General features: G+C 65.2%; 54 protein-coding genes and 5 tRNA genes (2 of these 59 only partly in view). 27 read left to right on the top strand and 32 right to left on the bottom strand.

The features are described 5' to 3' along the window. On the top strand, positions 1–987 hold the 3' portion of the coding sequence (locus AB1A62_RS02875; protein WP_366659781.1) for a hypothetical protein. It extends 417 nt beyond the left edge of the window; the window shows 987 of its 1404 coding nt (coding positions 418–1404); the start codon falls outside the window, past its left edge; the stop codon is at positions 985–987. A gap of 59 nt (positions 988–1046) precedes the next feature. On the opposite strand, the gene AB1A62_RS02880 is transcribed toward AB1A62_RS02875, so the two are convergent. Beyond that, positions 1047–2276 (bottom strand): N-acetylmuramoyl-L-alanine amidase, encoded by a 1230-nt coding sequence (locus AB1A62_RS02880; RefSeq protein WP_366659783.1) that lies wholly within the window; start codon positions 2274–2276, stop codon positions 1047–1049. A gap of 103 nt (positions 2277–2379) precedes the next feature. Then, on the bottom strand, positions 2380–3525 hold the full coding sequence (locus AB1A62_RS02885) for an aminotransferase class I/II-fold pyridoxal phosphate-dependent enzyme (RefSeq protein WP_366659784.1): 1146 nt from the start codon (positions 3523–3525) through the stop codon (positions 2380–2382). On the opposite strand from AB1A62_RS02885, the gene AB1A62_RS02890 reads away from it, so the two are divergent. After that, complete coding sequence (locus AB1A62_RS02890; protein WP_366659786.1) at positions 3524–4903, top strand: M48 family metalloprotease; 1380 nt, start codon at positions 3524–3526, stop codon at positions 4901–4903. The two genes, AB1A62_RS02885 and AB1A62_RS02890, sit on opposite strands and share 2 nt — an antisense overlap. Further along, positions 4900–5664 (top strand): DsbA family protein, encoded by a 765-nt coding sequence (locus AB1A62_RS02895; RefSeq protein WP_366659788.1) that lies wholly within the window; start codon positions 4900–4902, stop codon positions 5662–5664. The genes AB1A62_RS02890 and AB1A62_RS02895 overlap by 4 nt, the downstream gene beginning before the upstream one ends. Before the next feature lie 90 nt (positions 5665–5754). On the opposite strand, the gene ispG is transcribed toward AB1A62_RS02895, so the two are convergent. The 3 genes from ispG to hemA all read right to left on the bottom strand — a co-directional run bounded on the left by ispG (position 5755) and on the right by hemA (position 9572). Further along, the gene (ispG, locus tag AB1A62_RS02900; RefSeq protein ID WP_366659789.1) at positions 5755–6876 is read right to left on the bottom strand and encodes a flavodoxin-dependent (E)-4-hydroxy-3-methylbut-2-enyl-diphosphate synthase; all 1122 of its coding nucleotides are present in this window, start codon (positions 6874–6876) and stop codon (positions 5755–5757) included. A 103-nt stretch (positions 6877–6979) separates the two neighbouring features. Further along, on the bottom strand, positions 6980–8206 hold the full coding sequence (locus AB1A62_RS02905; RefSeq protein WP_366659791.1) for a RodZ domain-containing protein: 1227 nt from the start codon (positions 8204–8206) through the stop codon (positions 6980–6982). Positions 8207–8336: 130 nt separating this feature from the next. Then, complete coding sequence (gene hemA / locus AB1A62_RS02910; RefSeq protein WP_366659792.1) at positions 8337–9572, bottom strand: 5-aminolevulinate synthase; 1236 nt, start codon at positions 9570–9572, stop codon at positions 8337–8339. A gap of 388 nt (positions 9573–9960) precedes the next feature. On the opposite strand from hemA, the gene AB1A62_RS02915 reads away from it, so the two are divergent. The 4 genes from AB1A62_RS02915 (at position 9961) to AB1A62_RS02930 (ending at position 13278) form a co-directional block, all read left to right on the top strand. Then, positions 9961–11352, top strand: a complete 1392-nt coding sequence (locus tag AB1A62_RS02915) for a M20/M25/M40 family metallo-hydrolase (RefSeq protein WP_366659794.1) — start codon at positions 9961–9963, stop codon at positions 11350–11352. A gap of 282 nt (positions 11353–11634) precedes the next feature. After that, entirely contained in the window at positions 11635–12522 is an 888-nt protein-coding gene (locus tag AB1A62_RS02920) for an alpha/beta hydrolase (RefSeq protein WP_366659795.1), read from the top strand. 89 nt (positions 12523–12611) lie between these two features. Next, positions 12612–12833, top strand: a complete 222-nt coding sequence (locus AB1A62_RS02925; protein ID WP_366659797.1) for a hypothetical protein — start codon at positions 12612–12614, stop codon at positions 12831–12833. A gap of 61 nt (positions 12834–12894) precedes the next feature. After that, positions 12895–13278, top strand: coding sequence for a nuclear transport factor 2 family protein (locus AB1A62_RS02930; RefSeq protein ID WP_366659798.1), 384 nt, complete (start codon positions 12895–12897; stop codon positions 13276–13278). A 21-nt stretch (positions 13279–13299) separates the two neighbouring features. Here AB1A62_RS02930 and AB1A62_RS02935 read toward each other — a convergent pair whose 3' ends face one another. The 9 genes from AB1A62_RS02935 to AB1A62_RS02975 form a co-directional block, all read right to left on the bottom strand. Beyond that, positions 13300–14283: a DUF922 domain-containing protein gene (locus AB1A62_RS02935; protein ID WP_366659800.1), complete on the bottom strand. Its 984-nt coding sequence runs from the start codon at positions 14281–14283 to the stop codon at positions 13300–13302. A 117-nt stretch (positions 14284–14400) separates the two neighbouring features. Next, positions 14401–14477: transfer RNA gene (locus tag AB1A62_RS02940), tRNA-Asp, on the bottom strand. A gap of 67 nt (positions 14478–14544) precedes the next feature. Continuing rightward, positions 14545–14621: transfer RNA gene (locus AB1A62_RS02945), tRNA-Asp, on the bottom strand. An 82-nt stretch (positions 14622–14703) separates the two neighbouring features. After that, a tRNA-Asp gene (locus AB1A62_RS02950) sits at positions 14704–14780 on the bottom strand. 199 nt (positions 14781–14979) lie between these two features. Beyond that, positions 14980–15055: transfer RNA gene (locus tag AB1A62_RS02955), tRNA-Val, on the bottom strand. Between the two features lie 75 nt (positions 15056–15130). Next, positions 15131–15700, bottom strand: coding sequence for a histidine phosphatase family protein (locus tag AB1A62_RS02960; RefSeq protein WP_366659801.1), 570 nt, complete (start codon positions 15698–15700; stop codon positions 15131–15133). Between the two features lie 114 nt (positions 15701–15814). Beyond that, positions 15815–15889 (bottom strand) — tRNA-Val (locus AB1A62_RS02965). A gap of 13 nt (positions 15890–15902) precedes the next feature. Next, the gene (locus AB1A62_RS02970; RefSeq protein ID WP_366659802.1) at positions 15903–16232 is read right to left on the bottom strand and encodes an HU family DNA-binding protein; all 330 of its coding nucleotides are present in this window, start codon (positions 16230–16232) and stop codon (positions 15903–15905) included. Between the two features lie 349 nt (positions 16233–16581). Further along, a complete protein-coding gene (locus AB1A62_RS02975) occupies positions 16582–17037 on the bottom strand; it encodes an Lrp/AsnC family transcriptional regulator (RefSeq protein WP_174144924.1) in 456 nt (151 codons plus the stop codon). A 133-nt stretch (positions 17038–17170) separates the two neighbouring features. Between AB1A62_RS02975 and AB1A62_RS02980 the strand changes: the two genes are divergently transcribed. Then, positions 17171–18226 carry a Glu/Leu/Phe/Val dehydrogenase dimerization domain-containing protein gene (locus AB1A62_RS02980; RefSeq protein WP_366659804.1) on the top strand — a complete coding sequence of 352 codons (1056 nt, stop codon included), beginning with the start codon at positions 17171–17173 and terminating at the stop codon, positions 18224–18226. Positions 18227–18506: 280 nt separating this feature from the next. On the opposite strand, the gene lon is transcribed toward AB1A62_RS02980, so the two are convergent. From lon to tgt, 4 genes are all read right to left on the bottom strand, one after another. Next, complete coding sequence (gene lon, locus AB1A62_RS02985) at positions 18507–20918, bottom strand: endopeptidase La (protein ID WP_366659806.1); 2412 nt, start codon at positions 20916–20918, stop codon at positions 18507–18509. Between the two features lie 236 nt (positions 20919–21154). Further along, complete coding sequence (locus AB1A62_RS02990; protein ID WP_366659807.1) at positions 21155–21799, bottom strand: hypothetical protein; 645 nt, start codon at positions 21797–21799, stop codon at positions 21155–21157. A 140-nt stretch (positions 21800–21939) separates the two neighbouring features. Further along, positions 21940–23025 (bottom strand): alkene reductase, encoded by a 1086-nt coding sequence (locus AB1A62_RS02995; RefSeq protein ID WP_366659808.1) that lies wholly within the window; start codon positions 23023–23025, stop codon positions 21940–21942. Between the two features lie 253 nt (positions 23026–23278). Beyond that, positions 23279–24409 (bottom strand): tRNA guanosine(34) transglycosylase Tgt, encoded by a 1131-nt coding sequence (gene tgt / locus AB1A62_RS03000; RefSeq protein WP_366659810.1) that lies wholly within the window; start codon positions 24407–24409, stop codon positions 23279–23281. A gap of 70 nt (positions 24410–24479) precedes the next feature. On the opposite strand from tgt, the gene rimK reads away from it, so the two are divergent. From rimK to AB1A62_RS03020, 4 genes are all read left to right on the top strand, one after another. Next, on the top strand, positions 24480–25886 hold the full coding sequence (rimK, locus tag AB1A62_RS03005; protein WP_366659811.1) for a 30S ribosomal protein S6--L-glutamate ligase: 1407 nt from the start codon (positions 24480–24482) through the stop codon (positions 25884–25886). A gap of 243 nt (positions 25887–26129) precedes the next feature. Continuing rightward, entirely contained in the window at positions 26130–27020 is an 891-nt protein-coding gene (locus AB1A62_RS03010) for an SPFH domain-containing protein (protein ID WP_366659813.1), read from the top strand. After that, complete coding sequence (locus tag AB1A62_RS03015; protein WP_366659814.1) at positions 27020–27295, top strand: hypothetical protein; 276 nt, start codon at positions 27020–27022, stop codon at positions 27293–27295. Before AB1A62_RS03010 ends, AB1A62_RS03015 begins: the two co-directional genes overlap by 1 nt. Before the next feature lie 177 nt (positions 27296–27472). Next, positions 27473–27889: a VOC family protein gene (locus AB1A62_RS03020; RefSeq protein WP_366659815.1), complete on the top strand. Its 417-nt coding sequence runs from the start codon at positions 27473–27475 to the stop codon at positions 27887–27889. Positions 27890–27978: 89 nt separating this feature from the next. On the opposite strand, the gene AB1A62_RS03025 is transcribed toward AB1A62_RS03020, so the two are convergent. Then, entirely contained in the window at positions 27979–28734 is a 756-nt protein-coding gene (locus AB1A62_RS03025; RefSeq protein ID WP_366659816.1) for a hypothetical protein, read from the bottom strand. 240 nt (positions 28735–28974) lie between these two features. Between AB1A62_RS03025 and AB1A62_RS03030 the strand changes: the two genes are divergently transcribed. The 4 genes from AB1A62_RS03030 (at position 28975) to tpiA (ending at position 32106) form a co-directional block, all read left to right on the top strand. Then, the gene (locus tag AB1A62_RS03030; protein ID WP_174144936.1) at positions 28975–29337 is read left to right on the top strand and encodes an SUF system Fe-S cluster assembly protein; all 363 of its coding nucleotides are present in this window, start codon (positions 28975–28977) and stop codon (positions 29335–29337) included. Positions 29338–29464: 127 nt separating this feature from the next. Next, entirely contained in the window at positions 29465–30688 is a 1224-nt protein-coding gene (locus AB1A62_RS03035) for a glycerophosphodiester phosphodiesterase family protein (protein ID WP_366659817.1), read from the top strand. Positions 30689–30859: 171 nt separating this feature from the next. Continuing rightward, positions 30860–31219, top strand: a complete 360-nt coding sequence (locus AB1A62_RS03040; RefSeq protein WP_366659819.1) for an iron-sulfur cluster assembly accessory protein — start codon at positions 30860–30862, stop codon at positions 31217–31219. Positions 31220–31356: 137 nt separating this feature from the next. Continuing rightward, on the top strand, positions 31357–32106 hold the full coding sequence (gene tpiA / locus AB1A62_RS03045) for a triose-phosphate isomerase (RefSeq protein ID WP_366659820.1): 750 nt from the start codon (positions 31357–31359) through the stop codon (positions 32104–32106). Between the two features lie 179 nt (positions 32107–32285). On the opposite strand, the gene AB1A62_RS03050 is transcribed toward tpiA, so the two are convergent. From AB1A62_RS03050 to AB1A62_RS03070, 5 genes are all read right to left on the bottom strand, one after another. Beyond that, entirely contained in the window at positions 32286–33662 is a 1377-nt protein-coding gene (locus AB1A62_RS03050) for a TRAP transporter large permease (RefSeq protein WP_366659822.1), read from the bottom strand. Further along, the gene (locus AB1A62_RS03055) at positions 33662–34339 is read right to left on the bottom strand and encodes a TRAP transporter small permease (RefSeq protein ID WP_366659823.1); all 678 of its coding nucleotides are present in this window, start codon (positions 34337–34339) and stop codon (positions 33662–33664) included. The genes AB1A62_RS03050 and AB1A62_RS03055 overlap by 1 nt, the downstream gene beginning before the upstream one ends. A gap of 100 nt (positions 34340–34439) precedes the next feature. Then, positions 34440–35441 carry a DctP family TRAP transporter solute-binding subunit gene (locus AB1A62_RS03060; protein WP_366659824.1) on the bottom strand — a complete coding sequence of 334 codons (1002 nt, stop codon included), beginning with the start codon at positions 35439–35441 and terminating at the stop codon, positions 34440–34442. Between the two features lie 695 nt (positions 35442–36136). Further along, positions 36137–37366 carry a sigma-54 dependent transcriptional regulator gene (locus AB1A62_RS03065; protein WP_366659826.1) on the bottom strand — a complete coding sequence of 410 codons (1230 nt, stop codon included), beginning with the start codon at positions 37364–37366 and terminating at the stop codon, positions 36137–36139. Beyond that, a complete protein-coding gene (locus AB1A62_RS03070) occupies positions 37363–39108 on the bottom strand; it encodes an ATP-binding protein (protein ID WP_366659828.1) in 1746 nt (581 codons plus the stop codon). Before AB1A62_RS03070 ends, AB1A62_RS03065 begins: the two co-directional genes overlap by 4 nt. Before the next feature lie 59 nt (positions 39109–39167). On the opposite strand from AB1A62_RS03070, the gene AB1A62_RS03075 reads away from it, so the two are divergent. Further along, positions 39168–40352 (top strand): cytochrome P450, encoded by a 1185-nt coding sequence (locus AB1A62_RS03075; RefSeq protein WP_366659829.1) that lies wholly within the window; start codon positions 39168–39170, stop codon positions 40350–40352. Positions 40353–40455: 103 nt separating this feature from the next. Here the strand turns inward: AB1A62_RS03075 and AB1A62_RS03080 are convergent, their stop codons facing one another. Then, positions 40456–41355, bottom strand: coding sequence for a LysR substrate-binding domain-containing protein (locus AB1A62_RS03080; RefSeq protein ID WP_366659830.1), 900 nt, complete (start codon positions 41353–41355; stop codon positions 40456–40458). A 105-nt stretch (positions 41356–41460) separates the two neighbouring features. On the opposite strand from AB1A62_RS03080, the gene AB1A62_RS03085 reads away from it, so the two are divergent. Further along, entirely contained in the window at positions 41461–41742 is a 282-nt protein-coding gene (locus AB1A62_RS03085; RefSeq protein WP_366659832.1) for a hypothetical protein, read from the top strand. Between the two features lie 32 nt (positions 41743–41774). Here the strand turns inward: AB1A62_RS03085 and AB1A62_RS03090 are convergent, their stop codons facing one another. Further along, entirely contained in the window at positions 41775–42242 is a 468-nt protein-coding gene (locus tag AB1A62_RS03090) for an Lrp/AsnC family transcriptional regulator (RefSeq protein WP_174144948.1), read from the bottom strand. A gap of 209 nt (positions 42243–42451) precedes the next feature. Here AB1A62_RS03090 and cobA point away from each other — a divergent pair, with 209 nt between their 5' ends. The 7 genes from cobA (at position 42452) to AB1A62_RS03125 (ending at position 47997) form a co-directional block, all read left to right on the top strand. Next, the gene (gene cobA, locus AB1A62_RS03095; RefSeq protein WP_366660009.1) at positions 42452–43207 is read left to right on the top strand and encodes a uroporphyrinogen-III C-methyltransferase; all 756 of its coding nucleotides are present in this window, start codon (positions 42452–42454) and stop codon (positions 43205–43207) included. Next, a complete protein-coding gene (locus AB1A62_RS03100) occupies positions 43207–43515 on the top strand; it encodes a DUF2849 domain-containing protein (RefSeq protein ID WP_366659834.1) in 309 nt (102 codons plus the stop codon). The genes cobA and AB1A62_RS03100 overlap by 1 nt, the downstream gene beginning before the upstream one ends. Further along, positions 43508–45172 carry a nitrite/sulfite reductase gene (locus AB1A62_RS03105; protein WP_366659835.1) on the top strand — a complete coding sequence of 555 codons (1665 nt, stop codon included), beginning with the start codon at positions 43508–43510 and terminating at the stop codon, positions 45170–45172. Before AB1A62_RS03100 ends, AB1A62_RS03105 begins: the two co-directional genes overlap by 8 nt. A 4-nt stretch (positions 45173–45176) precedes the next feature. Further along, complete coding sequence (locus AB1A62_RS03110; protein WP_366659837.1) at positions 45177–45938, top strand: phosphoadenylyl-sulfate reductase; 762 nt, start codon at positions 45177–45179, stop codon at positions 45936–45938. A 5-nt stretch (positions 45939–45943) separates the two neighbouring features. Continuing rightward, complete coding sequence (locus AB1A62_RS03115) at positions 45944–46339, top strand: DUF934 domain-containing protein (protein ID WP_366659838.1); 396 nt, start codon at positions 45944–45946, stop codon at positions 46337–46339. 143 nt (positions 46340–46482) lie between these two features. Next, the gene (locus AB1A62_RS03120; protein WP_366659840.1) at positions 46483–47349 is read left to right on the top strand and encodes a ferredoxin--NADP reductase; all 867 of its coding nucleotides are present in this window, start codon (positions 46483–46485) and stop codon (positions 47347–47349) included. A gap of 135 nt (positions 47350–47484) precedes the next feature. Next, positions 47485–47997, top strand: coding sequence for a hypothetical protein (locus AB1A62_RS03125; RefSeq protein ID WP_366659841.1), 513 nt, complete (start codon positions 47485–47487; stop codon positions 47995–47997). Positions 47998–48103: 106 nt separating this feature from the next. Here AB1A62_RS03125 and AB1A62_RS03130 read toward each other — a convergent pair whose 3' ends face one another. Further along, positions 48104–48622, bottom strand: coding sequence for a hypothetical protein (locus AB1A62_RS03130; RefSeq protein WP_366659843.1), 519 nt, complete (start codon positions 48620–48622; stop codon positions 48104–48106). 369 nt (positions 48623–48991) lie between these two features. Between AB1A62_RS03130 and infC the strand changes: the two genes are divergently transcribed. Both infC and AB1A62_RS03140 read left to right on the top strand, forming a co-directional pair. Then, on the top strand, positions 48992–49540 hold the full coding sequence (gene infC / locus AB1A62_RS03135; protein WP_366660011.1) for a translation initiation factor IF-3: 549 nt from the start codon (positions 48992–48994) through the stop codon (positions 49538–49540). Positions 49541–49669: 129 nt separating this feature from the next. Beyond that, positions 49670–50308, top strand: a complete 639-nt coding sequence (locus AB1A62_RS03140) for a methyl-accepting chemotaxis protein (RefSeq protein WP_366659845.1) — start codon at positions 49670–49672, stop codon at positions 50306–50308. 53 nt (positions 50309–50361) lie between these two features. On the opposite strand, the gene AB1A62_RS03145 is transcribed toward AB1A62_RS03140, so the two are convergent. The 5 genes from AB1A62_RS03145 to AB1A62_RS03165 all read right to left on the bottom strand — a co-directional run. Beyond that, a complete protein-coding gene (locus AB1A62_RS03145) occupies positions 50362–51150 on the bottom strand; it encodes an FAD binding domain-containing protein (RefSeq protein ID WP_366659846.1) in 789 nt (262 codons plus the stop codon). An 87-nt stretch (positions 51151–51237) separates the two neighbouring features. Then, the gene (locus AB1A62_RS03150) at positions 51238–53601 is read right to left on the bottom strand and encodes a xanthine dehydrogenase family protein molybdopterin-binding subunit (protein WP_366659848.1); all 2364 of its coding nucleotides are present in this window, start codon (positions 53599–53601) and stop codon (positions 51238–51240) included. Between the two features lie 100 nt (positions 53602–53701). Continuing rightward, a complete protein-coding gene (locus tag AB1A62_RS03155; protein WP_366659850.1) occupies positions 53702–54187 on the bottom strand; it encodes a (2Fe-2S)-binding protein in 486 nt (161 codons plus the stop codon). Between the two features lie 164 nt (positions 54188–54351). Continuing rightward, positions 54352–55353 (bottom strand): molybdopterin-binding protein, encoded by a 1002-nt coding sequence (locus tag AB1A62_RS03160; RefSeq protein ID WP_366659851.1) that lies wholly within the window; start codon positions 55351–55353, stop codon positions 54352–54354. Continuing rightward, positions 55350–55476, bottom strand: the final stretch of a protein-coding gene (locus AB1A62_RS03165) for an XdhC family protein (RefSeq protein WP_366659852.1). Its footprint extends 854 nt past the window's final position; 127 of the gene's 981 nt are visible here — the last part of the coding sequence; the start codon falls outside the window, past its right edge; the stop codon is at positions 55350–55352. Before AB1A62_RS03165 ends, AB1A62_RS03160 begins: the two co-directional genes overlap by 4 nt.

The raw sequence follows: 55476 nt of genomic DNA on the forward strand, positions 1-55476 counted from the left end.
GCCTTCATGAGCACGCTCAACAACTACCGCGACCAGTACCGCGAGATGCAAAAGGGGTTCTGGACCTTCTTCGTGAAGATGGTGACCCCCAATGCCGACATCGAACGCCCGGCAAAGTCGCTGAAGAAGGCCGACGCCGCGGTGGGCAAGCTGGTGAACATGACCTACGGCAAAAACAAAAAAAGCCTGCTGGCCTCCTTCAAGCAGATGAAACAGACCAAGATCCTGCTCGATGCGGTGGCGATGGACCTGAACATGCTGTCCAAGGAACTGGGGCAAAGCGCCAAGATCTGCGAGGAGATCTCGGTCGACCTGCGCGACGGTTCGGCCGACATCGTGCAGCTGATCCTGGTCACAAACGGGGTGAACCCCGCAACCGCCGGTGCCGTAGTCGCCGCAAGCAAGAACACCGTCCAGGAGATCGCCAACGGCTGGATCCTCAAAGGGCAATGGGTCAAGGAAGGCGGCGTGGCCGGCTCCTTCAAACGGGTTGTCTTCGCCGGGATAGCAGGCGGGTTTTCCGGCTGGATCGGCGCCAAGGCCGGCCAGTTCATCATGAAAGGGGTCGGTGAAAGACTCGCCACCCGCATGGTCACCAACCGCTGGATCGGCAAGCACCTGTGGAGCACGGCGGCCCGCTGGGGCGGCAATGAAATCGGGGCGATTATCGGGCGTTACCCGGGCCTGACCCGCAAGGTGGGCGGGGAGATTGCCATCCAGACCGTCGTGCGGATGGCGCATAAATTCTTCACCGGACGCGCTCTTTCCAAGGCTTTGACCGATCGCATGAACGCTTTGGAGAAAATCGTCAGCTCCTGCATGGAGAAGAGCAAGGCCGAAGGGCAGCTCATGGACTGCATCGCTGCCAAAGTGGAAAAGCAGGGGCTGATGGCGAAAATCGCCGATGACATCCTGGCCCCGAACAAGCAGGCGCTCGAGCGCGAGATCGACAAGGCATTGGCCAAGGCAGAAGCAAAGGCTGGCTGACAGGAAACCCGTTGAGGGCCGGGCGTCCGCGCCGGGCCCCTATATGGCGCCGCCCGGCGCTACTGCCGCACCAGCGCGCGGCGGGCATCATCCTGGGCGCGCCAGGCGATCAGGCCATTGAGGATGCCGCGCGCGGCCTTGGCGCGCCACTCCGCGTCCACCAGATTCTTCAGGTCGCGCTTGCTGGACAGAAACCCGAGCTCCACCAGCACCGAGGGGATATCGGCAGATTTCAGCACCGAAAACCCGGCAGAGCGCAGCGGCCGGTTGTTGATCGGCCGCCCCTGCGCGCGCAAGCCGCCGATCAGCGCGGCCGCCAGCGCGTCGCTGCGCGGCTGGGTTTCCTGCCGGGCCAGGTCCAGCATAATGCTGGTCACCCGGTCGTCCGCCTGGCTGAGGTCGGTGCCGGACAAAAGGTCGGCCCGCAGGTGCCGCTCCGCCAGCTTGGCGGAGGCCGCATCCGAGGCCTCCCTGGACAGGGTGTAAACGGTGGAGCCATGCGCGCGGCCCTCGCTGATGGTATCGGCATGCAGTGAAATGAACACATCCGCCCCTGCCTGATGCGCCATCGCGATGCGCCGCTCCAGCGAGACGAAGTAGTCATCGTCGCGGGTCATCCGCACGGTGAACTGGCCGGAGCGCACCAGCACTTCACCCAGCTCCCGGGCGAACTGCAGCATCAGGTGTTTTTCGATGACATGCTCCGTCTCTGCCCCCGGATCGATGCCGCCATGGCCCGGATCCAGCATCACCAGAAGTGGCGCGTTTTCGTCCCGCGCGGCCCTGGTGCCGACCGCTTCCGGTGCGGGCAAATCCCAGCGCGGGTCCCGCGGCGCCCCGGCGGCTGCGGCAAATTCCTTTGCCGTGGCGGGCTCCAGCGAAACCGAGAGCTTCGCCGCCGCCGTCACCTGGTCCACGGACATCGCGGCTGAGGCCACCTTCATCGGCTCTGCCAGCTGCAGCACCAGCCGCGACCATCCGGGCACATAGGTGCCGAATTGCGCCGCGGTAACCTGATCCCCCTGCAGCAGCTTTTCGGCCGTCAGCCCGGTCCAGTCGACCTCCTGGAAATCCAGCACCAGACGCGGCGGTTCGGTCAAGGTGAACAGCCGGTACGGCACCCCTTGGCTGAGGCCCAGGGAAATCTCCGCTCCCTGCCCGGCGTCCCGCACCCGGGCAGCGCCTGCATCAATGCGCGCCAGGCCGCTGAAGCTGCTGCTGCCGGACTGCGCCCAAGCGCCTGCCGCCAGGGTCCAGATCAATGCTGTGAGTGTGATCAGTCTGCCCATATCCGCCTCTTGCCCGGCCTGCCGGCCTTTTGGCCGGAAGACTAGGCAATTTGCGCGGGCTTGGAAATCCGCCTTCTGCGGTTATCCCCGGCTTACGCGCGGATCACCCCCGGGAGGCCATGAACAGCGCCAGTCGCGCCAGGCCCTCCTCGATATCCATGGTGGAGCGCGCATAGGAGAACCGCAGTGTGGTGGCGCCGCGGACGGGGTCGAAATCCAGCCCCGGCGTCACCGCAACGCCCGCCTTTTCAAGGATTTCCGCGGCAAAGCTGCGGCTGTCATCTGTCAGGTCCGACACATCCGCATAGACATAGAACGCCCCGTCCGGCGGCGCGATCCTGGTGAAACCGGCCTTGGGCAGACCTTCCAGCATCAACTGGCGGTTCCTTGCGTAGACAGCCAGATTCTCCCGCATCTCGTCCTCGCAGTCCAGCGCCGCCAGCGCTGCCACCTGGCTGGCGTGCGGCGCGCAGATGAACATGTTCTGGGCGATCCGCTCCACCACCCGCACATGATCCTCCGGCACCACCATCCAGCCGACCCGCCAGCCGGTCATCGAGAAGAACTTGGAGAAGGAGTTGATGACGTAGCATTCGTCCGTCAGCTCCAGCGCGGTGACCGCCTTCGCCTCATATTCCAGCCCGTGGTAGATCTCGTCCGAAATGAAGCTGGCGCCCTCGGCCTGTGCAGCATCGATCAGAGACCCCATTGCCGCGCGATCCAGCATGGTGCCGGTCGGGTTGGCAGGCGAGGCCACCATCAGCCCTGACAGTTTCTGTCCTGCGAGGTCCGCCGCCACCGGCTGCAGCCGGTTTTCCGGTGCGGTCTGGATGTCCACCGGGGTAAGCCCCAGCGCCTTCAGGATCTGCCGGTAGGAGGGATAGCCCGGCGCGCCGATGCCGACCCGGTCGCCGCTGTCGAACAGGGCGGTGAAGCTGAGCAGAAAAGCGCCGGAGGAGCCCGGCGTCACGATCACCCGCTCCGGGTTCAGATCGACGTTGTACCAGTCGCCGTACAGCTGGGCGATACGCTTGCGCAGGGCTGGCAGACCCAGAGCAACCGTATAGCCCAAGGCGTTGTTTTCCAGCGCATTTCCCAGCGCCTTCAACGCCCCCGACGGCGCCCCGGTCGACGGCTGGCCGACCTCCATGTGAATGATGTGGCGGCCTGCCTCCTCAGCCTTGCGGGCAGCCTCCATTACATCCATCACAATGAAGGGATCGACCTCGGACCGGGTTGAGTTTCGCATGCTTATCTCCCAATGTGCGCGCATGAGTTTTGACCGTTTCTTCCGGCTGGCGTCAATCCCGGCTCTTGTGCTTTGCGCGCTGGTCCAATTATCGGCGGCGGCGCATGCAGCGTCAATTTCGCTGCTGCGGGACCCGGATATCGAACACGGGCTGAACCGGCTGGCGGCCCCGGTGCTGCGCGCCGCGGGGCTCAATGCGAACCGGGTTCGCATCCTCATGGTCAATGACAGCTCCTTCAACGCCTTCGTCCTGGATTCCCGAACGATTTTCGTGAATTACGGGCTGATCCTGAAGGTCACCTCGCCGGAAATGCTGCAGGCCGTGCTGGCCCATGAGGCCGCCCATATCACCAACGGCCACCTGTCGCGGCGGATGCAGAACCTGCGTTCCGCCAGCAGTGCTGCGGGGCTTGGCCTGGCCTTGGCCGCTCTGGCCGCGGCCGCCGGCGGCGGGGATGCGGCCGCCGGGATCGCCATCGGCACCCAAAGCTCCGCCTTCCGCAGCTTTCTGGCCCATACCCGCGCCGAGGAAAGCAGCGCCGACCGGTCCGCCGCTGATTACCTGAACCGCGCAGGCATCAGCCCGCAGGGGCTGGTCGATCTGCACCGCGCCTTTGCCGGCCAGGAAGTGCTGAGTGCAGGCACCCAGGACCCCTACACCCGCTCGCATCCCCTGAGCCGCGACCGCATCCGCGCCGCGCAGGCCTATCTGGCGGCCTATGGCGACAAGGGGCAGACCAGCCCGGAAGCGCAGTACTGGTTTGCCCGCGTCCGCGGCAAGCTGTCGGCCTTCACCCGCGCCCCGAAATGGACCCTGCGCCGGGTGCGCGAGGAACAGTACAAGGACGTCCGCCTGATGCGCGAGGCCGCTGCCTATCACCGGCAGAACAGCCTCAAGAAGGCACTGAAAGCGATCAATGGCGCCCTGGCGGCGCGCCCTTCCGACCCCTTCTACCACGAATTGAAGGGCCAGATCCTGATCGAGAACCGCCAGTGGTCCGCGGCACTTGCCGCCTATGGCAAGGCCGTGAGCCTCGCCCCCAAGGACCCGCTGATCCTGACCGGCTACGGCCGCGCCCAGCTGGCGGCGGGCCAGCCCAAGGCGGCGCTCAAGTCCATGGAACGCGCCCGCAGCATCGACTTCCGCAATACGGTGCTGCTGCGCGACATGTCGCTGGCCTATGCCAAGTCCGGACAGACCGGCATGGCCGCCCTGGTCACTGCCGAACGCTATGCCTTGCAGGGGCGTCTGAACGACGCCGGCATTCACGCCAAACGGGCCGTCGCCCAGCTGCCAGCAGGATCCCCCGCCGCCCGGCGGGCGCAGGATGTGCTGGTGGCCTATGAACAAGCTCAGAAGAGAAAGAGACGCAAATGACCCTTTTCACCCGCATCGCCACCGCCGCGGCTACTGCCCTCGCCCTCATGGGCGCTCCGGTGCAGGCCTTTGACATCAGTGCGATGTCCGAGGCTGAGCGCGAGGCCTTCGGCAAAGAGGTGCGCGAGTACATCCTGGCCAACCCAGAGCTGATCCTGGAAGCGGTCGACCTGCTGGAGCAGCAGCAGCAGCAGGCCGAAGCCGCCCGCGATGACGTGCTGGTGGCCGAGAACCTGGAAGAGCTGCAAAACGACGGTTATTCCTGGGTCGGCGGCAACCCTGATGGCGACATCACCCTGGTTGAGTTCATGGACTACCGCTGCGGCTACTGCCGCCGCGCCGCGCCCGAGGTGGCCAAACTGCTGGAAAGCGACGGCAACATCCGCCTGGTGATTAAGGAATTGCCGATCCTGGGCGACGCCTCGGTGCTGTCGGCGCGCTTTGCCGTCGCCGCCAAGCATGTGGCGGGCGATGATGCCTACAAGGACGTGCATGACGCGCTGATCGAGTTTGGCGGAGAGCCGAACGAGATCGCCCTGCGCCGCCTGGCCGAAGGCCTGTCGCTGGATGCCGAGGCCATCTTTGCCAAGATGGACAGCGAGGAAGTGACCGCCGAGCTGCGCCAGACCCGCGCGCTGGCGCAGAAGATGGCGATCTCCGGCACCCCGACATTTGTGCTGGGCAATGAACTGCTGCGCGGCTACCTGCCTGCCGACCAGATGGAGATCATGGTGGCGGAGATCCGCGATCAGCAGAGCTGATCAGTTGAGCCTTACCGGCAGGTCCGGGGCTCTGCCCCGGACCCCGGAGTATTTTTGCAAAGAAGAAGCTGGGCTGGCGTTTGAGGCGCCTTACTCCGCCGCTTCTTGGGCCGCCTCGATCTGGGCGGCCTTTTTCTCGACCTCTTCCACGATGTGGTCGACCATCTGCTCGTTGGACATTTTGTGGCTGGCCTTGCCCGCCAGATAGACCATGCCGGAGCCCGCGCCGCCGCCGGTAAAGCCGACGTCAGTCATCAGTGCTTCGCCGGGGCCGTTCACCACGCAGCCGATGATCGACAGGCTCATCGGCGTGTGGATATGGGCCAGGCGCTCCTCCAGCGTTTCCACCGTCTTGATCACGTCGAACCCCTGCCGCGCGCAGGAGGGGCAGGAGATGATGTTGACGCCGCGGTGGCGCAGGCCCAGGGATTTGAGGATCTCAAAGCCCACCTTCACCTCCTCCACCGGATCGGCGGAGAGGCTGACGCGCAGGGTGTCGCCGATGCCCATCCACAGCAGCTGGCCGAGGCCGATCGCCGATTTGATGGTGCCGGAGACAAAGCCGCCCGCCTCGGTGATGCCAAGGTGGATCGGCGCGTCGGTGGCCTCTGCCAGCTGCTGGTAGGCCGCGGCGGACATGAAGACGTCGGAGGCCTTCACCGAAATTTTGAACTCGTGGAAATCATGGTCCTGCAGGATGCGGATGTGGTCGAGGCCGGACTCCACCATCGCTTCCGGGCAGGGCTCGCCGTATTTGTCCAGCAGGTGCTTCTCCAGGGAACCGGCATTCACCCCGATGCGGATCGAGCAATTGTGGTCGCGGGCAGCCTTGATCACCTCGGCCACGCGCTTCTCGTCGCCGATGTTGCCCGGATTGATGCGCAGGCAGGCGGCGCCCGCCTCCGCCGCCTCGATGCCGCGCTTGTAGTGGAAATGGATGTCGGCAACGATCGGCACCGGGCTTTCGCGGACGATCTCCTTCAGCGCCTTGGAGGACGCCTCATCCGGCACCGAAACCCGCACCAGGTCGGCCCCCGCCTCTGCTGCGGCCTGAACCTGTGCGACGGTTGCCGCCACATCGGTGGTCAGCGTGTTGGTCATGGTCTGCACCGCAATCGGGGCATCGCCGCCGACGGGCACGTTGCCCACATGGATCTGGCGGCTCTTGCGGCGCTCGATATGGCGCCAGGGGCGGATGTGGTTCATCGACATGCAGTTCGTGTCCCGGCTGGATCCTGTTAGCGCCTAGATACGTGCAGACGCCCGGCGCTGCAATGGCAGCACCGGGCGTCTTGTGCGAATTCCTGCGAAAGGATTACTCGGCGGGCTGCGGTTCGGCCTGAAGCTGCGCAACCAAAGTCGCCAGCGCCTCGTTCCTGCCATCCTGCAGATCGGCGAGTTCAAACCGGCCGGTGATCGCATCCATCGACAGCTCGACATTCTTGGTGACCTGGCCGCGTTCGCCGACCGGGCCGAAATGCTCGCCGTTGACAGCGAAATAGATGGCGCTGCTTTCCCCGGTGCGCAGCTTTGGCGCATCCTCGGTCATCGGCACCTGGAACCGCTGGCCTGCATCCATGATGGTTTCCAGGATCACGCTGCCATCAGCCGCGGTGACCTGCACCCAGGAGGGGCGCACCGCAACCATTTCGACACCCGGCGTAACTTCGGCCACGACCTGCGGCACCTGCGGTCCCTGCTCACCCGCCTGCAGCGGCCCGATACCGTCAAACGGCAGGCTGGCCTCTGCTAGGCTCACCGTGGGCACATCCGGCGCTGCAAAGTTACCCAGCGTGGACGGATCAATGGTGGAAATCGGCGCGTCGCGCGCCACCAGCACCGGCACATCCAGCGCCTGCGGGCGGTACAGCCGGTCCAGCGCCTCAGCCGCCGGGTCCTGGGCGCCTTCGGCCACCTCCAGCACCGCACTGCTGAGCGGGTCGAGATCAGCCAGCACCGCCGGGGTCTGGTCCACCGGCGCAAACTGCACCTGCTGCACCTCTTTCAGCACGGCCCAGCCGCCATATGTGATGCCGCCGATCAGCCCCGCCAGCACCATCAGCGAACCGACAGCGCGCAGTTCAATCTGGCTCAGGATGCTGCTGGGAGCGGGAATGAACGGAGTATTCGGAGAGGCAAAGGCATCACCGCCCAGCCCCTTGGACGCGGCAGCCGGCACGCTGCCGGATTTGCTGCGGCTGGAGGCCTCGGCCGACATGCCGTGGGCCACGGAGAAGCCGCTTTCCTTGCAGAAGTCCTGGAACGCCTGTTCGGCATCCATGTTCAGATAGCGCGCATAAGATCGCACGTATCCGGCGATAAAGCCGGGCGTGTCAAACGCGGAAGGATCGGAGTTTTCGATGGCAGCGATGTAGGAGGCCTTGATCCGCAGCTCGCGCTGGACGTCAAGCAGCGATTTACCCATCGTCGCCCGCTCGCCGCGCATCACGTCGCCAAGCTTCAGCTCGAAATCGTCAAAACCCTTCGGCTCTGGCGTTCCGCCATGGTCATCTTGCTTGCGCTGGGTGAAGCGCCCGATCATGCCTGCCGTCCCATAATTTGCCTGCCGCCATCGTTCCAGAGCGGTGAAAGAATCGCACTTGCGACTCAGATCCGCTCATTGATTGACAACAGCGTAACACACTCAGCGTTAATTTACACTGATCAGTAAGTTACCCGGCAAGTTCGGCACGATTCAGCGCACAATGCGACCACAATGCGTCCATTGCGTGGACCAGTGCGTCGATCTCCTTGGGGCCGTGCACCGGCGACGGCGTGAAGCGCAGGCGCTCGGTGCCGCGCGGCACGGTGGGGAAGTTGATCGGCTGCACGTAGATGCCGTAATCCTCCAGCAGGTGGTCGGACAGCACCTTGGTGTGGACCGGGTTGCCGACGATTACCGGCACGATGTGGCTGCCATGGTCAATGATCGGCAGGCCCAGCCCCTTCAGCCGCAGCTTCAGCACCTTGGCCTGGTCCTGGTGCTTGTCGCGCAGGTCCTGCGCGCCCTTCAGATAGGCCACAGAGGCCGCGGCCCCGGCAGCCACCGCGGGCGCCAGCGAGGTGGTGAAGATGAAGCCCGGCGCATAGGAGCGGATGGCGTCGCACATCTTGGCAGAGGCCGCGATATAGCCGCCCATCACGCCATAGGCCTTGGCCAGGGTGCCGTTGATGATGTCGATGCGGTGGGCCAGGCGGTCACGCTCGGTGACGCCGCCGCCGCGGGGGCCGTACATGCCGACCGCATGCACCTCGTCGATATAGGTCAGGGCACCGAATTCGTCGGCCAGGTCGCAGATTTCCGCGATCGGGCCAAAGTCGCCGTCCATCGAATAAACCGATTCGAAGGCGATCAGCTTGGGCGCTTCGGGGTCGTCGGCTTCCAGCAGCTCGCGCAGATGGGCGACGTCATTGTGGCGGAAGATGCGCTTGGCACCGCCGTTGCGGCGCACGCCTTCGATCATCGAGGCATGGTTCAGCGCGTCGGAATAGATGATCAGCCCCGGGAACAGCTTGGGCAGCGTGCTCAGCGTCGCGTCATTGGCGATATAGGCAGAGGTGAACAGCAGCGCCGCTTCCTTGCCGTGCAGGTCGGCCAGCTCGGCCTCCAGCAGCTTGTGGTACACCGTGGTGCCGGAGATGTTGCGGGTGCCGCCGGAGCCGGCACCGGTGGAGTCGATGGCGTCATGCATCGCGTCCAGAACCACCGGATTCTGGCCCATGCCGAGGTAATCGTTGCCGCACCAGACGGTGATGTCCTGCTTGGTGCCGTCGGGCCGGGTCCAGACCGCGTGCGGGTAGTGGCCCTTCTTGCGCTCGATGTCGATGAAGGTCCGGTACCGGCCCTCTTCGTGAAGGCTGGCAATCGCTGCATCCAGTTTCGCGGTATAGTCCACCGGCATCTCCATAGCTAATTGTGCTCCTGCGGAGCACGCGGGCTGTGTAAAGGGCACGGGTCTTCTGACGATTAGGCCGCAATCACGTTTAAGATTGGTTACCTTAGGCGTCCCCTTCGATCAACTGCATACGCGCCGCCAGGGGTGCGCAACATTGATGCAGGTCAAATAAAACTTAAACAGCTGCCGGGCAAGGACAGCTGCGGCCAACCCGTGGCCGTTTGCGTCGTAACTGTTTCCCTTTTTTCCATATAGTGTGCTGGATCGGAAACCCCAGCGGCCGAAAATGCCGGGAAAATCCGGCGTTGAGACCACTGGCCCCTCCCCAGCCGCGCTGCTAGGGTCCGCGGCAAACCGGCCCTTATCCCGGGCCTCCCCCGGACAAACAGGAGAGCAAGAGATGGCACTGAATGACGTTCTGGACCGGATCGACGCAGAGCTGGACGCCGCCACCGAACGGCTGATGGAGCTGTTGCGGATCCAGTCGATTTCCACCGACCCGGCCTATAAGGCAGACTGCGACAGGGCCGCCGACTGGCTGGTGGCGGATCTGAACTCCATCGGCATCAAGGCAGAGAAACGCGCCACTCCGGGCCACCCGATGGTGGTCGGCCATGTGGGCGAGGAAAACACCGATGCGCCGCACGTGCTGTTCTACGGCCATTATGATGTGCAGCCGGTCGACCCGCTGAACCTCTGGAACACGCCGCCGTTCGAGCCGCAGCTGGAGGAAACCCCGAACGGCACCGTGATCCGCGGCCGCGGGTCGTCGGACGACAAGGGCCAGCTGATGACCTTTGTCGAGGCCTGCCGCGCCTGGAAGGCCGTCAACGGCTCCCTGCCCTGCCGCATCACCTTCTTCTTCGAAGGCGAAGAGGAATCCGGCTCGCCCTCGCTGATCCCCTTCATGGAAGCAAACGCCGAAGAACTGAAGGCCGACATCGCGCTGATCTGCGACACCTCGATGGTGTCGCGCGGGGTGCCGTCGATCTCCTCGCAGCTGCGCGGCATGCTGAAGGACGAATTCACCGTGATCGGCCCGCGCATCGACCTGCACTCCGGCCATTACGGCGGCCCCGGCCTCAACCCCTTGCGCGAACTCAGCCGCATCGTCGCCTCCTTCTATGACGAGGAAACCGGCAAGGTCGCCGTCGAAGGCTTCTATGAAGGCGTGCACGAGGTGCCCGAGGACCAGCTGCGCCAGTGGGAAGGCTGCGGTTTCGACGAGAAGGACTACCTCGCCAACGCGGGCTACACCCAGGCGCATGGCGAAAAGGACCGCTCGGTGCTGGAGCAGCAGTGGGCCCGCCCGACGCTGGAGGTGAACGGCCTCTGGGGCGGCTACAACGGCGCCGGCTCCAAGACCGTGATCCCGTCGGAGGCACACTGCAAGATCACCTGCCGCCTGGTCGGCGACATGGACCCCGACGCGCTGCGGGTGAAGATCCGTAAACACGTTGAGGCGCAGCTGAAACCCGACTGCAAGGTGGTCTGGGACAACGATCTCGAAGGCTCCAAGGCTTCGGTCATGGACATCACCCGCCCCGAATTCGCCGCCGCCCGCGCTGCGCTCTCGGACGAGTGGCAGCGCGAGGCGGTATTCTGCGGCATGGGAGGCTCGATCCCGATCGCGGGCTTCTTCAAGTCGATCCTGGGCATGGAGTCGATGCTGGCGGGCTTTGCCAACGAGGACGACGCGATCCACTCCCCGAACGAGAAATACGACCTGAAGAGCTTCCACAAGGGCATCCGGTCCTGGGCGCGGATCCTTGACGCGCTGACACAGAAGTAATTGATAGGCGGGGCGGGCAAACTATCCGCCCCGCCACCGCTTCTCTCCCCCAAAGAACAGGGCACTCTCCCGCCCGTCATCAGCGCTCTGACGAGCCCCTCTTCCCGTTGGGCCCGGCGCCGCCATAGGCGGCGCCGGGCCCAAGGCTTGCTGTGCGGCATCTTTGATGCCGCGCCAAGGCGCGGGAGCTCCTCCCCTCAGCGCCAACGCAGCGGCAGGCTTGATCCTGTGCTGCCCTCAGGGTCCAATCCCCAAAACGCGCCGCCGCAAAGGGAGGAAGTCATGCCAGTATCCAATCAGTCCGGCACCCTGCAGGTGAACGGCCAGCAGATCGCCTACACTCTGCGCGGCAAAGGGCCGCCGCTTCTCTTGCTGCACGGCTTTCCGCAGACCAAGGAAATGTGGGAGGAGGCCGCCCCCGCCCTCGCCCGCCACTACACCGTGGTGACGGCGGACCTGCGCGGCTATGGCGCCAGCTCCAAACCCGAGGGCGTGGACGCCATGAGCTTCCGCAGCATGGCCGCCGACCAGCTGGCGCTGATGAGGGCACTGGGGTTTCCCCGCTTCCACCTGGCGGGCCACGACCGCGGCGGCCGCACCGCCCACCGGCTGGCGCTGGACGCGCCGGATGCGGTGGCCAGCCTCACCCTGATGGATATCATCCCGACCCACCTGCTGCTGGATCAGCTGACCCAGCAGGTCGCCCGCGCCTATTACCACTGGTTCTTCCTGGCCCAGCCCGCCCCGCTGCCGGAGCGCATGATCGGCGCCGATCCGCAGGCCTATTTCGAAAGCTGCCTGTTGGGCTGGGGCGGCGCCTCGCTTGCGGATTTCCCGCCCGCGGCGCTGGCCGCCTACCGCCGCGCCTGGGCGGATCCGGCCTGCGTCCATGCCATGTGCAACGACTACCGCGCCGCAATCGAGGTGGACTTTCACGACGACGCCCGCGACCTCGGCCGGCAGGTCCAATGCCCGGCGCTGGTTCTCTATGGCGCAGATGGCGCCATGGCCCGGGCCTATGACGTCGCCGCCACCTGGGCGCCGCGCCTGCAGGACATGACTGCGCAAACCGTGCCGGGCGGGCATTTCTTCATCGACAGCGCCCCGGCCGAAACCGCCGCCGCGCTGCTCGCTTTCCTCACCCCGCTGCCGCCCATCAGCCCGGCTTGACGTTCGTTTTACGCACCCGGTTAAGACTTGCTTATCGCTCTTGCGCTAACCTTACGGCAACGCGCAGCAATAGGCAGACGGAGGCAGAGATGTCACAAAGCAGGTTCAAACGCCCGCCGGGGTTCGAGGGCAACCAGACCGACCCGGAGGAAAGCTACCGCGCAGGCTACCAGCATGGCACCCGGGTGCTGCTGCGCTATCTGGAATCCAATCCCAAACCCGATCTGGACCGCCTCAAGAAATGGGTGGACGCAGAACTGACCGGCTGGCGCCACGACACCGAGGCGGCACCGAACCCGCCGGTTCTCTGACCGCTCCGCTGCAGCCGCCATGCCGCTTGCCTGACCCGTTCCCGGCAGTCAGGCTGGCGTCATGACCCAAGCGATTCTGACAGACGGCCCGCAGCTGGCCGCATTCCTTGCCCTGGAAACCAAGGTCTGGGAGGCGCTGACCGCCGGCGATCCCGAGGCCGACGGGCGGATGCTGACCGAGGACTTCCTGGGCGTCTACCCCAGCGGTTTCTCGGACAAGGCAGGCCATTGCGAACAGCTGCAGGACGGGCCGGTGATGGCGGACTACCGCCTCAGCGATGCGCAGCTGCGCGTCATTTCTGATGGCGCGGTCCTGCTCTCCTACCGCGCCGCCTACTGCCCGGCCGGCAGCCGGGAATGGAAGGAGATGCTGATCTCCTCGCTCTGGGAGAAGCGCGCTGACGGCTGGCTCAACTCCTTCAGCCAGGACACACCAACCGCCTGACAGACCGCAAGGAGTCAGGCCTCAGGGATCGTGCGAGGCATCGAGTTCGACCCCCTCCTTCACCCCGTGGTCCGTCTTGCTGTCATAGGCGTCCTGCTTCTTCTGCCACTCCTTCGTCTCGCCCTCCCAGAAACTCTTGAGATCCGCCTTCAGAACATTCTCCGACGCCAGGCTGGCTTCCAGCGCCGCCACGCAATCGGTGAAAATCTTGTGGTGGTTGTTCTCATGGGCATAAAGCTTCTTCCACATGGTGTCCCAGCTGCCCTTCTGCCCCTTGTTGCCCTTGCCGTATTCCTTCCACTTGGGCATCGTGATGACCGGCTTGCTGGTCAGCTTGAACTCCTTCACGTGGCCGTCCAGCTGGAAGGTCGCCGAATAGCTGGCATTGGACCGGTAGCGCCCCCAGAAGCTGCGTTTATTCAGCGCCTTGAACACCGCTGCGATGGTCTTGCCGCTGACCGAATAGGACACATCCTTGGGCTTCGGGACGGTCTTCTTGAACACCGCCGGATCCGGCGGCACGTCGTCCAGCTTGACCCCCGCGGTATGGCCGCCGGCCGTCTTCGACGCATAGCCTTCCACCGCCGACAGCATCGCCGCCTTGGCGTCCTTGAACAGCGCCTTCAGTTCATCCTTCTGCAGCGGTTCCTCCCGCGCCTGCATCTTGGCCGCAAACTTCGCCGCCGACTCCAGCGCCAGATTGTGCAGCGCGGTCAGATACTTCTCCAGCGCCTTGATCATCCGGTCCCATTCCGCCTGCCGCGCCGTGGTGGTCTTGCCGTATTCCGCCCAGGACGGCTGCGTTGCCACCGGCTTGCAAGTCACGGTGATCTGGCTCACCGACTTGTCCTTGGCGAACTTCGGCACGAAGACCGGCGCCGGATCATAGCCGGCCCAGGCATCCCTGCCGTCCAGCGCCTCCCGCAGCCCGTCAATGTCTTTGGCGGACACCTTGTAGGATTTCTTCGACGGCTTCGGCAGCTTCACCTTCACGTCGACACCCATCGCCAGCCCTCTTCCGCAAAACCGAACAACAATACGCGCACAGCCGCCAGCCGCCGCGCAGCGAGGATACCACAAGCACGCCTGATTTCTGAGTGTTACTGCGAAGAGAGGGGAAAGTGGCGCGGTTGACGGGGCTCGAACCCGCGACCCCCGGCGTGACAGGCCGGTACTCTAACCAACTGAGCTACAACCGCGCATGGGCCTTTCGGCTATGTTCCCCGTCCGGGGCGGTCCCTGAAACGCCAGGGCGACGGGCGAAAGTGGCGCGGTTGACGGGGCTCGAACCCGCGACCCCCGGCGTGACAGGCCGGTACTCTAACCAACTGAGCTACAACCGCATTTTCGCCTTGCGGCGGACCGTTTCCGGCCCTGATCCCCTCCGGGGCGGTCCCTGTTCAGCCCCGGGACGGGGCGCAGCAGTGGCGCGGTTGACGGGGCTCGAACCCGCGACCCCCGGCGTGACAGGCCGGTACTCTAACCAACTGAGCTACAACCGCCCGCTGCACATCCGGCATCGCTGCTGAATGTTGGGCTGTAATATTCTCCGCCCCCGGCACCGTCAAGCGGTGTTTTGCCTTTTTCCGGACTTTCCCGGAAAAAAATGACAAGCACCGGATAACACACTGAAACAGAACCAAAAACGCGCCATTCACGCTGCCGTGCGCCCGCTGCTTTGACTATCTGACCTGAGGGGGATGGTGGGTCGTGAGAGGCTCGAACTCCCGACATCTTCGGTGTAAACGAAGCGCTCTACCAACTGAGCTAACGACCCGATGAGCGGGGATTTAGACAATGCTGCCGGACAGCGCAAGGGGGCATTGCAGATTTTTTTGCCCGCCCGGACGGCTTATTCCAGGACCGTTTCCGCCCCGTTTTCCAGCACATAGACGCAGCCCTGCCCGTTCGGCAGCGCCGCCATCCGGTCGCGCGACAACCCGCAGACAATGCCCCGCATCACTTGGCCCAGCAGCCCATGCGCCACCACCACCGTGGGGCCGGTCAGCGACTGCATGAAATCGAGGATGCGGGCATGGAAACTGCCGTACCCCTCGCCGCCCGGCGCTTCGCAGAACAGGTCCAGATTGCGCGGGTTGGCCCTGTAGATGCCCGGATACCCTGCCGCCACCTCCTCCAGCGTCATGCCCTGAAACGCCCCGGCATAGGCCTCAGCCAGACGCAGGTCGGTTACAAAAGGCGCGCCGCCCAGGGCAATATCCGCGGTCTGCTGCGCCCGCCCCAGAGGCGAGGCAAAGCAATCCGGGCCCTGCGCCATGACCGGCGCCATCAGCACAGCCTGGCGGCGGGCGTGCTCCACCCCCAGGGGCGTCAGCGGCGATTCCAGCTGCCCCTGGATGCGGCGCTCGGCATTCCATTCGGTCTGCCCGTGCCGCAGCAGCCAGATTTTCGGAAATTGCATAATGTGCCCCCTGCCCGGTTCCTCAGGCAAAGTGGTAACGCCGCAGGACCGCGGGCGGAACCCCGGAAAAGTAAAAGGCGCTCAACCTTTTCAGTGAGCGCCTTTCAGGAATGATGGTGGGTGATAAGAGATTTGAACTCCTGACATCTTCGATGTGAACGAAGCGCTCTACCACTGAGCTAATCACCCGTGAGGCAGGCTTTTAACTGTCCGGTGCGGGCTCCGCAAGAGGGTCTTTGGAAGATTTTTGCCCTTCGCCCGCATTTTCTCCGGCGGCGTTATTTGCTGCACCGGCGGCGGCCGGCGGCTGGCGCAGCTTGCAGACAAACACGGTGCCGTTGCTGCGTTCCTGGCTGCGGTTGATGCGCAGCTTGCCAAACGGTTTCAGGTTCAGCTCGCGCCCCTCGGCCACCGCCTCGCCCAGCAGCGCCAGAACCGCCTCGACCACCGGTTTGGCGTCCTTCTTCTTGACGCCGGACCGTTCGACGGCCCGTTCGATCAGTTCCTTCTTGGCCAGTTCCGGTGCCGGCACTACCGGTGCGGCGGCCGCAACGACAACCGGTTCCGGGGCGGCAGGCGGCTCCGCCGCAACTGCTGCAGCCTTGCGGGGCTGCGGCTTGGCCGCAGCCGGTTTTGCGGCAGACGCCTTCGCGGCCCCTGCCGGCAGCGTGCCCGTCTTGCGTGCCGCCGGTTTGCGTGTGCCGGATGTGCGCCCGGATGTTCTGCTTTTGCTGGTTGCCCGTGCCATTTTCTGCCCCGTTTGCCGGTTTATCTGCCCGCCCTGATCCTGCGCCTTCAGCCCGTCCGGGGACCGGCAGCCGCGCGGACGGGCTTGTCCTGTGCAATCAGCCTAGCACAGGCTCCCGGCGCCCGTGAACCGTTCAGCAGGACGGCAGCGCGTCGCGGCGAATCATCGTGCGCAGGGTAAAGCTGGAGCGGGTGTTGCGGATGCCCGGCACCCGCATCAGCCGGTCCTCCAGGAAACGGTCGAAATCCGGCAGATCCTCCGCCACCACCCGCAACAGGATATCGCGGGTGCCGGTCATCAGATAGCACTCCATCACTTGGTCGAACTTGCGCACCGCCTTTTCAAAGGCTTGCAGCGCGTCAGTGGACTGCCGCTCCAGTTCCACCGCCACAAAGATCGTCACCGGCAGCCCCAGCTTGGCCTGGTCCACCCGCGCCGAATAGCCGCTGATCACCCCGCTCTCCTCCAGGTTGGCAACCCGGCGCGCGCAGGGGGTGGCCGAGAGCCCGACCATCTCCGACAATTCGGAAATCTTCAGCCGCCCGTTGCGCTGAAGCGCGGCGACAATCTTGCGGTCAATCGAATCCATGGAGCTTTCCCCTAAGTCAGGCGGCTTTCAGGGCAGTTTATCACCAAACTCCCCCGCCCCGGCAGGCCTTTTTGGTGAAAACCGGCGTTTGCGCGCTGGTATTATCGGATAAAGTTTTGGAGGAGCCATCCAGATGACAGTGACCGCTGTTGCGACCAGCACCCATGAAGAAATCTACCGCGTCGAGGAGCCCTCTGTGGGCCTCCTGGGCTTTATTGCCGTGCATTCCACCCAGCTTGGCCCGGCGGCCGGCGGCCTGCGCATGCGCCCCTACGCCAGCGAAGACGAAGCCCTGACCGACGTCAAGCGCCTCAGCGAGGGCATGACCTACAAGAACGCCGCGGCAGGGCTGACCCTGGGCGGCGGCAAGGCTGTGATCATCGGAGACCCGGCCAAGGACAAATCGCCGGAGCTGCTGCGCGCCTTTGCCCGCGCCATCGAGAGCCTGGACGGCCGTTACATCACCGCCGAGGACATGGGCATGAGCCCCGCCGACATGGCGGTCCTGGCCGAGGAAACCCGGTTCGTGGCCGGCCTCGCCGACGGCGAGTTCGCCAGCGGCGACCCCTCGCCGATCACCGCCCGCGGCATCTTCAACGCAATCCGCACCGCCCGCGCCCACAAACACGGCAGCCGCGATCTGGACGGCGTCACCGTGTCGGTGCAGGGCCTGGGCCATGTCGGCTGGTACCTCTGCCAGTTCCTGCATGAGGCCGGCGCCAAGCTGGTTGTCACCGACATCGACGAAAGCCGCGTGGAGCAGGCGATTGCCGAATTCGGTGCCCGGGCGGTGCCGCTGGCGGATATCTACGGCACCGAGGCTGACGTCTTTGCCCCCTGCGCCATCGGCGGCATCCTGAACGCCCAGACCATTCCGCAGCTGAAGGCGGATATCGTCGCGGGCGGCGCCAACAACCAGCTGGCCACCGCCGAGGACGGCGCCGCGCTGCATGCCCGCGGCATCCTCTATGCGCCCGATTTCGTCGCCAACGGCGGCGGCATCATCAACGTCGCGACCGAGATCCAGAAGATCAAGGACCGCGAAGGCTTTGTCGCCGACAAGCTGCAGGCGCTGGATGAAACCATGGCAGCGATCCTGAGCCAGGCCAAGGCGGCGGATGTCAGCCCGGCAGAAATGGCGATTGCCACCGTGCAGGCCAAGATGGCGGGCGCCAGCAAGGCTGCCTGACCCTTCCCGCCTGCAGGGCTGCGGGGGGCCTCCCGCACCCGCACGGCGCCCGGCCTGCGGCCGGGCCCCATCCCGGTTTTGGGACCGGCGGCCAGCCACGCCCAACGGCTGCGGCGGCGCTGTAAACGCAGCCGTCAGCGGGCGGGAGCGCCAGCGCCAAGCCATCCGGACACCAAGGAACACACGCCCCGGCAAGAAGGGCCAGAACGGAAGAGAGAACTGATCAAGGGCGGCCCCCTCGGACCGCCCTTTCCTTTTGTCTTCCTGCCTGATCAGCGGATCAGTGCGCGGTGGCGCTTGCACCCTCGCCGGAGCCTTTCAGCGCCGATTTGGCTGCTGCGGCTTCCTCCGCCGCCTCATCCCATTCGATGGGCTCAGGCTTGGACACCAGCGCGTGCTCCAACACCTCGGACACATGGCTGACGGGGATGATTTCCAGCCCCTCCTTCACGTTGTCCGGGATCTCCGGCAGGTCCTTTTCGTTCTCCTGCGGGATCAGCACCGTCTTGATGCCGCCGCGCAGCGCCGCCAGCAGCTTCTCCTTCAGCCCGCCGATCGCCAGCGCGTTGCCGCGCAGGGTGACCTCGCCGGTCATCGCAATGTCCTTGCGCACCGGGATCTGGGTCAGCACCGAAACGATGGAGGTGACCATCGCCAAGCCCGCCGAGGGGCCGTCCTTGGGCGTCGCGCCTTCCGGCACGTGCACGTGGATGTCCCAATGGTCGAACTTCGGCGGCTTGATGCCCAGTTTCGGCGAGACCGAGCGCACATAGCTGGACGCCGCCTCGATCGATTCCTTCATCACGTCGCCCAGCTTGCCGGTGGTCTTCATCCGGCCCTTGCCGGGCAGCCGCAGCGCCTCGATCGACAGCAGCTCGCCGCCGACGGAGGTATAAGCCAGCCCGGTGACAACACCGACCTGATCCTCCTTCTCGGCCAGGCCGAAGCGGAACTTGGGCACGCCCAGGAACTCGTCGAGGTTGTCCGGCGTGACGGTCACGCTGTCGGCCTCTTTCTTGACGATCTTGGTCAGCGACTTGCGTGCCACCTTGGCGATCTCGCGCTCCAGGTTCCGCACGCCCGCCTCGCGGGTGTAGGTGCGGATCATCTCGGTCACCGCCGCCTCGGTCAGCTCGAACTCCTTGGCCTTCAGGCCGTGGTTCTTCACCTGCTTGGAAATCAGGTGCTGCTTGGCGATCTCGCGCTTCTCGTCCTCGGTGTAGCCGGACAGCGGGATGATCTCCATCCGGTCCAGCAGCGGCCCGGGCATGTTGTAGCTGTTCGAGGTGGTCAGGAACATCACGTTCGACAGGTCGTATTCCACCTCCAGGTAGTGATCCATGAAGGTGTTGTTCTGTTCCGGATCCAGCACCTCCAGCATCGCCGAGGCCGGGTCGCCGCGGAAATCCTGTCCCATCTTGTCGATCTCGTCGAGCAGGATCAGCGGGTTGGTGGTCTTCGCCTTCTTCAGCGCCTGGATGATCTTGCCGGGCATCGAGCCGATGTAGGTGCGGCGGTGGCCGCGGATTTCAGACTCGTCGCGCACGCCGCCCAGCGAAATGCGGATGAACTCGCGCCCGGTCGCCTTGGCCACGGATTTACCCAGCGAGGTTTTACCCACGCCCGGAGGGCCGACGAGACACAGGATCGGCCCCTTCAGCTTGGCCGAGCGCTGCTGCACCGCCAGGTATTCGACGATGCGCTCCTTGACCTTCTCCAGGCCATAGTGATCCGCATCCAGAATCTCCTGCGCCTTGTTCAGGTCTTTCTTGACGCGGGACTTGTTGCCCCACGGGATCGACAGCATCCAGTCGAGGTAGTTGCGCACCACGGTGGCTTCCGCCGACATCGGCGACATGTTCTTGAGCTTCTTCAGCTCCGCGTCGGCCTTCTCGCGCGCCTCTTTCGACAGCTTGGTGGCGGCGATTTTCTCTTCCAGCTCGGCGATTTCGCCTGCACCTTCCTCGCCGTCGCCCAGCTCCTTCTGAATGGCCTTCATCTGCTCATTCAGATAGTACTCGCGCTGGGTCTTCTCCATCTGGGATTTGACGCGGGTTTTGATCTTCTTCTCGACCTGCAGGACCGACATTTCGCCCTGCATCAGGCCATAGACCTTCTCCAGCCGCTCGCTGACAGAGAGCGTCTCCAGCAGTTCCTGCTTGCGGTCCACCTCGATGCCCAGATGGCCGGCCACCAGGTCGGCCAGCTTGGCAGGCTCGGCGGTTTCACCGACGGCGGACAGCGCTTCTTCGGGAATGTTCTTGCGCACCTTTGCGTAACGCTCGAACTCATCGCCGACGGTGCGCACCAGCGCCTCGGTGGTGGTGACGTCGCCCGGCATCTCGGCCAGCTCTTCGGCCTTCGCCTCGAAGAAGTTGTCGTTCTCCAGGAACTCGGTGATCTTCACCCGGCTCTGGCCCTCGACCAGCACCTTGACGGTGCCATCGGGCAGTTTCAGCAGCTGCAGCACATTGGCCAGCACGCCGACGCTGTAGATGCTATCGGTTTCGGGATCGTCCTCGGAGGGGTCGATCTGGCTCGACAGCAGGATCTGCTTGTCGTCGGCCATCACCTCTTCCAGGGCGCGCACCGATTTTTCCCGGCCCACGAACAGCGGCACGATCATGTGGGGGAACACCACGATGTCGCGCAGCGGCAGGACTGGGTAGGAGGAATTGAGTGGCTCTTGCATACTCGGTCCTTTGGTTAGGCAAGACGGCCCGGCCCCGGTATTGGCAGCTTTGGCCCGTCTCCTCATTGGATGTCTTTACTTGGTGGGGCGGCTCTGGGTTTTCAACCGCGGCACCTCAAGGCTGGGGCTCACCTTGCCCGCTGCGCGCCGGGACCACAAGGGCGCAAATGCAGGAAGGGTGAGCAAATAATGAAGGCCGCGCCGGGGTGGCCCTGTGGATAACTCCGGCGCACCGATCAGCGCCGCAGCAGCGTGATCAGGCCGCGCTCCAGCCGCCCGCCCGGCCCGGTTTCACGGTAGGTTCCGCTCATCCGGGACTGGTCAACCAGGAACAGGCGGATGTCCTGACGCAGCGCCTCGCCGGTGCCGGAATCGCGCTCCGCCAGCAGGTTGAGCCGCAGCAGCTGATCCGCGCCGCAGGACAGCGCCCCCAGTGCCAGCTCATCCAGAAAAACCTCCGTGCCGTCGGCCAGATCGCCGCGGCCCACGCTTTCGGCCCTGAGCCCGGTGCCCGGCTTCACCGGCGCCCGGTCCTCGACCCCGATGGGCAGGAACCCCAAGGCGGCTGAATCCGCCACCAGCCGCCCGTTGCGGAATCCCAGCAGCAGCACTTCGCCGGTGCGCTGCGGCAGCGGCACCATCTCGATGCGCCCGCCGGCGGCCTGCGCAATTTCCCCCGGCCCCTTCTGCACGACCCACTGCCCGCGCAAGGCCGCTGAGCCACCCTTGATCAGTTCTTCCAGGGAAATCCGGCAGCCATCCAGCGGCGGTGCCTTGAAAAAGCTTGAAGCCTCGGCAAGCGAGCCCGGCGCGGTCTGCGCCAGCGCCAGCGGAGCGGCGCCCAGCAGGACCGCAACTGCCAATGCACGTCTCCAGATCATCGCCGTCCTCCGAGTTTTGGCGCGAGGATAGCTGATCAGGTCTTCATAACAGGTGAACGGGCCGCATGGCCCGCTGCATTGGCATCGGCGGCCGGGCGTGTGCTGCCCGGCCGCCGGCCCCTGTTCAGAGCGGCAGCGGGTTACTCGGCCGCCACCTGCTCCAGCGCCGGGTAGTCGGTATAGCCTTCGTCTCCGCCGCCATAGAAGGTTTCCGGATTGCCTTCGTTCAGCGGCGCGTCTGCTGCCAGCCGGTCCACCAGATCCGGGTTGGAGATGAAGGGGCGGCCGAAGGCCACGAGGTCCGCCTCGCCGGATGCCGTGCGCGCCAGCGCGGTTTCACGGTCATAACCATTGTTGGCCATGTAGGTGCCGGTATAAAGCTTGCGCAGCGCCTCGAAATCACCGTCACGGGCGCCGCCGGTCTCCCCTTCGACCATGTGCAGATAGGCCAGGCCATAACTGTTCAGACGCTGGATGAGCGGCGTGTAAAGCCCCACGGGATCGCTGTCCGAGACATCGTTGAAAGTGGCAAAGGGCGACAGGCGCAGGCCAATGCGGCCGGCCTCCCAAACCGTCAGCAGCCCGTCCAGGATCTCGAAAACGATCCGGGCGCGGTTTTCCGGCGATCCGCCATAGGCATCGGTGCGGGTGTTCACCCCGTCCTTCAGGAACTGCTCCAGCAGATAGCCGTTGGCCGCATGCAGTTCGACCCCGTCAAACCCCGCGTCCTTGGCGTATTTTGCGGCCTGCCTATAGTCGGCGACCACCCGCTGAATGCCTTCTGCGCTCAGCGCCTGCGGCTTGGCGGTCGGCTCAAAACCATTGTGGGTGAAGGTTTGGGCCTCTGCCGCGGCATCGGTGGAGGACACCGCCGCAGTGCCCTCGGACAGCAGCGAGTCATGCGTGATCCGCCCGACATGCCACAGCTGAATGACGATCTTGCCGCCCTTTGCATGGACCGCATCGGTGACCTTGCGCCAGGCCGCGGCCTGCGCCGCGGTGTGGATGCCCGGTGTCTGGATATACCCCTTGCCCTCGGGGCTGATCTGGCTGCCCTCGGTGATGATCAGGCCGGCGCCCGCCCGCTGGGCATAGTATTCCGCATGCCGGTCCAGCACCTCGCCGGTCTGGTCGTCGGCCCGGTTGCGGGTCAACGGCGCCATGACGATGCGGTTGTTCAGCTCGATTGCACCAGCAGTGCTGGCGGAAAACAATTCTTGGCTCACGGGGATATCCCTCCGGTCAAAGTTTCCAGCAACAGGAATGTTGCCCGAAAGGAGCTGTGCATCCCGCCGCTCCCTTTCAACCCTCCAGTCTCAGGAATGTTGACTGCGGACGGATTTTTTCTTGACCCCTGCAGCTGATGTCCCTGGAAACCGGCAAAATATCCTGCGCAGTCAGGATGTTAAAAGGCCGCCCCGAAGGGCGGCCCATGCATCGTTCACAAAAAGATGTGCTCCAGCAGCCGACCTGCAAGGGTCACAACCGCTCGATATCGCCCTGCGCGCGGGTGTCGTGGAAGTCCTTCTGCCAGGCCTCGAACGTCCCGGCGGCAATCGCATCCCGCATTCCTCCCATGATTTCCTGGAAGTAATGCAGGTTGTGCCAGGTCAGCAGCATCCCCGAAATCATCTCGTTGGAGCGGAACACATGGTGCAGATAAGCGCGGGAGTAGTTCGAGCACGCCGGGCAGCTGCAATGCTCATCCAGCGGCCGCGGGTCGTCCTGATGGCGGGCGTTCTTGATGTTCACGACGCCGTAGCGGGTGAACGCCTGCCCCGTGCGGCCGGACCGCGACGGCAGCACGCAGTCCATCATGTCGATACCGCGGGCCACGGCGCCGACAATGTCGTCGGGCTTACCCACCCCCATCAGGTAGCGCGGCTTGTCCTCGGGCAGGAAACCGGGGGCGTAGTCCAGGCAGTCGAACATCGCCTGCTGCCCCTCGCCCACGGCCAGGCCGCCGACCGCGTAGCCTTCGAAGCCGATCTTCTTCAGCGCCTCGGCGCTTTCCTCGCGCAGGTCCTGCTCCAGCCCGCCCTGCATGATGCCGAACAGCGCATGACCCGGACGGTCGCCGAACGCCTCCCGGCTCCGCTCCGCCCAGCGCATCGACAGCCGCATCGACTCGGCAATCCGGTCGCGCTCCGCAGGCAGTGCCGGGCATTCGTCGAAACACATCACGATATCACTGCCCAGCAGCCGCTGGATCTCCATCGAGCGCTCCGGCGTCAGCTCATGCTTGGAGCCGTCGACGTGGGATTTAAAGGTCACGCCCTTCTCGGTGAGCTTACGCAGGCCTGCCAGCGACATCACCTGAAAGCCGCCGCTGTCGGTCAGGATCGGGCGCTCCCAGTTCATGAACTTGTGCAGGCCGCCCAGCCGGTCGATCCGCTCCGCTGTCGGGCGCAGCATCAGGTGGTAGGTATTGCCGAGCAGGATGTCGGCCCCGGTTGCGCGCACGCTTTCCGGCATCATGGCCTTGACCGTTGCGGCCGTCCCAACCGGCATGAAGGCAGGGGTGCGGATCTCGCCGCGCGGCGTATGGATGACGCCGGTGCGCGCTTTCCCGTCCGTTGCTTTCATTTCGAAGTTGAAAAGGGTAGCCATATCGTATTCCTGCGCTTCTCTGCCGCAAATCCGCCGCGGCGATTCCCCCTAATGCCAAGGAGCCCCGCGTATGTCCACAGCCGACCCTGCACCGCAATTGAAACTCGGTTGGGAAGAATGGGTCAGCCTGCCGGACCTGGGGCTGCCTGCGCTGCGGGTCAAGGTCGACACCGGCGCCCGCACCTCGTCGCTGCACGCCACCGGGATCGAAACCTTCGGGCCGCAAAAGGCGCCCAAGGTGCGCTTCATGGTGCACCCGATTCCGGGCCAGTACGACCTGGAAATCCCCTGCTCCGCGGTGATCAAGGACCGCCGCGAGGTGACGTCGTCCAACGGTGAAAGCGAGATGCGCTACGTGATCGAAACGCCGATCGAGATCGGCGGCGAGTCCTGGCCGGTGGAACTGACGCTCACTGACCGGCGCGGCATGGCCAAGCACATGCTGCTGGGCCGCCAGGCGCTGACCGAGAATGTGACCGTGGTGCCGGGTGAGCGCATGTGCCAGCCGGAGCTGGACTATTCCGTCTATGCCTCGGCCAATATCCGCAAGTCCGCCCCCAAGCGCGCCCTGCGCATCGCCGTCCTCAGCCGTGAGGACAATTATTCCACCCGCCGCCTGGTGGAAGAGGGCGAAATCCGTGGCCATACCGTGGAAGTGATCAACACCACCCGCTGCTACATGGCGCTGAACGCGCTGGCGCCGGAAATCCACTATGACGGCAAGCGCCTGCCCCGCTACGACGCGGTGATCCCGCGCATCGGCGCCTCTGTCACCCAGTACGGCACCGCGCTGCTGCGCCAGTTCGAAACGCTGGGCACTTTCTGTGTCAACGGCTCCGAGGGCATCACCGCCAGCCGTGACAAGCTGCACGCGCATCAGATCCTGGCGCGCCACAAGATCGGCATGCCCGCCACCGCCTTTGCCGCCTCGCCCAAGGACACCGGCAGCCTGATCCAGATCGTCGGCGGCGCGCCCCTGATCGTGAAGCTGCTGGAAAGCACCCAGGGCAAGGGTGTGGTGCTGGCGGAGACAAAGAAAGCCGCGGAAAGCGTCATCACCGCCTTCCGCGGCCTCAAGGCAAACTTCCTGGTGCAGCAGTTCGTCAAGGAGGCCGCAGGCGAGGACATCCGCTGCTTCGTGGTCGGCTCCAAGGTGGTCGCCTCGATGAAACGCTCCGGCGCTGAGGGCGACTTCCGCTCCAACCTGCACCTTGGCGGCAGCGCCGAGGCGGTCCGCATCACCAAGGAGGAACGCGCCACCGCGGTGCGCGCCGCCAAGGCCTTCGGCCTCAATGTGGCGGGCGTCGATCTCCTGCGCTCGGAAAACGGCCCCAAGGTGCTGGAGGTGAACTCCTCCCCCGGGCTGGAAGGGATTGAGAAGACCTCGTCCAAGAACATTGCCGGCCTGATCTATGCCGAGATCGAGAACCGGGTGCGCCCGGCGCCGCTGCGGCGACTGAAACCCACCAGCAGTTGACGGCACACAGCAGGCCCATCCGGGCTTGCCAGCCTGCTTTTCCGGGCGTCATATACACCCGTAACATCTTGAAACCGCCGCTGCCGGAACCCATTTGTATACCATTGCACACAACGGGGCATGTCATTGAACAAGGCCAAGACACCTGGCGCACAGTCCCCGTCCGGCGGGCCGCCGGATCCGGGCGCCCAGGCTGCGCCCGCCGCCGCTGCGGCCCCCGCTGAACAACCAAAGGAAATTTACATGACCGAAGACCTGATCCTCGACCTCCTGTCCGGCAATATTCTTTATTTGCTGGGGGCCGTGCTGCTGATCATCGTGATCCTGAAGGGGATCAAGATCGTGCCGCAGTCGGAGAAATACGTGGTCGAACGCTTTGGCCGCCTGCACTCGGTGCTGGGGCCGGGTATCAACTTCATCGTGCCCTTCCTCGACGTGGCCCGCCACAAGATCTCTATTCTGGAGCGCCAGCTGCCGAACGCCACCCAGGACGCGATCACCAAGGACAACGTGCTGGTGCAGATCGACACCTCGGTGTTCTACCGCATCCTGGAGCCGGAAAAGACCGTCTACCGGATTCGCGACGTGGACGGCGCCATCGCCACCACCGTGGCCGGCATCGTGCGCGCCGAGATCGGCAAGATGGACCTGGATGAGGTGCAGTCGAACCGGGCCCAGCTGATCACCCGCATTCAAGAGGCGGTTGAGACCGCCGTGGACGACTGGGGTATCGAAGTGACCCGCGCCGAAATCCTGGACGTGAACCTGGATCAGGCCACCCGTGACGCGATGCTGCAGCAGCTGAACGCCGAACGCGCCCGCCGGGCGGAGGTCACCAAGGCCGAGGGCCAGAAACGCGCCGTCGAACTGCAGGCCGACGCAGAGCTTTACGCCGCCGAGCAGACCGCCAAGGCCCGCCGCATCCAGGCCGAGGCTGAGGCCTACGCGACCCAGGTGGTGGCCAAGGCAATTGCCGAAAACGGGCTTGAGGCGGCGCAGTACCAGGTGGCGCTGAAACAGGTGGAATCGCTCAATGCGCTCGGCAACGGCGACGGCAAGCAGACCATCGTCGTGCCCGCCCACGCGCTGGAGGCCTTCGGCAATGCCTTCAACCTGCTGAAAGGAGGCAAGTGATGGACACTCCCTTCTGGGCCTTGTGGTGGGTTTGGGGCGCCGGCGCGCTGGCGCTGGCGATCCTTGAGGTGCTGGTGCCGGGCTTCGTGTTCCTCGGCTTTGCCATCGGCGCCGCGGTGGTGGCCCTGCTGCTGCTGGCCGGAGCCGGTTTCAGCCTGCCGCCGCTGCTGCTGATCTTTGCAGCGCTGTCACTGGCGGCCTGGCTGATCATGCGCAAGTTCTTCGCCCTGCCCAAAGGCCAGGTGAAGACCTTCAACCACGACATCAACGATTGATCCTGCCGCCTTCCATGCCGGGTATGCTTGCGCGGCAAACCCGGCATTCGCTGCCTCCGCTCCAGTGCAGGCCCTTGGGACCGCACCGGGCCGCCTGAAACGCTGAAATCCAGGACAGCTTGCACCAGCGCAGCAATCCCGTTTGAATGACCGGACCTTTGGAAGGGAACTCGCAGGATGATTGCCTATGTCACGGTCGGAGCGAATGACATCGCGCGTGCAAAAGAATTTTACTCCACCATCCTGCCCGCCCTCGGTTACGGACTGGAGGAAGGGCCTGAAGGGTTAAGCTACGCACTGCCGGCCGTACCCGGCCAGTCTCCCGTTTCACCTGACTTCTACGTTAAGCCAACCTTTGACGGACACGCGGCCTCGGCCGGCAATGGCTCTATGGTCGCCTTCGAGGCGCGCAATCAGAAACAGGTTCGCACCCTTCACGCCGCCGCGCTTGCCGCCGGCGGCTCCTGCGAGGGCCCGCCCGGATTTCGCGCCGCTTACGGGCCCCGGTTCTATGTTGGCTACCTTCGCGACCCGCAAGGCAACAAGATCGCGCTTTTCTCCAGCAATCCGAACGAGCCGGGGCGAGACGGATAACGCGGGCTGCACAGGCGGCCTGAAGGATGAAAGGAACAGCGGCTGAGGGCAATCCGGCCTGCAGAAAACATTAGACCCTGCGCCCGGCCTCAGAACCGGAACCCCACCCCCGCCAGCAAACTATGCGTCACCGCATCATGGCGGAAGAAACTGGCGGTGCCGCGGGCGCCCTCCTCGTACTCCACCCCCAGTCCGCGGTACATGACGTAGATCGAGGCCCGCTCCCAGCGGTCATAGATCACCCCGCCCATTGCCGACCAGCTCTCATCGGAATCGCCGCCCAGACCGATGTCGGCCTCCAGCGCCAGGCTGATGTCATCCGACAGGCGGCGCTCCCAGCGGAAGCCCGCAATCGGGTCGGTCCAGTCGGCGCCGCGCCGCAGGGTGCCGCCGGTCAAGGCAGCGGTCACATCCACATCCCAGTGGCGCAGCCCCCCGAACACCTCGAACCGGTTGCGTCCCTGGCCGAACCGGTAGGCCACCACCGCCTCGCCCAGGTTCTGGTCAAAGCGCACGGAAGCCGGTCCCGTATCGGTTGCCCCGTCGGCATCGGCATCCAGTATCGAGTACCGCAGCCGGAATCCGAAATTGCTGCTGTGAAACCCCTCGAACTGCAGCATCCCCCCTGCGCGCAGCTGGTCGAAGGCATCGCCGGCATCGATCTCGACATCGCCGCCGGCGAGGCCCAGTTCGGTGGTGCTGTCGATCGAGGGTGCAAGGACAAAGGGCGTCAGCTGCCACTGCCAGCTGTCCTGGGCGCCGGTCGGCGCGGCAGGTGTCAAAACCGCAGCGGCCGCCAGCATAATGCGTGCGAAAGCGCGATGGACTGCAGTCAGCTCAGGCATGGCTCCTCCCCGGATCCGCCCAGACCTCTCCACGGCCGGCAATTGAATACCGGTCCGCTGCAGCCTGGCAGCCTTCACAAAAACATTATGGGGAAACCACAACTTAGCGCGAATCCGGGCGCAAATCAAATATTGACATTGCAGAACAGGCATATCTTCGGCGCCTTAGCGCCTGCCGCCTCTGGACGCCGGGGCGCTTATTTCCTATATAAATCGTCGGAAAATAGAACCGGGATCCTCATGACCAACCCTGCCGAACCGCTCGAAGGCGCCCCGCTGATCGCGCCCTCCTCCGTCAGCCACCCGCTGTACGAAGCTGTGACCGATGCCTGCCGCACCGTCTATGACCCGGAAATCCCGGTGAACATCTACGAGCTGGGCCTGGTCTACACCATCGACATCAATGACGAGAACGACGTGAAGATCATCATGACCCTGACCGCGCCGGGCTGCCCGGTGGCAGGCGAGATGCCGGGCTGGCTGGTCGATGCGGTGTCTCCGGTGCCGGGCGTCAAGAGCGTCGATGTCGAACTCACCTGGGAGCCGCCCTGGGGGATGGAGATGATGTCCGACGAGGCGCGCCTCGAACTGGGCTTCATGTAGGGTCCTGACCCCAAGCACCGCATCAGTTGTCATGGGAATTTGATGCGCCCGTCATACGGGCGCAATCCGGCTGTTACATTCGCGCGGTTATCTCGGCGCAAATTTTGACCAACCGGAGAATTTTCCAATGCGCCTTGCTCTGCCCGCGGCAGCTGCCCTGCTTGTGTCCACCGCCGCCTTCGCCGGCAATCCGCCCGTGGCGGCGGATGCGGGCCTCAGCTACGGCCCCCGCCCCGCCTATCTGATCTCCAAGCTGCCCGAGGGCGCGCTGAAAGAGAAGCTGCAGTCCTGCCTGGGCCAGGCACCCCAGCGCACCGATTTCTCCATCGGCCACCGCGGCGCGCCGCTGCTGTTCCCGGAGCACACCGTCGAATCCAACATCGCCGCCGCCCAGATGGGCGCGGGCATCCTGGAATGCGACGTAACCTTCACCAAGGATCTGGAGCTGGTCTGCCGCCACGCCCAGAACGACCTGCACACCACCACCAACATCCTGACCTCACATCTGGCGGACACCTGCGTCACGCCTTTCACGCCTGCAGAAGGTGAAACACCTGCCGCTGCCGAGTGCCGCACTTCTGAGATCACCCTGGCCGAATTCCGCAGCCTGCAGCCCAAGATGGACAGCGCCAACAAGACGGCCCTGACCGCCGCGGCCTACCAGGGCGGCACCGCGGACTGGCGCTCAACCCTGTTTGCCGGCGACGCCACCAGCATTACCCACGCGGAATCGATCGAGCTGTTCAAATCGCTTGGCGCCAAGTTCACCCCGGAACTGAAGTCGCCCGCGGTGGAAATGCCCTTCAACGGCTTCAGCCAGGCCGACTACGCCCAGAAGCTGATCGACGAATACAAATCCGCCGGCATCCCCGCTTCGGACGTCTGGGCGCAAAGCTTCAACCTGGACGACGTGCTCTACTGGATTGAAAACGAACCGGAATTCGGCAAGCAGGCAGTGTTCCTCGATGCCAGCTACGACCTCGAAGGCTTCGACCACAATAACCCGGACACCTTCCCGCATGACTTCGCAGAGCTGCACGCCAAGGGCGTCAACTACATCGCCCCGCCGATGTGGATGCTGGTCACCTCTGAAAACGGCAGGATCGTTCCCTCCGCCTATGCCAAGGCCGCCAAGGCAGCCGGCCTCAAGCTGATCACCTGGACCCTGGAACGCTCCGGCCCGCTGGCTTCGGGCGGCGGCTGGTACTTCCAGTCAGTCAAGGACATCACCACGGACGACAGCATGTATTACCAGCTCTTGGACGTGCTGGCCCAGGATGTCGGGGTCGCGGGGGTGTTCTCCGACTGGCCCGCCACCACCACCTATTACGCGAACTGCATGGGGCTCTAGCACCCGTCCCTCCCCAAAAGACGGATACCCCATCACCGGCCGCCTCCCTGCCCAGGAGGCGGCCTCTTTTAATTCTGCATATCGGTTATATCTTATGCTTCCCTGTCGCATCCGGGGTTGAGCCGCCCCGGCAGTCATCCTAGATAACAAGGGAAGCGCAAGGAGACATACATGTTCGGCATTCCCGGCAAACAGGCGGTGACCATGACGCCCAAGGCTGCGGCCCAGATCGCCAGGCTGATGGAAAAGGACGGCCGCGCCGGCCTGCGCATCGGCGTCAAGAAGGGCGGCTGCGCCGGCATGGAATACACCATGGAATACGTCGACCAGGCCGACCCCAATGACGAGGTGGTGGAACAGGACGGCGCCCGCATCCTGATCGCGCCGATGGCGCAGATGTTCCTGTTCGGCACCGAGATCGACTATGAGGTGACGCTCCTGGAAAGCGGCTTCAAGTTCAACAACCCCAATGTGTCCGAGGCCTGCGGCTGCGGCGAGTCGATCTCCTTCAAGGAAGCGCCCGGCACCTAAGCGGGGGCTTCAGCGAAGATAACACCGGGCGGGGCTTTCCCCGCCCTTTGCTTTTCAGACCGGCGCGCAAGCGAATTGCGCCGCCCCGCCGCCGGTGCTACCAGTCACGCCCAAACAGGACATTCGGAGGCACCCCCATGCGGCGGAAACTGGCAGCAGGCAATTGGAAGATGAACGGCACCGGCGAAAACCTCGCTGAACTGGCGGCCCTGGCGGAAAGCCATGCCTCCCCCGCCGCCGATATCCTGATCTGCCCGCCTGCCACCCTGCTGTCGCGCGCCGCGGATACCGCCCGGGGCAGCGCCGTCGCCATCGGCGGCCAGGACTGCCACGCAAACGCCTCCGGCGCCCACACCGGCGATCTGTCGGCCGCCATGCTCAAGGACGCAGGCGCCTCTGCCGTGATCCTCGGCCACTCCGAACGCCGCGCCGACCACGGCGAAAGCGACGCCCAGGTCTGCGCCAAGGCAGAGGCCGCCATCGCAGAAGGCCTCACCGCGGTGATCTGCATCGGCGAAACCCTGGCGGAACGCGAGGCCGGCGACACTTTGAAAGTGGCCGGAAGCCAGCTGGCCGGCTCCGTCCCGGCCAATGCCACGGGCGAAAATACCGTGATCGCCTATGAACCGGTCTGGGCCATCGGCACCGGCAAGGTCCCGACGCTGGAGCAGATCGCCGAAGTCCACGACTTCCTGCGCGCCGAGCTCACCGCCCGCTTCGGCGCGGAAACAGCAGACAGCATCCGCCTGCTCTACGGCGGCTCGGTCAAGCCGTCCAACGCTGCGGAGATCTTCGCCGTCTCCAACGTCGACGGCGCGCTTGTGGGCGGCGCCAGCCTCAAGGCCGCGGATTTCTCCCCGATCATCGCCGCGCTGGAAACCAGCTGACATACCGCTGCGGCGCGGGCTTCGGATTTGAGTATTTCCCGAAAGGTGAAACTCAGGCAGTTTTCACCTTTGCCTAAATACTCCGGGGTGAATTGGCCCGAAGGGACAAGAGGGGCAGCGCCCCTGCCCTGAAACGAAAAACGCCCCGGTCTCCCGGGGCGTTTTCTTTTCGCTCAAAGCTACTTCGTTATGATCTCCGGCCCCATCACCGCGTTCGGCAGCACGGTGGACAGCCAGGGCACATAGGTGATCAGGATCAGGAACACGAACAGCACCGCCAGGAACGGCAGCGCCGCCCGCACCACCCCCATCATCGGCATCCCTGCCACGCCCGAGGTCACGAACAGGTTCAGGCCCACCGGCGGGGTGATCATGCCGATCTCCATGTTCACCACCATGATGATGCCCAGATGGATCGGGTCGATGCCCAGCTCGATGGCAATCGGGAACACCAGCGGCGCCACGATGACCAGGAGGCCCGACGGCTCCATGAACTGGCCGCCGATCAGCAGGATCACGTTGACGACAATCAGGAACATCACCGGCCCGAAGCCCGCCGACAGCATCGCATTGGCGATATGCTGCGGCACCTGCTCATCGGTCAGCACATGCTTCAGGATCAGCGCGTTGGCGATCACGAACAGCAGAGTCACCGTCAGCTTGCCCGCCTCGAACAGCGTGTGCTTGGTGTCGCTGTGGAAGAACGCCGTCACCAGTGCATAGGGCTTTTTGATCAGCGGCGTCTTGGCCTCGCCCTCGCCGTTCGACAGCGGCCCCATGTCCTTGTAGACGAAGCTCGCGATCAGGAAAGCATAAACCGCCGCCACCGCCGCCGCTTCGGTCGGGGTGAAGATGCCGCCATAGATGCCGCCCAGAATGATCACGATCAGGAACAGCCCCCAGCCGGCCTCGCGGCCCGAGGTGATGATCTCGCTCCAGCCCTTCCACTCGCCCTTGGGCAGGTTCTTGACCTTGGCCATCACATAGATGGTGACCATCAGGAACAGACCGGCCATCAGGCCCGGAATGACACCGGCCAGGAACATCCGCCCGACGGAGACCTCGACCGCCGCCGCATAAACCACCATCACGATCGACGGCGGGATCAGGATGCCCAGCGTGCCTGCGTTGCAGATCACGCCTGCCGCGAACTCCTTGGTGTAGCCCACCTGCCGCATGCCCGCGATCACGATGGAGCCGATGGCCACCACAGTCGCCGGAGACGACCCGGACAGCGCGGCAAACAGCATACAGGCAAACACACCCGCAATCGCCAGACCGCCCGGCAGATGGCCGACGCAAGCGATGGAGAAGCGGATGATCCGCCGCGCCACGCCGCCCGTCGTCATGAAGCTGGAGGCCAGAATGAAGAACGGGATAGCCAGCAGGGTAAAATGCCCCTCGAAGGCTTCAAACAGCGTGCCTGCGACAGAGGCCAAGGAGCTGTCGGAGTAGATCAGCAGAAAGATGGTCGAGCTGAGGCCCAGCGAGACCGCAATCGGCACCCCGATCAGCAACAGGCCGATCACCATCGCAAAGAGGATTACCACTTCCATCAGTCATGCTCCCCGCGCTGTGCCTGCACTTCTGCAATTTCGTCTTCGACCTCGTGGCTGGCGACCAGCCGGTCGGCCTCGCCGCGGGCGATTTGGAATGCCGCCTGGATGAAGCGGAACACCAGAAGCAGCATCGACACCGGCAGCACCACATAGGGCACCACCTTCGGCAGCTTCTCGTAAGGATCGCCGTAGTTGATCAGGTCCTCCAGGAACTTGAACACCGCGACCATCGGCACGTCCTGCACCTCATAGAAACTCTGCGAGCGGGCCTTCATATCGAACCCGGTCGGGAACCATCGGCCCGAGGTGGGCGGAAGATCTGCAAACACCGCCCAGTAGTCATAGGCGCCCTTCAGCAAGAGCAGCGAAAACACGATGCAGCAGGCGGCGGCAAACAGGCCCACCGCCTTGCGCGCGCCGGGCGCCAGCATGTTGACGATGGCATCGACGCCCAGATGCGCATGGGTTTTCACCGCGTAAGACGCGCCCAAGAGCACCAGCCAGGCAAACAGGAACACGGTCAGTTCCAGCGCCCATAGAATGTTGGAATTGAACACGAAGCGCGCGATCACATTGGCGAAGGTAATCGCCGTCATCAGCCCCAGAAGGAGCGCGATCAGGGTTTCTTCGAGTGAATTGATAAGCCCGCTCGGGCCGGTTCTGGACCCCGCCATGGCTGCCTCCCAAGTTTTGCGGAAAGGGGTGCAGGCGGCGGTTCCCCGCGCCGCCCGCGGTCAGGAGGCCCCTCAAGCGGGCCTCCCGGGCAGGCCTGTCTTACAGGCCCGCGTTGATGGCTTGCGCCGCGTCGATCTTCTCTTGGCCGACGTCGCCTGCGAATTTCTCCCACACAGGCTTCATCGCCTCGACCCAGGCCGCGCGCTGCTCAGGGGTCAGCTCGCGCACCACGCCGCCGGCGTCGATGATCGCCTGGCGCGCCTCGCCATTCACCTTGGTCGACTCGGCGTTGCGTACCGCGGTCACCTCATTGAGGATGGTCAGGAACTGGTCGCGCACCTCAGGCTCCAGGCTGTCCAGCCAGTCGACGGAGGTCACCACCAGATAGTCCAGCGCGCCGTGGTTGGTCTCGGTGATGCCGTCCTGCACCTCAAAGAACTTCTTGCCGTAGATGTTGGACCAGGTGTTTTCCTGCCCGTCCACAACACCCTGCTGCAGCGCGCCGTAAACCTCAGAGAACGCCATTTTCTGGGGCGAACCGCCGATCGCTTCCATCTGCGCCACCAGCACGTCAGAGGACTGCACTCGGAACTTCAGCCCGTTGGCGTCTTCCGGCGCCACCAGCGGCTTGTTGGCCGACATCTGCTTCATGCCGTTGTGCCAGTAGGCCAGCCCCTGCAGGCCGCGGCGCTGCATCGAGTCCAGCATCTCCTGGCCGGTCTCGGAGGCCTGGAAGGCATCCACGGCCTCGATGCTCTTGAACATGAACGGCAGGTCGAACAGGCGGAACTGCTTGGTGAACTTCTCGAATTTCGACAGCGACGGCGCCGCCAGCTGCACGTCGCCCTGCAGCATCGCTTCCAGCACCTTGTTGTCGTTGTACAGCGTGGAATTCGGATAGACCTCCAGGCACATGGTGCCGTTCATCTCTTCGTTCACACGCTTTTCCAGCAGCGCGGCGGCAATCCCCTTGGGGTGCTTGTCGGTGTTGGTGACGTGGCTGAACTTCACCACGATCTCGCCGTCGTCGCAGGCGGCGCTTGCGGCGCCTGCGGTCACAGCCAGAGCCAGTGCGGCGGCAGTAGTGGTCAGGAATTTCATGGTCTTCTCCTCCCAGAAAAATCGTCTGTAAATCCGATGGTGCGCTCAGCGCAGGGCTGAGGCCTGGCAAGAGCATCCCAAGTTGCGGAAAACCGCTCAACAGTTGATTCGGGAATCACGATGCCGCGGGATTTTCCGCATTTTTGCATAGGCTTACGGACCGGCCAAATTGGATCCGCGATGCGCCTTCCGCAAGCTGTGCGAAATCCCGCACAGGGCTTTCCGGGCTTTGTGCGGAAATCCGCACAAATGTTAGCGCCTGACAGATTTACGGGAATCGTTTCGGGAGGCCCTCTCCCGTAGGGTGGGCAATCTGCCCACCAGCCAACGCCAAACTGTAACCGCGAACGGTGGGCGGAATCGCCCACCCTGCAGAGACAAGCCCGGGGTGTTGCGCACCCGCCGTACGCACCGCTTGCCGCTCCTTAACCCGGGCTTGCGATACTCATTCCCGTCGCGACACCGGTGCAGACTGACACCCCGCACCAACAGGAGACCACAGGGCCCCCGAGACCACCTCCTCATTGGGTGCAGGGGCGTCCCGCAACGAAGGCTTCAGCGGACATGGGGGCTTGCGACCCCTATCCTCCCTCCGCCCATGGCCCCATTCGGGGCTTTCCGGCGGCGCCGCCTCCTTAACCACCCCGGCCTCAGCGCCGGACCGGACGAACCGCAAGGCCCCGGCCCCAGCGCCCTCAGCGGCGGTAATCCTCGGGCCGGATGCCATAGCGGGCCAGCTTATCGTAGAATGTCTTGCGCGGCAGCTTCAGGGCTTCCGCGGCCGCAGCCGCGCGCCCGTTGGCCCTGCCCAGCGCCGCGATCAGCAGCGACCGCTCCACCTGCGCCATCTGCTCTGCCAGCCCCAGGCCGGCCGCTGCCGAGGCCTCTTCCGGCATCCCCAGCACAAACCGCATCGCCGCCGACATCAGCGAGCGCGCATTGCCCGGCCAGTCCTGTGCCATCAGCGCCGCCAGATGCTCCTGGGAAATCTCCGGCGCCTCAATCCCCGCCTGCTCTGCCGCCTGCGCCACGTAGTGGCGGAACAGCACCGGAATGTCGCCCGGCCGCTCTGCCAGCGACGGGATCCGCACCCGCATCACATCCAGCCGGTAGAACAGATCGGCGCTGAATTTCCCCGCCTGCGCAAGATCTGCCAGATTGGCGCTGGAACCCGCGATGATCCTCACCCCGCCGCCCTGCTCCAGCTGCGCCAGCAGCGCGTATTGCGCCGCCTCCGTCAGCGCCTGCACCTCATCCAGAAACAGCGAGCCGCCCGCCGCCTCCTGGCACAGCTCCGCTACGGTTTCAGCCGCCAGCCCGGCGGCCGGGCGTTTCACAAACGGGCCTTGCGCGGCGGGCGACATCAGATGGATGACCTCGGCCACCTTGGAAATGCCGCTGCCTGGCGCGCCAGTGACCAGCACCTCCGCGCCTGTCGGCGCCACCGCCCGCACCCGCTGGCGCATCTCCTTGGCCTGCGGCGAGGTCCCGAACAAGAGCCGCGCCGCCGGGTCTCCGGTCTCCAGCTGGTGCTTCAGCCGCCGGTTCTCCAGCACCAGCGCCCGGGTTTTCAAGGCGCGCTCCAGCACCGGCAGGAAATCGGCAGGCGCACAGGGTTTCTCCAGGAAATCAAAGGCGCCTTGCGACATCGCCTTTACCGCCATCGGAATGTCGCCCTCGCCGGTCAGCAGCACCACCGGCAGTTCCTCGTCGGCACCGCGGGCATAGCCCAGCAGGTGAAACCCGTCCCGCCCCGGCATCCGGATATCAGAGACGATAATGCCCTCGAAGGCCGGGGTGATATGATCCTTCGCCGCCACAAACGATCCACAGGCCACCACATCGAGGTCGTTCAGCTCCAGCGTCTGCGCCAGCGCCTCGCGCACCGCCGCGTCGTCATCCACCAAGAGCACCTTGCGGGTCATGCGGCATCCCCCTTCTCGTCATCCTCGCGCCACGGCTCCAGCTCCACCGTGAACACCGCGCCGCCGCCGGTGTTGGCGCCGCGGATATTGCCGCCAAAGCTCTGCACCAGCCCGTAGGAGATCGACAGCCCCAGGCCCATGCCCTCGGAACTGCCCACCGCCTTGGTGGAATAGAACGGATCGAACATCTTCTCCGGCTCCTTGATGCCGGGGCCGCTGTCCTGCACCCGCACCAGCAGCCGCGGGCCGGTATCGATGGAGATCGAGATCACCTTCTCCACCTGCCCCTGCATGGCGTCGGCGGCGTTGTTGATCAGGTTCACGAAAACTTGCGTCAGCCGCACCTCGCCGCCCCAGGCATGGACCGGTCCGCTGCAGGCCGCCGCATTCCAGCGCAGGTCGATGCGGTCCGCTTTCAGCCGCGGCATCGTCAGCTCCACCGCGGCATCGATCACCTGCACCAGATCGACCTGCCCCATCGGCTCGCTCTCATTGCGGGCAAAGGCGCGCAGGTTCTTGATGATCCGCGCCATCCTGGCCGCCATATCGGCGATCCGGCCCAGGTTCTCGCCGGTGCGCTCCGCCTTGCCGCGCTGCAGGAAGGCGGCGCCGTTCTCGGCATATTGCTGGATCGCCATCAAGGGCTGGTTCAGCTCATGACTGATGCCCGCCGACATCTGGCCCAGCGCCGACAGCTTGCCCGCCTGCACCAGTTCCTGCTGCGCCCGCTTCAGGGCGGCCTCGGCCTCCTCGCGCTCGCGCACCTCGCGGCGCAGCCGGGTGTTGGCCGCCGACAGGTCGCGGGTGCGCTGCTCGACCCGGCTTTCCAGCACCGCGTTGGCCTCCGCCAGGGTGCGCCGCCGCTCCATCACGATGAACAGCATGGCGCCGAAGGCCAGGCACACCGCCGCCAGCGCCGCCGCCTGCAACAGCGCGATCCGCCGGGCCGGCGCCACATCCACCAGGATTTCCCCGGTCATGCCGATGACCGGCAGTCCGACCGTCAGATGCAGCGCCCGGGCGGGCAGATAGGGGCTGCCCTGCAGGGACCAGATCTCGTGCCCTGCATAATACTCCCGGCCGGTCACGCGCGGGCTCTGCCCGTCAGCGCCGCGCCGCCAGAACAGCAGCTCCGACCGGTTGGCGATGAACACCTCGCCGCCCTCGTCGGTAAAGAACACCGCCGGCAAGGAGCCGCGCCAGGTCTGCTCCACATCCTCCACGTCGGCGACCACCACCAGGGCGCCCCGCACCCCGCCATCCGGAGCAAAGGCCGGCGCGGCATAGAAATACGCACGCCTTTCCTCGGGCTGCAGCACCCCGTGGCCGGTGCCCAATGCGCCCTGCGTTGCCCGGACGAAATAATCCTCCTGCGCCACGCTGGCGCCGGTCACCCCTTCGGCGGCCGCCAGCACCCGGCCGTCCGCGGCGGCAAAGAACACATCCAGCGCCGCGGTCTTGTCAGCGACCGCGCGCAGCAGCGCCGCCGCGCCGTCCCGTGCTGCGGGTGTGGAAAGATCCGCCAGCACCGGGTGCTCTGCGGTCAGCACAGCCAGCTCCTGATAGACCTGCAGCTGGGTGCTTACACGGTCCGACGCCAGCGCCAGATCCGCCGCGCTGCGCTCTGCCAGGCTGTCCAGCGCCTGGCGGTAGCCATAAGACCAGACCGCAAGCGCCAATGCCGCCACGGCCAAAAGGAACCCGGCAGGCAGGCTCCAGCGAAGGAAGTGCTGTGTTTTCATTGCGGCACGTTATCAAAGCGCCCCTTGCATTGACCAGATGCAACGGCAACAACCGGTATATGAAGACTTTATCCCAATCCCCCACCGATCCCGCCTTTGTGCAGGACCCCTATCCCTTCTATGCCGCCGCCCAGGCCGAAGGGCAGCTGCACCATTGGCAGGACTATGGCATGACGGCCGCCTTCGGCCATGCCGCCGTGCATATGCTGCTGCGCGACCGCCGCTTCGGCCGCGAGGTGCCGGACGAGCTGCGCACGGACGGCCCCGCCCATCTGGCCCCCTTCCTGGCGGTGGAGGCGCATTCGATGCTCGATGCCGAGCCGCCCCGCCACACCCGCCTGCGCAAGCTGGTGCTGCGCGCCTTCACCTCGCGCGAGATCGCGGCGCTGGAGCCCGGCATCAAGGATCTGTGCCACCAGCTGATCGACGCCTTCCCGGACCAGCCCTTCGATCTGCTGGACGCTTATTGCACCCAGGTGCCGGTGATCACCATCTGCCGCCTGCTGGGCGTGCCGGAAGAGATGGGCGCCAATCTCGTGGATTGGTCGCACAAGATCGTGGCGATGTACCAGGCCGCGCGCACGGAGGCGACCGAACACGCCGCCGCCAAAGCGTCGCAGGAATTCACCGATTTCCTGCGCGGCTACATCGAACAGCGCCGCAGCGATCCCCGCGACGACCTGATCACCCGGCTGATCGCTGCGGAGGAGGAAGGCGACAAGCTCTCCACCGATGAGCTGATCGGCACCTGCATCCTGCTTCTGAACGCCGGCCACGAGGCCACCGTGCATTCGCTGGGCAACGGCGTGAAGACGATGCTGCAGCAGGGCTGGCAGCCGGGCTGGCTGGCGCCCGAGGGGATCGAGGGGCTGGTGGAGGAAATCCTGCGCTTCGACCCGCCTTTGCACATGTTCACCCGCTACGCCTATGAGAAGGCTGAGGTCTTCGGCCATACTTTCCAGCGCGGCGATCAGGTGGCCTTGCTGCTGGGCGCCGCCAACCGCGACCCCAAGGCGCTGGACGATCCGCACCATTTCGACCCGGCCCGGCCGCCGAAGGTGAACAAGAGCTTCGGCGGCGGCCTGCATTTCTGCGTTGGCGCGCCGCTGGCCCGGCTGGAGATGCAGATCGCCCTGCCGGTCCTGTTCGAGCGCTGCCCGGATCTGAAACTGGCGGCGGAGCCGGAATACTCAAACACCTACCACTTCCATGGCCTGACCCGGCTGATGGTCACCTGCAACTAGCCACCGGGGCGCCCCCCTTGTTTCACCTTTGGCGAAATACTCCGGGGGTGAGGCGCCCCGGCGCCGAGGGGGCAGCGCCCCCTTGCATGCCCGCGCCGGAAACTTACTCCGGCAGAGCGGCCATGCAGGGGCCGTTGACCAGCCAGTCCCGGAACGCGGCCACTTTGGGATCGTGCCACTTCTGCCGCTGGCCGATCAGCGCATAAGCGCCGTCCGGGGTGCCGCAGGTCATGTCCGGGAACGGCAGCACCAGATCGCCCCGCTCCAGTTCCTCACGGCACAGGACCAGATCCGCCATCACCACCCCCGCCCCCATCACCGCGGCGCGGGTTGCCATGTCGAGGTTCGGGAAAGCCTCTCCGCCGGCCGGGTCCACCCCGTCCGCCCCGAAGTGCTGCACCCATGCCGCCCAATCCTCACGCCGCGGGCTTTCATGCAGCAGCCGCTGGCCCGCCAGCGCAGCCGGGCCGGCCGCCAGCGCCGGCAGCAGCGCGGGTGCGCAGGCCGGGGACAGGATCATTTCGAACAGCGGCAGAACCTCGATATCCGCAGGCCGCCCGGGCCGGTTCTGCAGGGAAATGCCCAGGTCGTATTCGGCCCCGTCAAACCCCTTGCTGCCGTAGAAATCGGTGGTCAGCCGCAGCTTGATCTCGGGATGCGCAACGCGGAACTGCTCCAGCTGCGGCAGCAGCCAGCGCAGCGACAGCGTCGGCGGGCAGATCACCCGCAGCTCGGACGCATCCGCCGCGATCCGCTCCACCTCGTGCAGCATCTTCGCAAAGGCCTCCGTCAGCACCGGATAGAGCCGCCGCCCCGCTTCCGTCAGCACCACCCCGCGGGCATTGCGGTGGAACAGCAGCACGCCGATGTGCTCCTCCAGGATCTTCACCTGGCGGCTGATGGCGCCGCGGGTCACGAACAGCTCCTCCGCGGCAGCGATGAAGCCCTGGTGGCGGGCGGCGGCCTCAAAGGCACGCAGGGCGTTGAGGGGCGGCAGGCGCATCAGATCACCATGGGTCAGTTTTCCTGATCCATGGTGGAGATTAACTGGTTTGCGCGCAAGCCCCCTCCGCCCCTATCTCTCAGAGGCCAGAACGGAGGAAGTTTCATGACTGCATATTGTGAGAAAGCGGATGCCCGGCACCACGGCTCGCCAGCCCGCAGCGTGCTTGGCTGGATTGCAGGTCTGACAGGACTGAGAAAAGCTGAGCCTTATGGCGCGGCATCCCCGGAAGCGGTACAGGTGCCGCATAACGAGCTGCAGCGGCTGACGGAGACATCTCCGCATCTGCTGGCCGACATCGGCGTGATGCCGGAGGCTGCCTCTGGCGAGACATCCCCCTGGCGGCTGCAGGACGGGCGCCACCTGCTGCTGCGCCCGCCGCTGTGAGAGCCGGGGCGGCAAGCCGCCCGCCCTGCCCTCTAGCTGCCCAGCGGCAGCATGGTGGTCGACTTGATCTCCTCCATCGACAGAAGCGCGGTCACATTGTGCACCTTCACCTCTGAAATCAGCGCCTGGTAGAACACGTCATAAGCGCGCGCGTTCTGCACCCTCACCTTCAATATATAGTCGATGTCGCCCGCCAACCGGTGCGCCTCCTGCACCTCGGGGCGTTCTTGCAGCGCCTTCAGGAACTTGGCCTGCCATTCCGCCTCGTGCTCCGAGGTGCGGATGAGGACAAAGAAACAGGCCTCGAACCCCAGCGCCTCCGGGTCCAGCAGCACCGTCTGCTGGCCGATCACTCCGGCCTCCTTCAGCTTGCGGATTCGATTCCACACCGGGGTCTTGGAAGACCCCACCCGGCGGGCTATTTCATCCAGCGACTGGCTGGCGTCGCGCTGCAGTTCAGCCAGAATTTTCCGGTCCGTGCCGTCGATCCGCACCGTCATTCCTGTTTTCTCCTTTTGTGAGGACCAATCGGCCCGTTGTCCCGCCGCGGCAAAACCAATGTTCTTATTTCCGCGCCCATATAGCGCAATACCGGGAATATTTCCTATATCTACCCTCAAGTCAAACGCACTCAGAGGGTACAGGAATGTCCGCACCATCGACACATGCTGCCAATGCCGCCACTCACGTCCGTGGCAGCATGGACTGTATGGTTGCGGGCCAGGTGTGTTTTGCGGGCTCCGGCCCCGGCGATGCAGAGCTCTTGACCCTGAAAGCCCTGCGCGCCCTGCAGACCGCCGACGTGATCCTGCACGACCGTCTGGTCAGCGCAGAGATCCTGGCGCTGGCAGGCCCGCAGGCGGTGCTGGAAGACGCCGGCAAGGAAGGCTTTGGCGCCCAGGTCAGCCAGGAGGACATCAATGCCCGCCTGGTGGAGCTGGCCAAGCAAGGCAAGAAGGTGCTGCGCCTCAAGGGCGGCGACCCGGCGATCTTTGCCCGCCTGGATGAAGAGCTGACCGCCTGCGAGGAAGCCGGCATCAGCTACAGCATCATCCCCGGCATCACCGCCGCCTCCGCAGCCGCCGCCGCCATCGGCCAGAGCCTGACCCAGCGCGGCCGCAACACCGCGGTGCGGTTCCTGACCGGCCACGCGATGACCGGCTTTGCCGATCACGACTGGGCCGCACTGGCGCGCCCGGGCGAGGTTGCCGCGGTCTACATGGGCAAGAAATCCGCCCGCTTCGTGCAGGGCCGCCTGATCATGCACGGCGCCGACCGCGCGACGCCGGTGACCATCATCGAAAACGCCTCCCGCCCCGAACAGCGGGTGCTGGAAACAACGCTGGACCGCCTGCCCGCCGACCTGGATGCGGCCGGTTTTGACGGCCCTGCCCTCACATTCCTGGGCCTTGCCCCGCGCCAGGCGGCGGCAGCCCTGAACGACCTCAAAACGGAGCTTGCATAATGGCCCGCGCCTTTACGCCCAAAGTCATCACCGCCAACGACCTGCTCGAGGGCGACGTGATCTATTTCACCGCTGACAACACCTGGACCCGGAACCTGTCCGAGGCCGAGCTGATCACCGATGAGGCCGAAGCCCAGCTGCGCCTGATCGAGGCGGAGAAACAGAACATCCGCATCGTCGGCGCCTATCTGGCCGACGCCAAGGCAGGCCCGAACGGCCCCGAGCCGACCCACTTCCGCGAGGAATTCCGCCGCACCGGCCCCTCGAACTACTTCCATGGCAAGCAGGAGGCGCAAGCCAATGTATAAGTACAACGAGTTTGACGAAGCCTTCCTGGCCGAACGCAACGCCCAGTTCCGCGCCCAGGTCGAGCGCCGCATCGACGGCTCCCTCACCGAGGATGAGTTCAAGCCGCTGCGCCTGATGAACGGCGTCTACCTGCAGCTGCACGCCTACATGCTGCGGGTCGCGATCCCCTATGGCACCCTGAACCCGAACCAGATGCGCACCCTGGCGCTGCTGGCCGAGAAGTGGGACAAGGGCTACGGCCATTTCACCACCCGCCAGAATATCCAGTACAACTGGCCCAAGCTGCGCGACCTGCCGGACATGCTGGACGCGCTGGGTGAGGTCGGGCTGCACGCCATCCAGACCTCCGGCAACACCATCCGCAACACCACCGCCGACCATTTCGCCGGTGCCGCCGCGGATGAGCTGACCGACCCGCGCCCCTATGCCGAGCTGATCCGCCAGTGGTCCACCGACCACCCGGAATTCCAGTTCTTGGGCCGCAAGTTCAAGATCGCCATCACCGGCAGCAGCGCCGACCGCGCCGTGATCAAGGCGCATGACGTGGGCCTGCAGGTCGTGGAGCAGGACGGCAAGGCGGGCTTCAAGGTCATCGTCGGCGGCGGCCTGGGCCGCACCCCGATGATCGGCCAGGTGCTGCGCGAATTCCTGCCGCAGGCGGATCTGCTGCCCTACCTGGAGTCGGTTCTGACCGTCTACAACGTGCTGGGCCGCCGCGACAACAAGTACAAGGCGCGCATCAAGATCACCGTTTCCGAGAACGGCATCGACACCTACCGCGCGATGACCGAGGAAGCCTTCATGGCGATCCGCGGCCAGTACGACGGCACCGACCAGCAGCTGCTGGAAGAGATCAAGACGCATTTCCAGGCGCCGGAGTTCCGCTCCGCCCCGACCGATGCGTTCGATGCGGCCTATGCAAACGACCCGGTGTTCCGCGCCTGGGCCGACACCAACCTGCACGCGCACCGCGCCGAGGGCCACGCCATTGCCACCATCTCGATCAAGGCACACGGGCAGACCCCCGGCGACGCGACCGCTGAGCAGATGCGGGTGATGGCCGACCTGGCCGAGCAGTACGGCTATGGCGAGCTGCGCATCAGCCACCAGCAGAACGTGATCCTGCCGCATGTCCACAAGAACGACCTGCCGGCTATCCACGCCACGCTGAAGGCGCATGGCCTGGCCACCGCCAACATCGGCCTGATCTCGGACATCATCGCCTGTCCGGGCATGGACTACTGCGCGCTGGCAACCGCCCGCTCGATCCCGGTCGCGCAGGAGATCGCAACCCGCTTTGACGAGCTGAAGATGGAGCACGACATCGGCCATCTGCAGATCAAGATCTCGGGCTGCATCAACGCCTGCGGCCACCACCACGTTGCCCATATCGGCATCCTGGGCCTGGACCGCGCCGGCGTCGAGAACTACCAGATCACCCTGGGCGGCGACGCCACCGAGACGGCTGCCATCGGCACCCGCACCGGCCCCGGCTTTGCCTATGACGAGATTGTTCCGGCCGTGGAACGGATCGTCGAGGTCTACATGGCCCAGCGTGAAAGCGCCGAGGAAACCTTCCTCGAAACCTACCGCCGGATCGGCATGGAGCCGTTCAAGGCAGCACTGTATCCCGAGGCTCAGAAAAAGGTCGCCTGATCTGATGTTCCATTCAGCCGGAAACAAGCCCGCCGGGGAAGCCGAGCTTCTCCGGGACCGGGAGCTGGCCGCCAAGGCGGAGGCGCTCAACGCGCGCTTCCGCCACCATTCGGCCACCTCGGTGATGGAGGGCGCATTGCGGGACGCAGGGCATATCGCCCTGGTCTCCTCTTTCGGCGCGGAATCCGTGGTGCTCCTGCATATGGCCGCGATCATCGACCCGATGACGCCGGTTGTGTTCGTGGACACCGAACTGCTGTTCACCGAGACGCTGATCTATCAGCAGGAGGTGAGCGAGCGGCTGGGCCTGCGCAATGTGCGCATCATCCGCGCCGACGATATCGCCGAGAAGGACCCCTACGGGGCCTTGAAGTTCAGCGACAAGGACGCCTGCTGCACCCTGCGGAAAACCGTGCCGCTGCAAAAGGCGCTGGCGGACTATGACGGCTGGATCACCGGCCGCAAACGGTTCCAGTCGGGATCGCGCGCGGCGCTGGAGTTCTTCGAGGTCGAGGACGGCACCGGGCGGCTCAAGATCAACCCGCTGGCCCACTGGGCGCCCGAGGACGTGCGCGCCTATATGGATGAAAACCGCCTGCCCCGCCATCCGCTGGTGGCCAAGGGCTATCCCTCGATCGGCTGCGCGCCCTGCACTAGCCCGGTCAAGGAAGGCGAAGACCCGCGCGCCGGCCGGTGGCGCGGGGAAAACAAGGAAGAATGCGGCATCCACGTGGTGGACGGCCAATTCGTACGCACAGGAGCGTGAGTGAGATGACTGTTATCGTGACCGACACCGGCTTTGCCGCTGATGACTGGACCGGCGGCTTTGACGGCGCCAACGTGCTGGAGCTGGCCTCGGACGCCAATCTGAACGACGTGTCGCTGGACGGCGTGGAGCTGGTGCGGGTACAATTCCCCAGCTTTGCCGACGGCCGCGGCTTCACCCTGGCCCGCCAGTTGCGGCTGAAGGGCTTTGAGGGCCGCCTGCGCGCCTTCGGCCATGTGATCGCCGACCAGTACGCCATGGCCCGCCGCTCCGGCTTTGACGAGGTGGAGCTGAGCGACGACCTCGCCGCCCGCCAGCCCGAGGACCAGTGGCTGGCCCGCGCCAACTGGAAGGACCACAGCTATCAGGCCCGCCTGCGCGGCAGCACCGCTGCCCGCTGAGCCAGCCCCGAATCCGGGGAAATCCTTTGCCAGACCGGTTCCGTTGCGTCCTGCGCGGGGCCGGTTTCGCAAAACAGGGGGTTTTCCTGACCTGTATCAAAGACTAATCAGAGGTGCCGGCTACTCCTCCGGCAGTGGAACCGATGAATGAGATGACACCCGTGACCGACACCGCAACCGAACCGAAACCGGCCAAGGCCGTGCCGGCGCTGCCCGACGCCCAGACCGTGACCCAGGTGAAACACTGGACCGACCGGCTGTTCTCCTTCCGCTGCACCCGCCCGGCGTCGCTGCGGTTCCGCTCCGGCGAGTTCGTGATGATCGGCCTGATGGGCGACCCGGACCCCAAGACCGGCAAGCAGAAGCCGCTGCTGCGCGCCTATTCCATCGCCTCCCCCTCCTGGGACGAGGAAATGGAGTTCTACTCGATCAAGGTGCAGGACGGCCCGCTGACGTCCAAGCTGCAACACATCCAGGAAGGCGACGAGATCATCCTGCGGCCGAAGCCGGTCGGTACCCTGGTGCATGACGCACTGCTGCCGGGCAAGCGGATCTGGTTCTTTGCCACCGGCACCGGCTTTGCCCCCTTCGCCTCGCTGCTGCGCGAGCCGCAGACCTATCAGGACTACGACGAGGTGATCATCACCCACACCTGCCGCGAAGCGGGCGAGCTGACCTATGGCCGCGAGCTGATCGAGAGCCTGAAGGACGACGAGCTGCTCAATGAGGTGATCGGCGAAGGCTTCTGGAAGAAGATCAAGTACTACCCGACCACCACCCGCGAGGAGAGCCCCAAGATGGGCCGCATCACCGACCTGATGCGCTCCGGCGAGGCGTTCGAGGATCTCGGCGTGCCGCCGCTGAACCCGGAAAGCGACCGCGCGATGATCTGCGGCAACCTGGCCTTCAACCTGGAGCTCAAGGACCTGTTCGAGAACACCTACGGGCTCGAGGAGGGCGCCAACTCCAAGCCGGCGCACTTCGTGGTCGAAAAGGCGTTCCTGGACTGATCCGGCGCCGGGCCGCCCCTGCGCGCGGCCGCATTTTTGACACCGTTTTGACGGGAGGCTGCCGCCTCCCGTTTATCATTTGTTGGGGATGAATCGGTATCCCGGTTGCTGAGATCCAGAATGGAGCAGCAGCAGATGCACAACGAACCGGTCCCCGGGCAGGCGCCCGTCTTTCAGTCCGTCAGAACCGAGGCAGGCAAGGCCCGCGTCCGCGCCGCGCTGACCGGGTTCCAGAACCGCCCGGACCAGGTGCAGCCGTCGACCCCGGAAAAGCTTGCCGCCATCAAGGCCGGTTTCGATCTGCGCGCCATGGCGCCGCAGGACATCGACCGGATGTTCGACGCGCTGGTGCAGGCAGGCCACCCGATGACCGCGCCGATGCTGCTCTTGAATTCGATGGGCGACCGCTTCCGCAGCCATCTGGCCGGGATCACCGGCAAGGAGTATGACGGCGGCAAGACCCTGGACCTGATCGCGGTGGCGCAGCTGCAGATCCAGCGCGCCCGCAAACAGGGCGGCGCCAGCGGCGGCTGGGAAAGCTTCCTGTCCTTCCTGGTGCCGCAGACGCCCGCCGCGCAGCCCGCCGCCCAGGCGCCGCTGGACCACATGGCGCGCCTCGCCCAGCAGGCCCAGGCACGGCCGAACTGACGTGCTGCTGCCGGCCGGGACGGGCAACGGCAGGCATTATCAGACAAAAAAGGCGGCCGGAACATCCCGGCCGCCTTTTTGATGTTCAGCACCCTGGCAGGCAGTATCAGTCGCTGCCGGTTGCCGCTTCGTCAGCCGCGCCGGTTTCGCCGGACCCGGTGCCGGTGACGCCGTTCTGGTTCAGCAGCTCCTCGGCAGTGGTGGTGGCGCTGTCCAGCGCTTCGCTGGCGGCGTCCTGCGTGGCATCAGCCGCGCCGGCAGCTGCATCGGCCGCCGCATCGGCAGTGCCTTCGGCCGCTTCGGTGGCGCCGTTGAGTGCATCACCCACGGTTTCCGTCACCGCCTCTGCGGCCTCGTTCACCGCGTCCTGAGCCGCTTCAACTGCACTGCCTGCGGCCTCGGCGCCGGACTCGACGGCCTCTTCCACCGCCTCAGCCGCGTCCTGGGCCGCCTCTTCAGCCGCAGCTGCCGGCTCTTCCGAGGTTACCGGCTCGGTGCTGCTCTGCTCTTCCTGCACCGCGGGCGCTTCGGCCGGGGCCGGTTCCTGCGCGTCCTGGCCGGACACGACCACATAGGCGGCCACTGCCGCGGCGCCCAGTGCCAGCACAATCAACAACTGTCTCATAGTTCTCTCCTCACTCCTGCCGGCCCGCCTGGGCCGGGGCCGCAGCTGATGCGGCATCTGCCGTGCCAGATGGCGTTGCGGGCGGCACAGCTCAAGGGGGAAGTTTAGCACATATGCGTCACGGGCGGTGCGGCGCCGCCGTTCCGCGCCGAACTGGCGGAACGCCGCCGCAATCGCGGTTTTTCAGGCTGTTGCGGCGCGCCCTTCACCCGGCCCCCGGCCCGGTTTCGCACCTGTTTTCCGGGCCTTTTGCAACATGCGGCCTTGAAAAGCGGCTTTCCTGCCGCCATACCGCCCATAACGCTTGAATCACACGCGCGGGGGCAGTAGCGTTCCCGCACTTTTTGCAATGACAGAAGGATCGCAGTCATAGCCCGCAGACCTCATAACGCGCCGCCGCAACGCGACACCGGCCCGCGCGTCAACGAAAAAATCCGTGCCTCCGAAATCCGCCTGATCGGCGCCGATGGCGAAAACGTCGGGGTTGTTCACCCGGCCAAAGCCATGGACATGGCGGCAGAGGCCGGACTTGATCTGGTTGAAATCTCGCCCAACGCCAACCCGCCCGTGTGCAAGATCATGGACTTTGGCAAGTTCAAGTACGAACAGCAGAAGCGCGAGAGCGAAGCCCGCAAGAAGCAGAAGATCATCGAGGTCAAAGAGGTCAAGTTCCGTCCCAACACGGACACCCATGACTACGACGTGAAGATGCGCAATGTGGTCAAGTTCCTGGAAAACGGTGACAAGGTGAAGGTCACCCTGCGCTTCCGCGGCCGCGAGATGGCGCACCAGAACCTGGGCCGCGAGCTGCTGGAGCGGGTTGCCGAGGACATCAAGGAAATCGGCAAGGTCGAGAACATGCCGAAGATGGAAGGCCGCCAGATGATCATGATGATCGGCCCACTGGCCAAGAAATAAGCCGCGCACAGCCGGTGCATGGCACAGCCCCGCAGGCCCCCCGCCTGCGGGGCTTTTTTGTTTGCATCGGTTAGCGCTGCCTTAACGCCTGCCCGGTATACCTGTGCCATCCCTAGTGAAGGCAGACGCATGACCAGCTTGACCGACGTTCAGAACACCGCCTTCATGGCCATCGGCCCCAGCCGCATCGCCGCCCTGTCACTGCTGGCGCTGGCGCAGGCGCCGGAGGATGCGGAGAACGAAGGCGCAGAGGATGTACTGGCCCTGTCGGTGCAGCGCATTTGCGCAGCGCACGACATGCTCAGCAGCGGTCTGCACGGGCTGCTGGCGGACTGCGGCTACGCCCTGCCCGCTGAACTGGCGGCCAGGCGCGACGCCTGCCTGGAGCTGCTGGAACCGCTGCATCAGGCCGTGACCGGCACCGATGGCGCGGCGCTGGCGCAGGTGCGGGCGGTGCCGGATCTGGCCGCCCTCTGCCTCTACCGGCTGGAGCCCGCGGTGTCGGGGTTCCTCAAGGACATGGTGCAGTGCTTGCGCGAGGCGCAGCAGCTGCGAGAAGAGGGACGCGACGCGCAGATGCGGGCCACCATCGCCAACGCCGAAGGGGTCGGCAGGAACATCAAGTTCATTTCCTTCAACGCCTCGATCGAGGCGGCGCGGATCGGCGAGATGGGCAAGGGGTTTGCAGTCATCGCCACCGAGATCCGCGAACTGTCCGGCAAGACCCAGACCCTGCTGGATGAAATGTCCGGCTATCTGAAGCATTGATGCAAAACAGGCACCGGAGACCGGTGCCTGCGCAATTGCTTGAACTCAGCTGATCAGCCCGCCGCGGCCACCGCGCGTTTGGCCATCACCGCCACCAGGTGGGCGCGGTATTCTTTCGACCCGTGCAGATCGCCGATCATGCCGGCTGCATCGACGCTGAGCCCGTCCAGCGCATCCGGCGCGAAACTGGCGTCCAGCGCCGCCTCGGCCTCGCGCCAGCGGAACACGCCCTCCTCCGAGGCGCCGGTCACCGCCACCCGCACCCCGGCGGCGTATTTCGCCGCAAAGACACCGACCAGCGCAAAGCGCGAGGCCGGCTGCAGGAACTTCTGGTAGTTGGCTTTTTCCGGCACCGGGAAACGCACCGCGGTGATGATCTCGCCCTCCTCCAGCGCCGTCTCGAACAGGCCGCGGAAGTACTCATCGGCGGTGATCTCGCGCCTGTTGGTGACGATGGTGGCGCCGCTGCCCAGCGCCGCCGCCGGATAACAGGCCGCCGGGTCGTTGTTGGCAAGCGAGCCGCCGATGGTGCCGCGGTTGCGGACCGCCGGGTCGCCGATATGGCTGGCCAGATCCGCCAGCGCCGGATAGCTGCCCGCCGCGGCCTCTGCCACCGCGGCATGGGTGACGGCACCGCCGATGGTCAATACGCCGTCATTGTCGCCTATTTCCTTCAGCTGCGGAATGGCGGTGAGGGAGACCAGTTTCGACGGCATCGCCAGCCGCTGCTTCAGGGTCGGGATCAGCGTCTGCCCGCCGCCCAGCGCCTGCGCGTCCTCCTCCGCCAGCGCGGCTACCGCCTCCGCCACGGTCGAGGGTTTCTCGAACTCGAATTCATACATTTCGTTTCCTTTCCGAAAACCGGCTGACCGGCTTTCATCTTTCCGAAAATACTCCGGGGGTATTGGGGGCAGCGCCCCCATGAACCCTTACCCGTTCATCGCCGCCCAGACCCGCGCGGGAGACAGCGGCATGTCGATATGGGTGACGTTCTTGCCGCCCGACTGCAGCGCGTCGATCACCGCGTTGACCACAGCCGGCGGCGAGCCGATGGCGCCGGCCTCGCCGCAGCCCTTCACTCCCAAGGGGTTGTGGGTGCAGGGAGTCTGGCAGGAGTGATCCACCTGGTAGAACGGCACATCATCGGCCCTGGGCATCGCGTAATCCATGTAGGAGGCCGACAGCAGCTGGCCGTCTTCGTCATAGGCGGCGTTTTCCAGCAGCGCCTGGCCGATGCCCTGCCCCAGCCCGCCGTGGACCTGTCCGTCGACGATCATCGGGTTGATGATATTGCCGAAATCATCCGCCGCCGAGAACCGCTCGATGCTGACCTTGCCGGTGTCGGGGTCCACCTCCACCTCGCAGGCATAGGCGCCGGCCGGATAGGTGAAGTTGGCCGGGTCATAAAACGCGGTCTCCTCCAGCCCCGGCTCCAGCTCCTCCAGCGGGTAATTGTGGGGGACGTAAGCCGTCAGGCAGACATCGCCCCAGGCCACCGACTTGTCGGTGCCCGCGACGGTGAACTGGCCGTCCTTCAGCTCAATATCGGCGTCGGAGGCCTCCATCAGATGGGCGGCGATCTTCTTGGCCTTGGCGATGATCTTCTCGGTCGCCCGCACCATGGCCGAGCCGCAGACCGCTATGGAGCGCGAGCCGTAGGTGCCCATGCCGAAGGGCACCCGCCCGGTGTCGCCATGCACGATATCGACCATGCCCTCGTCGATGCCGATCATGTCGGCGACGACCTGCGGGAAGGTGGTCTCATGCCCCTGCCCGTGCGCATGGGCGCCGACAAAGACGCTGATGGAGCCGGTGGCATTAACCCGCACAGTGGCGGCATCATAAAGACCCGCCCGCGCGCCCAGCATGCCGACGATGTTGGAGGGCGCGATGCCGCAGGCCTCGATATAGCAGTTGATGCCAAAGCCGCGCAGCTTGCCGTTCTTCTCGCTTTCCGCGCGGCGGGCGGCAAAGCCGGCCACATCGGCGACCTGTTCCAGCTTGTCCATGGTCGCCACGTAATCGCCGGTGTCATAGGTCAGCGCCACCGGGGTTTCATAGGGGAACTCGGTGATGAAGTTCTGGCGGCGCAGCGCAATCGGATCGGCGCCGAGCTCGCGCGCGGCCTTGTCGATGACGCGTTCCAGCTGGAACGTCGCCTCCGGCCGGCCCGCGCCGCGGTAGGCATCGACCGGCACCGTGTTGGTGAAGACGGTCTTGACGTTCACCTGCACGATCGGCGTCTTGTAGTTCCCCGCCATCAGGGTGCCGTGCAGATAGCTGGGCACCGAGGTGGAGAAGGTCGAGAGATACGCCCCCATATTGGCCATCGTGTTGGTGCGCAGCGCGGTGAAGTTGTTGTCCGCATCCAGCGCCAGCTCGATCTTGGTCACATGGTCGCGGCCATGGGCGTCGGAAATGAAGGCCTCCGCCCGGGTCGAGGTCCATTTCACCGCCCGCCCGCAGGCCTTGGCGGCGAAGGTGCAGAAGGCTTCCTCGGCATAGTGGAAGATCTTGGAGCCGAAGCCGCCGCCCACGTCCGGCGCGATCACCCGCACCTTGTGTTCCGGCAGGCCCAGCACGAAGGCGCACATCAAGAGGCGGATCACATGCGGATTCTGGCTGGTGGTGTGCAGCGTGTATTCGTCGGTTGAGCGGCTGTAATCGCCGATCGCCACCCGCGGCTCCATCGGGTTTGCGACCAGGCGGTTGTTGACCAGCTCCAGCGTGGTCACATGCGCGGCGCTGTCAAAGGCCGCCTGCACCGCGTCATCATCCGGATTGCCGAACACCCAGTCATAACAGAGGTTTGAGGTCAGATCCTCATGCACCTTGGTGGCATCTTCCGCCAGCGCAGCCGCCATGTCGACCACCGCGGGCTTGTCGCTGACGTCCAGCTCAATGGCTTCCGCCGCATCGCGGGCCTGTTCCGGCGTATCGGCGACCACGGCGGCGACGATCTCGCCCACGTGGCGGATGGTGCCGTCCGCGATGATCGGATGCCGCGGCTCCTGCTGCGGGTTGCCGTGGCGGTCGGTCACGCCCCAGCCGCAGGGGATGCCGCCGACCTCGGCGAAATCGGCGCCGGTGAAGATTTTCACAACGCCGGGCATTTCAGCCGCTGCAGATGTGTCGATGGAGTTGATGGTTGCATGGGCCACATCCGCGCGCAGGAAATGCACATAGGCCTGGCCGTTCACGTTGATGTCGTCGGTATAGTTCCCGGCTCCTGTCAGGAACCGCACGTCCTCGCGCCGCTTGGGGCTGGCGCCGATGCCGTTATCCTTGGGCATGTCTGGTCTTCCTCCCTGGAGGGTGCTGCCTGTCCGGCGCACCTCTTGGTCAACTTCTCCTTGTTCAGCTCAGGCCGCGGTCCGGCCTGGGGTCGTCATTTCACTCCGCCGCGATGGAGGAGACATCCTGGCCCGAGGCCGCCATGATCGCCTTGACGATATTGTGGTAGCCGGTGCAGCGGCACAGGTTGCCTTCCAGGTAGTCGCGGATCTCCGCCTCGCTGGGCTTGGGGTTGTCCTTCAGGAGCGCCGCCGCCGACATCACCATGCCCGGCGTGCAGAAGCCGCATTGCAGCCCGTGGTGGTCCTGGAACGCCTGCTGGATCGTGTTCAATGAGCCGTCGGCATTGGCCTGCCCTTCGATGGTGGCAACCTCGGCGCCTTCGGCTTCCAGCGCCAGCATGGTGCAGGCTTTCACCGCCTTGCCGTCCACATGCACGACGCAGGCGCCGCATTGGCTGGTGTCGCAGCCCACATGGGTGCCGGTCAGCCCCAGTTCTTCGCGAAGAAACGATGACAGCAGCGTGCGCCCTTCAACCTCGCCGCTGGCAGCCTTGCCATTCACGGTCATGGAGACCTTGGCCATAGTACCCTCCCTTTAGCTTGTTTTTGTCTGGCTGAGGGGAGTTAAGCACGGGCCGCGTGATCCGCGAAGCGTTTTAACGGGGGGGCAGAGGGTAAAATTCGCGTCAGCAGGGCTTACCCATGGTTGTGACCTAACGTCACAAATCCCGCGCTGCAGCGCCGCATTCAGCCTTCTGCATCGCGGCGCGGCATCGGCCGGGTGGGAATCTCCTTCAGCAAGCCGCCGACACCCATCGCAGCGATATCGGCGGAGGTGACGGGAATGCCGCAGATCACCCGCTCCAGAACCCAGTCGGCGCCGTTGAGGGCCGGAGAGCGGGCGCAACCCGGCAGGCCGATCACCGGCTTGTCGTGGAAAGTGCCCAGGAACAGCAGGTTGCCGGGGTCGACCGGCATGCCGAAGCGGGTCACCGTGCCGCCTGCATTGCGCAGGCCCTGCGGGGCCACGTCGTGCGGGTCGGAGGTGGCGGAGCCGGTCAGCACCAGCACCAGCTGCCCCGGAGCGGCGGTGATGGCCTCGGCCAGCGCGTCTTCGCGGTGCGGCACCACCACGCGCGGCGACAGGCTGATGCCCATCCGGTGCAGCCGCCCCGCCATCGCGGCGCGGCCCTTGTCCGGGGGCGTCTCCTTGCTCACCCGGGTTTCGATCAGCGTGGCGGAGGAGACCACCGGCGGCAGCATCCGGATCGCATCCCCGGCGCCCGCGCTGGCACGGCGGACGGCGTCGGCGGAAACCCCGTAGGAGATGATCTTGATCGTCGCCAGCATGCCGTCCGCATCGGCGCGGTGGTAATCCGGCACGGTGGCGACGGTGATCATCGGGTCCACCGCGTTGACCGCCTCCAGCTTGTCCCGGTCCAGCCGCACCAGACCGGCACCTGTGGCATAGAGGTTCACCCGGCCGGTCCCTGCCCCCGAGATGCGGATGCCCTGTGCGGACGGGTCCGGCACCAGCGCATGCGCCAGCGCCTCCGCCGCGGCGTCCTCATGCATGTCGGCGGGGTCGAGCCGGGCTACGGTCAGCGTTTCATGGCCCGCGGCAGAGAGGTCTGCGAGGTCCTCAGCGGTCAGCACCGTGCCCTTGGCGACCTTGCGGCTGGCGCCCTGCAGGGAATGCGCGAGGATGGCACCCTCGGCGTCGTTCAGGGGAACCGGGCCGAACCTCATGGCTGCTTGCCGCGCAGGACGGCGGTCATCTCGGACAGGATCGAGACGGCGATTTCGGCCGGGCTGGCGGCGCCGATGTCGAGGCCGATGGGGCCGTGGATGCGGCTGATCCGGTCTTCGGTG

Origin of the sequence: Leisingera sp. JC11 (assembly GCF_040704725.1) — a bacterium.
Taxonomy (GTDB): domain Bacteria; phylum Pseudomonadota; class Alphaproteobacteria; order Rhodobacterales; family Rhodobacteraceae; genus Leisingera.

Coding starts and splice junctions, on each gene's coding strand:
- AB1A62_RS02980 (WP_366659804.1), top strand. CDS start 17,171: ATGACAGTGACCGCTGTTGCGACCAGCACCCATGAAGAAATCTACCGC.
- AB1A62_RS03150 (WP_366659848.1), bottom strand. CDS start 53,601: ATGCCCAAGGATAACGGCATCGGCGCCAGCCCCAAGCGGCGCGAGGAC.
- AB1A62_RS02930 (WP_366659798.1), top strand. CDS start 12,895: ATGACCCAAGCGATTCTGACAGACGGCCCGCAGCTGGCCGCATTCCTT.
- AB1A62_RS02975 (WP_174144924.1), bottom strand. CDS start 17,037: ATGGATTCGATTGACCGCAAGATTGTCGCCGCGCTTCAGCGCAACGGG.
- AB1A62_RS03015 (WP_366659814.1), top strand. CDS start 27,020: ATGGACACTCCCTTCTGGGCCTTGTGGTGGGTTTGGGGCGCCGGCGCG.
- AB1A62_RS02990 (WP_366659807.1), bottom strand. CDS start 21,799: ATGATCTGGAGACGTGCATTGGCAGTTGCGGTCCTGCTGGGCGCCGCT.
- AB1A62_RS02925 (WP_366659797.1), top strand. CDS start 12,612: ATGTCACAAAGCAGGTTCAAACGCCCGCCGGGGTTCGAGGGCAACCAG.
- cobA (WP_366660009.1), top strand. CDS start 42,452: ATGGTTGCGGGCCAGGTGTGTTTTGCGGGCTCCGGCCCCGGCGATGCA.
- AB1A62_RS03145 (WP_366659846.1), bottom strand. CDS start 51,150: ATGTATGAATTCGAGTTCGAGAAACCCTCGACCGTGGCGGAGGCGGTA.
- AB1A62_RS03105 (WP_366659835.1), top strand. CDS start 43,508: ATGTATAAGTACAACGAGTTTGACGAAGCCTTCCTGGCCGAACGCAAC.
- AB1A62_RS03010 (WP_366659813.1), top strand. CDS start 26,130: ATGACCGAAGACCTGATCCTCGACCTCCTGTCCGGCAATATTCTTTAT.
- AB1A62_RS02905 (WP_366659791.1), bottom strand. CDS start 8,206: ATGATCGGGCGCTTCACCCAGCGCAAGCAAGATGACCATGGCGGAACG.
- hemA (WP_366659792.1), bottom strand. CDS start 9,572: ATGGAGATGCCGGTGGACTATACCGCGAAACTGGATGCAGCGATTGCC.
- AB1A62_RS03060 (WP_366659824.1), bottom strand. CDS start 35,441: ATGAAATTCCTGACCACTACTGCCGCCGCACTGGCTCTGGCTGTGACC.
- AB1A62_RS03075 (WP_366659829.1), top strand. CDS start 39,168: ATGAAGACTTTATCCCAATCCCCCACCGATCCCGCCTTTGTGCAGGAC.
- AB1A62_RS03080 (WP_366659830.1), bottom strand. CDS start 41,355: ATGCGCCTGCCGCCCCTCAACGCCCTGCGTGCCTTTGAGGCCGCCGCC.
- AB1A62_RS03040 (WP_366659819.1), top strand. CDS start 30,860: ATGTTCGGCATTCCCGGCAAACAGGCGGTGACCATGACGCCCAAGGCT.
- AB1A62_RS03120 (WP_366659840.1), top strand. CDS start 46,483: ATGAATGAGATGACACCCGTGACCGACACCGCAACCGAACCGAAACCG.
- AB1A62_RS03085 (WP_366659832.1), top strand. CDS start 41,461: ATGACTGCATATTGTGAGAAAGCGGATGCCCGGCACCACGGCTCGCCA.
- AB1A62_RS03140 (WP_366659845.1), top strand. CDS start 49,670: ATGACCAGCTTGACCGACGTTCAGAACACCGCCTTCATGGCCATCGGC.
- AB1A62_RS03030 (WP_174144936.1), top strand. CDS start 28,975: ATGACCAACCCTGCCGAACCGCTCGAAGGCGCCCCGCTGATCGCGCCC.
- AB1A62_RS02880 (WP_366659783.1), bottom strand. CDS start 2,276: ATGGGCAGACTGATCACACTCACAGCATTGATCTGGACCCTGGCGGCA.
- rimK (WP_366659811.1), top strand. CDS start 24,480: ATGTCCACAGCCGACCCTGCACCGCAATTGAAACTCGGTTGGGAAGAA.
- AB1A62_RS03050 (WP_366659822.1), bottom strand. CDS start 33,662: ATGGAAGTGGTAATCCTCTTTGCGATGGTGATCGGCCTGTTGCTGATC.
- ispG (WP_366659789.1), bottom strand. CDS start 6,876: ATGTCGATGAACCACATCCGCCCCTGGCGCCATATCGAGCGCCGCAAG.
- AB1A62_RS03025 (WP_366659816.1), bottom strand. CDS start 28,734: ATGCCTGAGCTGACTGCAGTCCATCGCGCTTTCGCACGCATTATGCTG.
- AB1A62_RS02890 (WP_366659786.1), top strand. CDS start 3,524: ATGCTTATCTCCCAATGTGCGCGCATGAGTTTTGACCGTTTCTTCCGG.
- AB1A62_RS03125 (WP_366659841.1), top strand. CDS start 47,485: ATGCACAACGAACCGGTCCCCGGGCAGGCGCCCGTCTTTCAGTCCGTC.
- tpiA (WP_366659820.1), top strand. CDS start 31,357: ATGCGGCGGAAACTGGCAGCAGGCAATTGGAAGATGAACGGCACCGGC.
- AB1A62_RS03065 (WP_366659826.1), bottom strand. CDS start 37,366: ATGACCCGCAAGGTGCTCTTGGTGGATGACGACGCGGCGGTGCGCGAG.
- tgt (WP_366659810.1), bottom strand. CDS start 24,409: ATGGCTACCCTTTTCAACTTCGAAATGAAAGCAACGGACGGGAAAGCG.
- AB1A62_RS02960 (WP_366659801.1), bottom strand. CDS start 15,700: ATGCAATTTCCGAAAATCTGGCTGCTGCGGCACGGGCAGACCGAATGG.
- AB1A62_RS03155 (WP_366659850.1), bottom strand. CDS start 54,187: ATGGCCAAGGTCTCCATGACCGTGAATGGCAAGGCTGCCAGCGGCGAG.
- AB1A62_RS03070 (WP_366659828.1), bottom strand. CDS start 39,108: ATGAAAACACAGCACTTCCTTCGCTGGAGCCTGCCTGCCGGGTTCCTT.
- AB1A62_RS03160 (WP_366659851.1), bottom strand. CDS start 55,353: ATGAGGTTCGGCCCGGTTCCCCTGAACGACGCCGAGGGTGCCATCCTC.
- AB1A62_RS02895 (WP_366659788.1), top strand. CDS start 4,900: ATGACCCTTTTCACCCGCATCGCCACCGCCGCGGCTACTGCCCTCGCC.
- AB1A62_RS03130 (WP_366659843.1), bottom strand. CDS start 48,622: ATGAGACAGTTGTTGATTGTGCTGGCACTGGGCGCCGCGGCAGTGGCC.
- AB1A62_RS03035 (WP_366659817.1), top strand. CDS start 29,465: ATGCGCCTTGCTCTGCCCGCGGCAGCTGCCCTGCTTGTGTCCACCGCC.
- AB1A62_RS03100 (WP_366659834.1), top strand. CDS start 43,207: ATGGCCCGCGCCTTTACGCCCAAAGTCATCACCGCCAACGACCTGCTC.
- AB1A62_RS03055 (WP_366659823.1), bottom strand. CDS start 34,339: ATGGCGGGGTCCAGAACCGGCCCGAGCGGGCTTATCAATTCACTCGAA.
- AB1A62_RS03020 (WP_366659815.1), top strand. CDS start 27,473: ATGATTGCCTATGTCACGGTCGGAGCGAATGACATCGCGCGTGCAAAA.
- lon (WP_366659806.1), bottom strand. CDS start 20,918: ATGCAAGAGCCACTCAATTCCTCCTACCCAGTCCTGCCGCTGCGCGAC.
- AB1A62_RS03090 (WP_174144948.1), bottom strand. CDS start 42,242: ATGACGGTGCGGATCGACGGCACGGACCGGAAAATTCTGGCTGAACTG.
- AB1A62_RS03110 (WP_366659837.1), top strand. CDS start 45,177: ATGTTCCATTCAGCCGGAAACAAGCCCGCCGGGGAAGCCGAGCTTCTC.
- AB1A62_RS02935 (WP_366659800.1), bottom strand. CDS start 14,283: ATGGGTGTCGACGTGAAGGTGAAGCTGCCGAAGCCGTCGAAGAAATCC.
- AB1A62_RS02885 (WP_366659784.1), bottom strand. CDS start 3,525: ATGCGAAACTCAACCCGGTCCGAGGTCGATCCCTTCATTGTGATGGAT.
- AB1A62_RS02920 (WP_366659795.1), top strand. CDS start 11,635: ATGCCAGTATCCAATCAGTCCGGCACCCTGCAGGTGAACGGCCAGCAG.
- AB1A62_RS03115 (WP_366659838.1), top strand. CDS start 45,944: ATGACTGTTATCGTGACCGACACCGGCTTTGCCGCTGATGACTGGACC.
- AB1A62_RS02915 (WP_366659794.1), top strand. CDS start 9,961: ATGGCACTGAATGACGTTCTGGACCGGATCGACGCAGAGCTGGACGCC.